Genomic DNA, 55,630 nt, shown 5'->3' on the forward strand with positions numbered 1-55,630 from the left:
CCACAGACCTGCCCGCGGCCCCCACCGGCAAGATCCTCAAGCACAAGCTCCTGGACCATTTCGCGGACCAGTTGGACTGATCCGGGCGCATTCCTGCTTCTTTCTGGTTGAAAATACTCCGGGGGTCCGGGGGCAGCGCCCCCGGCGCTCACCACCTGGCATCAGGCCTCAGGCACATGCAGCACCAGCCCGTCCAGATCTGGATGCGCCTCGATCTGACAGCTGAGGCGGCTCCTCGGCTGGCGCTCGGCTGCGGTGATGTCGAGCATGGCATCCTCGAACTCTCCCGGCGCGCCGGTCCGGTCGGACCAGGCCGGATCCACCACCACATGGCAGGTGGCGCAACTCAGGCAGCCGCCGCATTCGCCGATCACGCCGGGCACGTTATTGGCCTGCGCCGCCTCCATCAGAGACAGGCCGGGGGCGACCTCGGCCGCGATTTCGCGGCCGTCGGCCAATTTCCAGGTCACGCGCATGGCAAGCTCCTCAGATGAAGTAGACATAGAAATCGCGCAGCGCATCGCCTTCGAGATCGCGGGTCTTGCGCACTTCCTTGGCTTTCATGAACACATGGTTGGCGACCAGCTCGGCACCAACGGCCTGAGCCAGCACGGTGTCACGCTCCAGATCGCGGACGGCGCCGGCCAGGTCGATGGCGGTGCCTTCCTTGGCATCGGTACTGTCGAACCCGTCGCCGGTCTCCATCGGCGGCAGCGTATGGCCGTTCTCGACCCCCAGCCTTGCCGCCTGCAACACGGCGGCCACGGCGGTATAGGGGTTCGACGAGGCATCGGCCATCCGGTGCTCCAGCCGCGCCTTGGCGCCACCTTCGGAGCTGATGCGGGTGGTGACGTTGCGGTGATCGCCGCCCCAGTTCTGCCAGTACCCCGACAGCGAACCGGGTTGCAGCCGCATGTAGGAATTGGCGGTTGGCGCGATCAGCCCCGCCAGCCCCTTGTGATGGTGCAAGAGCCCCGCCAGGCACCCGCGCGCCAGATCGTTCATGTGCTCGGGCCCGCCGCGCGGGCCGGAGGACAGCGCATTGGCGCCGGTCGCATCCTGGAAGGAGAAGTTGATATGCATGCCCGAGCCGCCCGCCTCGGCGATCGGTTTCGGCATGAAGGTCAGCACGATGCCGTATTCCAGCGCGATCTCACGCGCCATCAGGCGGAACAGCACGATGTCGTCCACCGCCTTGAGCGCATCGTCAAAGGTCAGCGTGTATTCGAACTGCGGGCTGTCGAACTCGGCGGTGATCATGTCGAGGGAGAATCCCATCTCCTCGGCCATCGCCCAGATCCGGTCGTTGAACCGCAGCGGGTCGGCAAAGGGGCCGGTGCCATAAACCACGCCGCCCGGCGCGTCATAGGGCACCAGCCGCCCGTTATCGTCGGCCTGAAGCGCGAAACATTCCAGCTCGATCCCCACCTTGGGGTTGAGGCCCCGCGCCTGCCAGTCGGCCACCGCCCGTTTCAGCGCCCCGCGCGGGCAGAGCGGCAGCGGCTGGTCCTGATCGTCATAGAGATCGCCCAGCACCACCTTGGTGCCGGTGTGCCAGCTGTCGCGGATGTCGTCATGGACCCATTTCAGCTCCATATCCGGCAGGCCCTGCTTCATCATCGCGCCGGGCGCGTCCAGCAGGTCGCGGTCGTAATGCACGCCAAAGGTCGAGCGGCAGAACCGGGTGGAACTGTCGGCGATCTTGGAATTGGGCAGGTACTTGCCCCGCATCACGCTGAGATGGTCGCAGAACATCGCGCGCAATCTGTCTTTCATGTCGGGGCTCCTCCCTGTTGAGCCTGTTCTGATGCCGGGTCAGGCGCGGCGGACGGTGACCGGCAGTTCCTTGATCCCGCCCACGAAGTTCGAGCGCAGGAACTTGTGCGGCCCGGCCGGTTCGATAGAGCTTAACCGCTTGGCCAACTCCTGGAACAGCACTTTGACCTCGAGCCGGGCCAGCCACATGCCCAGGCAGACATGCGGGCCGCCCTGTCCGAAACTCAGATGCCGGTTCGGATTGCGGTAGAGATCGACCCGGAACGGGTCGTCGAACACGGTTTCATCCCGGTTGGCCGAGGACCACCAGTAGAGCACCTTGTCGCCTGCGCGGATCGTCTTGCCATGCATCTCGTGATCCTGAAGCGCGGTGCGCCGGAAATAAAGCGCCGGGGTCGCCCAGCGGATGATCTCGTCCGGCGCGGTCTCCCAGATGTCGCCGCCCGCCTGCATCTGTTCCAGCAGCTCCGGCTGGTGGCACATGGCCTGGATCCCGGCGGCGATGGAATAGCGGGTGGTGTCGTTGCCCGCCGCCACCACGAGGCAAAAGAAGTTGCGGAACTCGGTATCGCTGATGACCGAGCCATCCTTGGACGGTTGCAGGATCATGTGCAGCACGCCCGAGGTATCGCCCGCCTTCTCCTTCTGCTCCATCAGGTCCTTGGCATAGAGATACAGCTCGGCCCCGGCGGGCGAGTTGAAGGGCATCATCCGGAATTCGTCGGTGTCGAGCTTGTCGAGCACATGGGTGGTGAAATCGGGATCGGTATTGGCGATCAGCGCGTCGCCCTTTTCCACCAGCCAGGGCAGATCCGCATCGGGCAGGCCGACGATGCGGCCCAGCATGCGCATCGGCAATTGTCGGGCGATCTCCTTGGTGGCATCGAACGTTCCCTTGTCCAGCACCTCGTCCAGGATATCGACGCAGATCGCCCGGATATCGTCCTCGTACTGCGCCATGGTGGTGCGCGAAAACGCCTTCATCAGCTTCATCCGGGTCTGGCTGTGCTCGGGCGGGTCGGTCTCCTGAAAGGTGCGGCGCGCCAGGTATTCCTCATAGCTCTGATCCTCCATCCGGATGCCGCGGGCCGAAGAGAACACCGCGGTGTTCCTGTTCATCTCGGCAATGTCGGCATGTCGGGTGACCGACCAGAAATCCTGCCCGTCGGCATATTCGGTCCAGTGCAGCGGATCCTCGCGGCGCAGGCGGGCAAAGGTATTGTGCGGCGCGCCCCCGGCAAAGGCGTCATGGCTGGTCAGATCGGCATAGCCGTCGTCCGTGGGGGTCCAGACCGTCATGTTTTTACCTTTCCTCGCTCCGTTAACATGTGTATATTATAAAAAGCCATAAATATGTAAACGAAAATCTCTCGGGGAAGATCATGCACTTGGCGATCCTGATGACCAATACGGATGAAAGCGAATTTGCCCAGGCACACCCCAAGGACGGCGAGAAGTTCACCGCCCTGATCCAGCGCGCGCGACCCGCCTGGACGACCTCGGTCTTTGCGGTCAAGGACGGGCAGTTCCCCGAGACGCTCGACGGCATCGACGGCGCCATGATCACCGGCAGCCCGTCTTCGGTGCTGGGCACGGCGCCCTGGATCGCGCGGCTACTGGAGCTGATTCGCGACCTGCACGCGCGCCAGATCCCGATGTTCGGCGCCTGTTTCGGGCATCAAGCCATTGCGCTGGCGCTGGGGGGGCAGATCGGGCGCAACCCGGGCGGCTGGGTGCATGGGCTGACACGAAACCGCATGCTGGACCGGCCCGACTGGGCAAGTGACCTGCCCGACGAGGTCAGGCTTTATGGCAGTCACGTGGAGCAGGTGACCGCCCTGCCCCCAGACGCGCGCCCGATCATGCAGGGCCCCGATTGCCCGGTCTCGGGCTTTGCGCTCGGCAACCGCATCTATACCACCCAGCACCATCCCGAGATGACGCACGACTTCATCACCGCCCTGACCGCCGAACTGGCAGGCGACATGGGTGCCACGGCGCATGCGCGGGCATTGGCGTCCCTCGCCCAACACTCGGACATGGATGCCTTTGCCGAAAGCATCGCGCGCTTCTTCGAACAGGCGCGCCCGGCCTGAGGCACGCCGCTCCTGCTGCTTCTTTCTGGTCAAAAATACTCAAATCCCGCCCTCGCGGCCGCCGCGACGGCCGGGGCCGGGTCACCCCAGGGCCGCCAGCAGATCCATCACCGTGACCTGGTCGAACTGCACATGCCGGGCCATCGCGGTTTCCGCCTCCTCCCGCCGCCGCTCAAAGATCAGCGTCGCGATCTGGCGATGCTCGCGGGCCGAAGCGGGGATCGAACCGGGATAACTGTAGCGCGCCCGGTAATAGGCCAGCAGTTTCCGCGCATGGGTCTTGATCATCTCGACCAGATAGGGGTTGCCCGAGCCCAGCGCGACGGTTTCGTGGAACTTCAGGTTCAGCCGGTAATAGCCGAACGGGTCGCCATCGCCCTGGTCGCGGGCATGCGCCTCGCATGCAGCGACTACCGCTTCCAGCTCGGCCGCCTGCGCCGGGTTCATGCGCCGCGCCGCAAGCCCCGCCGCCAGCCCTTCGAGCCGCGCGTGGACTTCGAGGATGGCCAGGAACTCCTCCAGCGTCGGCTTGAAAACCACAGCCCCCTTGCGCGGCAGGCGGCGAATGAGGCCAAGGGTTTCGAGCTGGATGAAGGCCTCGCGCACCGGGGTGCGCGACACGCCGTGCCGCTCGATCAGCGCAGGCTCCTCCAAGACGTCGCCGGGACCCAGCCGTCCGTGCTCGATATCCTCGAGCACCCCGTTGATCACCTGCTCCGTCTGTCCCGCCATTGCTCATGCCTCCCGCATCGGCCCGCAGGTTACGCGCTGCTTGCGGGCCGCGCAACGCCACGGCGCGCGCAGATGTGACCCGGTTTTGCGATACGCACCAAAGACATGGCTGGATTTCGACGCAACTGTGTTACGCTCCCCGCAGGCAGGAAGGACCTATTGCGGCAGAAACATCAAACCAGGGAGACGACAATGTGTGACATTTGCGTGATGAACGCGGTCAAGGAGCGGATGCTGTCCCGCCGGGACCTGTTCAAGGCCAGCGCCGCCGTGGCGGCCGGCGCGGCACTGGGTACCGCCACGGCGCCTGCGGCGATGGCGGCCGGGCATGGCGGCGTGGTCGACATGACCCATATCTATGACGCCGAATTTCCGACCTATTTCGGGGCGCCCGGGATCGAGGCCACCCAGAATTTCAATTTCAAGGAACACGGGTTCAACCTGTTCACGCTCAGTGTGAACGAACACACCGGCACCCATGTCGACGCGCCGCTGCATTTCTCGGCCGATGGCCAGTCGGTGGACGAGATCCCGCTGGCCAACCTGATCTGCCCGCTCTGTGTGGTGCATATTCACGAGAAAGCCGCGACGGATGCCGATGCCCAGGTGACGCCGGATGACCTCAAGGCCTGGATCAGCGCCAATGGCCCGATCCCGGATGGTGCCTGTGTGGCGATGCATTCGGGCTGGGGCGGCAAGACCGGCGGTCCCGGCTTCCGCAATGCCGACAGCGAGGGCAAGATGCATTTCCCCGGCTTCCATGTCGAGGCGGCGCAGATGCTGATCGAGGAAACCGGTGCCGTGGCAATGGCGGTGGACACGCTGTCGCTCGATCACGGCCCCTCGGCCGATTTTGCCACTCATTACGCCTGGCTGCCGACCAACCGTTATGGCATCGAGAACCTCGCCAATCTCGACAAGGTGCCCGCCAGCGGTGCGACGCTGATCGTGGGCGCCCCCAATCATCGCGGCGGCTCGGGCGGGCCCGCCCGCATCTTTGCCATGGTCTGATCCATGGCGACTGTCCCTCTGCTGAGTGACGAGGAGGCCAGCGCCGAGGCGCTGGCCGTCTTCGACGACATCCGCGCCACCCGAGGCACCGATTACGTCAACAATTTCTGGCGGGCTCTGGCCCATGACCCGGCGCTGCTGCGGGCCACGTGGGAGCGGCTGAAAGTGGTGATGGGCCCCGGCACGCTGGACCCGCTGGTCAAGGAGATGATCTATATCGCCGTCTCCTCCGCCAATGGCTGTGAATACTGCGTGCATTCCCACACGGCCGCCGCCCGCGCCAAGGGCATGACCCAAGCGCAGCATGGCGAGTTGCTGTCGGTGATCGGCATGGCAATGCAGACAAATGGCATCGTCACCGGATTGCAGGTGCCGGTCGACAACGCGTTCAAGGCCTGAGGGGACAGCCGCCCTGTGGGCGGCGGTCCTGTTGTTTGCTCAGTTACCCGGCAGCGGCGGCATCACTCGTAGATAGGCCACCAGCGCGTCCAGATCCGTCTCGGTGAACCGCGAGAAATAGGGATAGGGCATCGGCGGCATCATCGGAGCGTTGCCGGGGCGCATGCCTTTGGTCACGATGGTCTTGATCTCGTCATCGGTGTAACGGGCCAGCCCGTCGGCATGGCTGGTGATGTTCGGGCCAGTGACACTGCCCCATGGTCCAACGAATTCATAGCCGCCCGAGCCAAGATGCGCCGCATCCATCATCGGTCCCTGCGGCCCGATCGGTGAATGGCATTCGACGCAATGCGCGATGGGACCCGCCAGGTAGGCACCGTATTCGGCGGTCGCCGCCCGCTCGGGCGCGGTGACGCTGTCGATGGGCGGGCCATAGGCCGGTGGCAACGGGATGTTATAAGTGGACTGTCCCGGATCGTTCTGCACCCCGGGTACAGTGCGCAGATACATCACTACCGAGGCCAGATCCTCGTCCCCGATGCCGCGATAGACGGCGCAGGGCATCGGCGGCCCGATCAGCGACCCGTCCGGCCGGATGCATTCGCGGATGGCGCGGGCAAGTTCGGCATCGCTCCAGCCCGAGACACGACCTGCCGGTGTGATATTGGCGGATATCGCGGTGAAATGCTCGTTGTCCTCGACGACGCGCCCCGCAAGATCCATGCTCATGTCCAGCCCCTGTGGCCCCAGTGGCGTGTGGCAATTGCCGCAGCCCATTGGCCCCTGGACCAGATATTCCCCGCGCTCAACGCTTGGCGCGGCCTGTGCCATACCTGCGACTGCCGCGAGAATACCCGCGAGTATCATGAATTTCATTCCGGCCTCCCTCCCCTTAGTCAGGCCCATACCCTGTCCAAAACCTTGATTTTCCGAGGTTTTGGAGTATCAGCATGGCACGGGTGCGACATTCTGTCAAATCAGGTGAGGAGCAGTGGGCAAAACCGGCCTGCAAAATACAGATTTGCGGAATCTGCACGGCAGCTATGCCCTGTCGGCGGTGGTCCATGCTGCACATGCAGCATAAATTCAGGTCAACGCAGATTATCCGTTTAGAGGACAGAATGGCCATTTCCACCGCTCACACCCGCTCGCTGACTGCGCTCCCCGGCGTGGTCGCCGATATCTTCACCGGCATCTTCGACGCGTTGGTGCGCGTTGGCGAGGCTAACGCCAAGGTGCGCCAGATCAACGCCCTGTCCGCGCTCAGCGATGCAGAGCTGGCCGCGCGTGGCATGCGCCGCGAGGACATCATCCGGCGTGTGATGGGCGAGTGGGTCTGATCCAGACCCGCCCCTCAGCTTTGCGCAATCGCTACGGCCGCCTTTGCATAGGCGGCCTCGGCCACGGCAAAGTCATCCTCGGTCAGGGCCAATGACGGATAGGTCTTGCCCGGCGACTTGAACAGCCCCTCCTGCATCAGCACCTTGTTGAACCGCGCCGCGCGCGCGGTATCGGCGCTGAACACGTCGCGATAGTCGCGCACCTCTCCCTTGGTGAACACCACCTCGAAGAGCGTAGGATCGCCCACCACACGGTGGGTCACCCCCTGCGCCGCCAGCGCCGCCGACGCCATGGCCATGAGCCGTCGGCCATTGTCGCGCAGGCGGTCGTACTGGCCCTCGCGGCGCAGGATCTCCATCGTCTTCAGCCCCGCGACCGCCGCCACCGGATTGCCCGACAGCGTGCCCAGCTGCATCAGCCATTTGTCGGCCCCTACCGCCGCCTTGTCGAAATGCGCCATGATGTCGGCGCGCCCCGCGATGGCGGCCAGGGGAAAGCCGCCGCCGATGATCTTGCCCAGCGTGGCAATGTCGGGACGCACGCCATAAAGCTCTTGTGCGCCACCATAGGCAAGGCGGAACCCGGTGACGATCTCGTCAAAGATCAGCACAATGCCGTATCTGTCGGCCTCCTCTCGCAGGAGGTGCAGGAACCCCGGTTCGGGCGGGATGATCCGCTGCAACGGCTCGACGATGATCGCGGCGACCAGATGCCCATGCTCGGCCAGGAGCGAGCGGATATAGTCGGGGTCGTTGAATGGCGCGATCAGCATCTCGGCGCGCACGCTTTCGGGGATGCCGGCGCTGTCGGGCACCGCTTGCGGAAAGTTCACCATACGGGCGGGCGCAAGGCTCATCTGCGCCTCGGCGCTCATGCCGTGATAGCCGCCCTCGAACTTGACGATCCGGTCGCGGCCGGTAAAGGCTCGGGCGAGGCGGATGGCGTACATGTCGGCCTCGCCGCCCGACGAGACATATCGGATCTGATCGGCGCAGGGCACGGCGCGGCAGATTTCCTCAGCCAGTTCCACGCCAGCAGTGTTGTTGGCAAAGAAGGTCATGCCGCGCGGCAGCTGTTCGGCCACGGCCTCCAGCACCTCGGGGTGGCCATGGCCCAGCAGCATGGGGCCGGAACCGATCAGCAGGTCGACATACTCCTTGCCGTCCTCGTCCCAAACCCGGCTGCCCTGGCCCTCGCGAATAAAGAGCGATGGGTCGAAATTGCCAAAACCGCCGCCGGGCAGGACGGCGCGGGCGCGGGCGGCCCAATCGGATTGGCTGAGCGTGGTGAGCATGGATATCTCCTAGTCCAGGATCAGGTCGGGTGCGCCGAGGCTGTCGCGGTCGGGCGCGATGCCAAGTCCCGCACCGTCGGGCGGTGCGATGCGGCCAGCGTTGCGCACCGGCGCATCCGGCGCAAGGCGGGGTGCGACATAGCCCGACAGGTCGCAGACATTGAGCAGGCGCGCGGGATCGGTGGCGGCGCCCAGGTGCAGCAGAGCGGCAGTGGTGATGTCGCTGCCCCAGGTATCCTCGATGCACATCTTCGCCCCCAGATACAGGCACAGGTCGCGCGCCCGGCGAGTGGCGGAGAGGCCGCCGAACTTCGACAGTTTCAGCGCCACCGCATCCATGATGCCCAGCCTGTGCGCCGCCAGCAGTGAGGCCGTGTCATGGGCCAGTTCGTCCATCTTCATCGGCAGACCGGTGGCGTGTTGGACACGAGCGCAATCCTCCAGCGTCGCGCAGGGCTGTTCCAGCATCACATCCAGATGCGCCACGGCCCGGCCCACCCGGATCGCCTCCAGCGAGATCGCGCCGCAATTCCAGTCGCCATAGACCAGCGGCCCCGGCCCCACCGCCTCGCGCACCTTTGTCAAGCGCTCGACATCGGTCTGCCAGTCGCCCGAAGCGCCCAGCTTGACCTGAAACTGGGTGATCCCCTGCGCCTGAGCGTCGCGGGCGATGCGAGCCATCTCGTCGGCTGCGATACAGGTGATGGAGTGATAGAGCGGCATATCCGCGGCCTGCTGCCCGCCCAGCAACGCATGCATCGGCAGCCCCGCCGCCTGCCCAGTGATGTCCCAGAGCGCGATATCCAGCGCCGACTTGGCATAGGGGTGGCCGGGCAGGTGCCGCTCGGCCCGCGCCATCAGCGCCTCGGGGCCGACGGGATCGGCGCCCAGCAGGACCGGGGCCAGTTCGGTCAGCGCGGGCGCAACGCCGCGCGCATAGGCAGGCAGGTAATGCGGGATCGGACAGACCTCGCCCCAGCCGGTCAGGCCGCTATCGGTGTCGAGCGCCAGGACCACGGTTTCGACCGTGTCGCAGGTCTTGCCATCGGCCATGTAATAGGCGGTATGGCTGGTCAGCGGCACATGCCAGAGCGATATGCGGGTGATGCGTGTCATTGATGGATCACCTCGGGATTGCCTGGCCGCTCCAAGCACCGGAGAGGAGATGCGGCGTGATCGGCGCCCATTCGCATTGCGTGGCGATGCTGCGCCTTGTGCTGAAGCGTGGTCGCGGATGGTGGGGTCGGATGCCTCCGGCGGGAGTATTTGCAGCGGAATGAAGGACCGGACCGGATCATAGCACTGGCTCCGCCCGAAGATCGGTGCGGGGGCGGGCATTGTCCGGGTCGTAGGCGGGCGCGCCAAGGATGCGACCCTTGCGGGGGTGTCCGGCGATGATCACCTCGACCTCGGTTCCGGGGATGTTTACCTGTGGTTTGACATAGGCAAAGGCGAGGATCTTGCCGACGGCGTGACCGTAGGCCACCGAGGCGGTGGAGCCTATCACCTTGCCGTGGAGCCGGACCGCTTCACCGCCATTGCCGTCGAAGCGGCCGTCCGGTTCGATCTCGAGATAGGCGCAGACCCAGGGCAGGTTGCCCGCGTTCAGGGTCTTGTCCCGGCCCAGATACTCCTTGTCGGTACGGGCAAAGCGCAGCACGTCGGCCTCGGCCAGTGTCACCTCGTTGGTCAGCTCGCCAGCGCCCTTGAACGCCTTTTCCATGCGCAGCGCGTTCATCGCGAAGCTGCCATAGTCGGTCAGGCCATGGCCCTCGCCCGCCGCCCAGAGCGCGTCATAGACCGCGAGCGCATGGTCGCGGGGAATGTGCAGCTCCCACCCGAGTTCACCGGCATAGGACATGCGCATGGCCCAAAGGCTGTGGCCCGCGACAGTGATCTGCTGCGCGGTCAGCCATTTGAAGTGCATGTTCGACAGGTCGGCATTGGTGCAGGCGGCAAGGATATCGCGCGCGCGGGGGCCGTTCAGGGCCAGCGCGGCCCAGTCGGTAGAGAGATTGCGGACCGTGATCTCCGCCGTGCCGCGATGCGCGGCCAGGTGATCCAGCAGGCGCTGTTCGAAGAAGGCGGCGCAGACGAGGTAATAGCGGTGCTCTTCCAGCTTGACTAAGGTGGTTTCCAGCTCGATCCGGCCGCGCCGGTTCAGCATATGGGTAAGCGCGATGCCCCCCACCTTTTGCGGCAGGCGGTTGGCGGTGAGACGGTCGAGCAGCGCACCCGCATCCGGGCCCGAGACCTCGACCTTGGTAAAGGCCGAAATATCCATGATCCCGGCGGCGCTGCGCACGGCGGCGCATTCGGTCGCGACCATGTCATGCACCGGGGTGCGGCCAAAGCCGTAGTGGTCGCGCTGTTCGATCCCGCGCGCGAACCAGCGCGGGCGTTCGTGGCCATAGACCTCTTCGTATACGGCGCCCTTTTCCTTGAGCCGGTCATAGAGCGGCGAGGGTTTCACCGGGCGCCCGGCCAGGCGGTTGAAATGGGGATACGGGATCTCGTGGCGCAGGCAGTAGTCTTCCTTGGCCTTCACGACCTGCCAGTCCCTGGTGGCATAGGCCCCGAACCGGCGCGGGTCGAACTCGCGCATCGAGATGTCGGCGGCGCCATGCACGATCCAGCGGGCCAGTTCACGGCTGAGGCCCGGCCCCCAGCCGATACCGATCTGGGTGCCGCAGCAGCACCAGTAGTTGCGCACGCCCGGTGCAGGGCCAATGAGCGGGTTGCCATCGGGCGGGTGGCTTATGGCGCCATGCACCTCGCGCTGGATCCCGAGATTGGCAAAGATCGGCATGCGGTTGAGGCTCTCTTCGAGCCAGGGCATGACCCGGTCGTAATCGGCGTCGAACAGCCAGTTTTCGTAATCCCAGGGGCATTCGTCGATCCAGACCGCGTTGGGATTGGCCTTTTCATAGATGCCGATCAGGCCGCGCTTCTGCTCCATCCGGATATAGCCCGAAACCTTGCGGTCATCGCGGATGACCGGCAATTCGCGGTCGAGCGACTGGAACTCGGGCACCGGTTCGGTCACGAAATAGTGGTGCGTCATCGAGGTCATCGGCAGTTGCAGGCCCGACCATTCGCCCATCTGCCGGGCATAGGTGCCGCCCGCGTTGACCACATGTTCGCAGGTGATCGTGCCTTTTTCGGTCTCGACCAGCCATTCACCGTTCGGCGCTTGCGTGATGTTGGTGGCGCGGGTGTGGCGGAAGATGCGCACGCCCTTTTGTCGCGCCCCCGCCGCCATCGCCATGGTCACGTTTGTCGGGTCCACATGCCCGTCATCGGGTGTGTGCAGTGCGCCCAGGACCCCGTCGAGATTGTAGAACGGGTGCAGCTCGGCAATCCGCTTCGGCCCGACCAACTCGATGTTGAACCCCAACGCGGTGCCCACCGACAGCGTGTGGCGCAGCCAGTCCATCTCGTCTTGGGTATAGGCCAGCCGGAACGAGCCGCAGCCATGCCATGTCACCGCCTGCCCGGTCTCGGCCTCCAGCTTTCCTGAGTAGAGACCGATATTGTAATCGACGCATTTGCCGAGGCCGAAAGAACTGGTCGAATGGGTGATCTGCCCCGCCGCGTGCCAGGTGCTGCCGCTGGTCAGCTCCGCCTTTTCCAGCAGGACGGTCTCGGCGCCCCACCCTTCATGCGCCAGGTGGTAGGCCAGGCCCACCCCCATGACGCCGCCGCCGACGATAACCACACGCGCATGGGTGGGCAGGTTCTGCTGGGACATGAAATTTTCCACTTCACGAGTCGCGATTTCTCTCGACAGGCTAATGTCATATTTGTACCATCGTCAATCATGAATGACACAAATGTATCATCCGCAGTTCTGAGCCGCCTCGCCGAGGAGTGGGACACCCTGACGCCCGAAGCGCAGAAGGCCGCCCGTTATGTGCTGGAAAACCCCGCCGACGTGGGGGTCTCCACCGTGCGCGAGATCGCCGAGGCGGCCAATGTGAAGCCCAACACCTTTGTCCGCATGGCGCGGCAGGTGGGCTTTGACGGATACGAGGATTTCCGCGCGCCCTTCCGCGACGCGATCCGGCGCGGCACGGCAAGCTTTCCCGACCGGGCGCGCTGGTTGCAGGATATCGGCCGCTCGGGCGAATTGGGCGGGCTTTATGCCGACATGGTGGGCGCCGCGATCCGCAATATCGAGGAGACCTTTGCCGGGATCGACGCCGAGGCGCTGCGCGCTGCGGGCGAGGTGATCTGGGGCAGCCGACAGGTGTTCACATTGGGCGTTGGCGTCATGAATGCGAACGCGCGCAACTTCACCTATCTCGCCTCGACCGGCATGAAACAGTTTCTCGCCATCCCGCAGCCCGGCTCGAACGCGGTCGATGATCTGGCCTGGGCCGATAGCCAGGACGTGCTGATCGCGATGACCTGCAAACCTTACCGAACCGAGGTGATCGAGGCGGTGAAACTGGCCCGAGACCAGGGGCTGACCATCATCGGCATCTCGGACAGCCGCGCGAGCCCGGTCATCATGATGGCTGATCACCCCTTTGTAGTGGCCGCCGATACGCCGCAGTTCTTTCCATCATCGGTTTCCACCATCGCCCTGCTCGAGACGCTCCTGTCCTTTGTCATCGCTTCGGCCAGCGACGAGATCGTCGAGCGGGTCGAGAAGTTTCACCTGCGCCGCCACCGGCTTGGCCTTTATGCAGAGGATCGTGAATGACTGCTCCGCTCACGCGCTCGCTGGACGCGCGCTATTACACCGATCCGGAGATCTATGCGCAGGAGAAGCAGGGGCTTCTGGCGCGCACCTGGCAATTTGCCGGTCATGTCAGCCAGGTCCGGAACACCGGCGATTACTTTGCTTTCGAGATCGCGGGCGAGAACCTTTTCTGTATTCGCGGGCGTGACGGCGCGCTGCGGACATTCTACAACGTCTGCCAGCACCGGGCGCATGAGATGGTCACCGGCAGCGGTAATACCCGCGTGGTGGTCTGCCCCTATCACGCCTGGACCTATGAGCTGACCGGCGAATTGCGCGCCGGGCCGAACACCAAGGCGGTGCCGGGGTTCGAGCGGTCCGAGATCTGTTTGACCCCGGTGCGGACCGAGCTGTTCCACGGGTTCATCTTCGTCAATCTCGACGAAAATGCCGCCCCGATGGACGATTGGTACCCCGGCGTGCGTGACGAATTGGCGGATTTTGTGCCGCATGTGGATGCGCTGGAACCGCTGGAATGGGTCGAGATCCCGGAAGCCTGCAACTGGAAGGTCTCGGTCGAGAACTACTCGGAATGCTATCACTGCCCGACAAACCACCCGACCTTTGCCACCGGTGTCGTCAAACCCGAGACCTATGACATTCAGCCCTCGCCAACCGGCTATGTCCTGCGCCATGTGACCGAATGCCAGAGCCTGGACCGGATGACCTATCCCATCGACCTGAATGTGCCGCATGCGGGCGACTACCGGTCGTGGTTCCTGTGGCCGATGTTCTCGTTCCAGTGCTATCCGGGCAATGTTCTGAACACCTATCACTGGCGCGCGACGGACGTGGACCGCTGCACCGTCTGGCGCGGCTGGTACACGGTCGGTGGCGTCGATGACGATGTAATCCGGCGGCTTGCGATACAGGACCGCCAGACCACGGTCGAGGAGGATATCCGGCTGGTCGAGTCGGTGCATCGCGGACTGAAATCGCGCGGCTACCGGCCCGGCCCGCTGGTGCTGGACCCCGCCTGTGGCGTGATGTCGGAACATTCGATCGCCAAGCTGCAACACTGGATGCGCGAAGCGGTCGAGGTCTGAGCAGACAAATTTTTGGAAAAATTTGTCCCAAAATCTTGCTAAAATTTTGGGGTCGGCGCTGGATCGACACGATTTGGAGGACTGGATGACCGGAATTTTTGACGAGGACTTGTTCCTCAAGGGCCTGGCGCAACGCAAGGGTACGCTTGGCGCGGAATATGTCGAACGCAACCTCGCCGCCGCCGATGATTTCACCCGTCCGTTTCAAGAGGCGATGACCGCCTGGTGCTGGGGGTTCGGCTGGGGTGACGATGTGATCGAGCCCAAGACCCGCTCGATGATGAACCTTGCCATGATCGGCGCTCTCGGCAAGATGCACGAATGGGAAATCCATTGCCGGGGTGCGCTGAACAACGGGGTGAGCAAGGACGAGATCCGGTCCATCATCCATGTTGTCGGCATCTATTGCGGGGTACCGCAGGCGCTGGAGTGTTTCCGGGTGGCGCGCAAGGTTTTGGAAGAGGCCGGTCAGATCTGATCCGGCGCATGTTCACCGCAAGGGCCCTGTCAACGGGCCCTTTTCCTTTTCAGACCCAATTATGTTACCGATTTTTTACAGATAGGCATTTTTCGTTACATTTATCTTGCCGCGAATCATTTTCCCACGTATTACCCGACCAAGCGGTCACCTAATGGTGACGGAGGAGACGGAGAAAACATGACCATGGACGCATTCATCTGCGACGCGCAGCGCACCCCGATCGGACGCTATGGTGGCGCCCTGAGCCAGGTCCGCACCGACGATCTGGCCGCCGTGCCGCTGGCCGCCCTGGTCGCGCGCAACCCGCAGGTGGACTGGGCCAACCTTGACGATGTGATCTATGGCGACGCCAACCAGGCCGGTGAAAGCAACCGCAACGTTGCCCGCATGGCCGCTTTGCTGGCTGGGCTGCCGGTCGATGTGCCGGGCACCACGGTGAACCGGCTCTGCGCCAGCGGCATGGACGCGGTCGGCATGGCCGCCCGCGCCATCAAGGCCGGCGATTATGACATGGCCATTGCCGGCGGTGTCGAGAGCATGAGCCGGGCGCCATTTGTGATGCCCAAGGCGACCAGCGCCTTTACCCGCGCCAACGCGGTCTATGACACCACCATCGGCTGGCGCTTCATCAACAAGAAGATGCACGAGATGTACGGCACCGACTCGATGCCGCAGACCGCCGACAACGTGGCCGAGGATTATGATATCTCGCGCGCCGATCAGGACGCCTTCGCCGCCCGCAGCCAGGCCCGCTGGGCGGCTGCCCATGCGGCTGGCGTCTTTGGCGACGAGATCACACCCGTGAGCATCCCCCAGCGCAAGGGCGATGCCCTCGTGGTGGATACCGACGAACACCCCCGCCCCGGCACCAGCGCCGAGCAGCTGGGCAAGCTCAAGGGCGTGAACGGCCCCGACAAGAGCGTGACCGCAGGCAATGCCTCGGGCGTCAATGACGGTGCCGCCGCGATCCTGATGGCAAGCGAGGCCGCTGCCGCCCGGAATGGCCTGACCCCCATCGCCCGCGTGGTGGGCATGTCGGTCGCAGGTGTCGAGCCGCGCGTGATGGGCATCGGGCCGGTTCCCGCCAGCCGCAAGGTACTTGCACGCGCGGGGCTCACCATCGAGCAGATGGATGTGATAGAGTTGAACGAAGCCTTCGCTTCGCAGGGACTTGCCACCCTGCGGGCGCTTGGGGTTGCCGACGATGCGCCGCATGTGAACCCCAATGGCGGCGCCATCGCCATCGGCCACCCGCTGGGCATGTCGGGGGCGCGTCTGGTGATGACCGCGGCCTATCAGTTGAAACGCACCGGCGGGCGCTATGCGCTCTGCACCATGTGCGTCGGAGTTGGTCAGGGCGCTGCCCTGATCCTGGAACGTGTGTAAGGGAGGAGAGCCCGAATGTATGCGCAGATGATCAAGACCGCCAGCGATGGCATTAAATCCCGCGATGAGATGTCCGACGAGGAACGTACCTTCCAGGACAAGATCGACGCGGATATCAAGATCGAGCCCAAGGACTGGATGCCAGAGGATTATCGCCGCACCCTGATCCGCCAGATCGGCCAGCACGCCCATTCCGAGGTCGTGGGCCAGCTGCCCGAGGGCAACTGGATCACCCGTGCGCCGACGCTGGAACGCAAGGCGATCCTGCTGGCCAAGGTGCAGGACGAGGCAGGCCACGGACTCTATCTCTACTCTGCCGCCGAGACCCTGGGTGTCAGCCGCGATGAACTGGTCGAGATGCTGCTGTCGGGCAAGATGAAATACTCTTCGATCTTCAACTACCCGACCCTCAACTGGGCCGATATCGGCGCGGTCGGCTGGCTGGTCGATGGGGCGGCAATCATCAACCAGGTGGCGTTGCAGCGCACCTCTTACGGCCCCTACAGCCGCGCGATGATCCGCATCTGCAAGGAAGAGAGCTTTCATGCCCGCCAAGGGTATCACGCGATCATGGCGATGGCGTTTGGTACGCCTGAGCAGAAGAAGATGGCACAGGACGCGGTCAACCGGTTGTGGTTCCCGGCGCTGATGATGTTCGGCCCCTCGGACAAGGACTCGGTCCATTCGGAACAGTCGATGGCCTGGAAGATCAAGATCAAGACCAACGACGAGCTTCGCCAGCAATTCGTGGACCAGACGGTGCCGCAGATCCTGTATCTGGGCCTCGATCTGCCCGACCCGAATATCCAGTGGAACGAGGAACGTGGCCATTACGATTTCTCGGACCCGGACTGGTCGGAATTCTTCAACGTGATCAAGGGCAACGGCCCCTGCAACACCGACCGCCTGGCGGCCCGCGGCAAGGCCTGGGACGACGGCCAATGGGTGCGCGACGGTTTGCTGGCCCATTCCCGCAAGAAAGCGGCCGCCCGTATGGCGGCCGAGTAAGACCGAAGACAAAAACGCAAAGCATCGCAGCGCGCGGCTCCGGGGTATTGCCACCGGGTTTTTGTCCCGCGCCCAGTCAGGAGGAGATCGACTGATGAAAAACGAATGGCCCCTGTGGGAAATCTTTATCCGCGGCCAGCACGGCATGAGCCACCGCCATGTGGGCAGCCTGCACGCCCCCGACGCAGCAATGGCGATCAAGAACGCCCGCGACGTCTATACCCGCCGCAACGAAGGCGTCAGCATCTGGGTGGTCGAGGCGCAGCATGTCGCCGCCAGCTCGCCCAGCGACAAGGGCCCGCTCTATGAGCCCAGCGAAAGCAAGGTCTATCGTCACCCGACCTTCTTCGACATTCCCGAAGAAGTGGGGGCCATGTAATGACCCGCGACGACGCATTCCTGCAATTCCTGCTCAGGATGGGGGACAATACCCTGGTCCTTGGCCACCGGGTCAGCGAATGGTGCGGTCACGCACCGGTGCTGGAAGAGGATATCGCGCTGGCCAACACCGCGCTGGACCTGATCGGCCAGACGCAGATGTGGCTGGCCCTCGCCGGTGAGGTTCAGGGCGACGGCAAGAGCGCCGACGATCTGGCTTTCCTGCGCGACGCCTGGGATTTCCGCAACGCGCTGCTGGTTGAGGTGCCGAACGGCGATTTCGGCCGCACCCTGATGCGCCAGTTCCTGTTCGACAGCTGGCACAAGCTGATGCTTGAGCGGCTCAAGGGATCCTCGGACGAGCGTGTCGCCGCCATCGCCGAAAAGGCGGTGAAAGAGGTCACCTATCACGTGGAACGCTCGCGCGACACGGTGATCGGCCTGGGCGACGGCACCGAGGAAAGCCATGCGCGCATGCAAGAGGCGCTGGATTACCTGTGGCCTTACGTAGGTGAGCTGTTCGCCGGCGACGCGGTGGATGCCGAGATGGTCGCGGCGGACATCGCCCCGGATCCGGCCAGCCTGCGCGCCGACTACGACGCGATCCTGGCCGAGGTCATGGCCGAGGCGACACTGAGCATCCCGAAATCGGGTTTCGCCCACAAGGGCGGCCGCGACGGGCGCATGCATACCGAGCATCTGGGCCATCTCCTGACCAGCATGCAATGGCTGCAACGCGCCTATCCCGGCGCGCGCTGGTAAGCACATGGCACAACCGTCGGAACAGCAGGTCTGGGATTGGCTCGACGCCGTTCCAGACCCCGAGATCCCCGTGATCTCGGTCGTCGATCTGGGCATCGTGCGCGATGTCGCCTGGGAGGGGGAGACACTGACCGTGACCGTCACTCCCACCTATTCGGGCTGCCCCGCGACCTCGATCATCTCGATGGATATCGAGACTGCGCTGCGCGAACGGGGCATCCGGGATATCCGGATCAAGACCCGGATATCCCCCGCCTGGACCACCGACTGGCTGAGCGACAAGGGCAAGATGAAGCTGGAGGAATACGGCATCGCCCCGCCCCGCCCCGCCGGCGGCCCCGAACGCTGTCCGCGCTGCGGCAGCAAGGCGGTCGAAAAGGTGAGCCAGTTCGGCTCGACCCCGTGCAAGGCCCATTGGCGCTGTACCGACTGCCTGGAACCCTTCGACTATTTCAAATGTATCTGAGGAGGACCGGATGGCACGCTTTCACGATCTGGAAGTCACCGACATCCACAAGACGATCCGCGACGCTGTCGTGGTCACGCTGAAACCCGCCAATGGCGCGGCCAGCGAGTTTGATTTCACCCAAGGCCAATACCTGACCTTTCGCCGCACGTTCGATGGCGAGGAACTGCGCCGCTCCTACTCGATCTGTTCGGGCAAGGATGACGGCGTGCTCCAGATCGGGATCAAGCGCGTCGATGGCGGCGCCTTCTCGACCTGGGCCAACGAAGAGCTGAAGGTGGGCGACACCGTTCAGGCGATGCCGCCGATGGGGGGCTTTCACACCCCGCTCGATCCCGGCGCCGAGAAACAGTATCTGGGCTTTGCCGGTGGCTCGGGCATCACCCCGGTGCTGTCGATCATCAAGACGACGCTGGCGCGCGAGCCCCGGTCGCAGTTCACGCTGGTCTATGCCAACAAGGGCGTGAACACGATCATGTTCCGCGAGGAACTGGAGGATCTCAAGAACCTCTACATGGGCCGGTTCAACGTGCTGCATATCCTGGAAACGGATGCGCAAGAGATCGAGCTGTTCACCGGTCTGGTCACCGAAGAGAAATGCGGCCAGCTGTTCGAGCACTGGATCGACATCCAGCATGTCGACACCGCCTTTATCTGCGGGCCTGAGCCGATGATGCTGGGCATTGCCGCCGCCCTGCGCGCGCACGGGCTGAGCGATGCGCAGATCAAGTTCGAGCTGTTCGCCAGCGCCCAGCCCGGCCGGGCCAAGCGCAAGGCGGTCTCGGCCGAGGCGGCCAAGGGGGCCAACCAGACCCGCGCCGCCGTCACGCTGGACGGCGCCACCCAGAGTTTCGACATGCCCAAGGACCTGTCGATCCTGGATGCGGCCCTGCAAAACAGCCTGGATGCGCCCTATGCCTGCAAGGCAGGAGTTTGTTCAACATGTCGCTGTAGGGTGCTGGAAGGCGAGGTCGAAATGGTCGCCAACCACGCGCTTGAGGATTACGAGGTCGAGAAGGGCTATGTGCTCAGCTGTCAGGCCTATCCGCTGACCGACAATGTCGTTGTCGACTACGACCAGTGAGGAGAGAGACATGGCCGAAGATATGACGATCGACAGCTATCTCGCCGCTGGCGGGATGCTGACCAATCCAACCAACGTGCCCGCGCGCTATCGCGCCGAGCTGATGAAGCTGATGGCCACCTTCGTGGACAGCGAACTGGCCGGTGCGGCGGGGTTTGCCGATATCATCAACCAGGGTCCGGGGATCAAGGAGCGGATCGCCGCCGCCAAGATCGTGCTGGAAAAGACCGACAATGCCGACCGCGTGCTGCGGATCATGGGAGAGTTCGGGGCTGACACCCAGCGCTATGCCAACCACCATCCCTGGACCGCGCGGCTGGAGCGGGATGCCGATATCGGCGCCGCCCGGACCGAGCAGGACATGCGGCTGGCGGTGTTCAACTACCCGATCCAGGGCTGGGCCGACGCGGTGATGATGAACCTCTTGATGGCGCGCGCCGTGGTGGTGCAGCTGGCCGATTTCACCATGATCTCGTACCAGCCGCTGGCCGAGGCGTTCCGTGCCATCGCCCCGATCGAGACCCGGCATGGCGAACTGGCGCTGGAAGGCGCGGCAAAGCTGGTCGAAGACGGCGAGGTCGAAGCCCTGCAAGCCTCGGCCGATTACTGGTGGCCGCGAGTCGCCGCCAGCTTTGGCACCGGCAGCGCCGGGCGGACCGAGACGCTGCGCGCCATGGGCCTGCGCCGCACCGGCAATGCCGAGATGCGCACCCGTTGGGAGGCCGAAGCCGCCAACCTGCTGGACAGCCTGGGCCTGAAACGCCCCTGAATTGCCGCCGGGGCGCCCCTGTCGCCCCGGTATCGCACTATCGGGCCGGCCAACGAGCCGGTCCCCCCTTACGCCCCCTCGGTTCTGCGAGGATGATGACGCCACGCGCGCCGGACGCTTCCGTCCTGTTTGCCTCTGACTATCCCAACGAGAGCGGACACGGATACACTACGACTGGATGGGCGAATGGCAGTTTCGAGCCCGAAGCGGACGTGATGTCAGCTTGCTTTTGCAGAGATAACAGCGACAGGCACCGGCACTCGAAACTTTGAACCATCATTGAACTTGCTGCTGACAGTCTCAGCAATTGACGCCGCTATCTTCTCAATCGTCCCGTCAGTCTGGCTTCTTATTAGCATGCCCGCGCCAACGGTTGCGGTAAGGAAGATATCGAACAACTCAGATGGCTCATCCAGAACCCATTCAGAAGCGACTGTTTCGTGATTGAGTATCTTCAACCTCGCTGCGGCCATCGTCGTTGCCGCGTACTCACGCCCCGCAAATGCGAACAGGTCTGGTTGTGATGGTGCGGCAGAAAAATCTGCATGGGTCTTCATGGCGCCAAAAACGGCTGCAAATGCAGGTGATGCAGTAGGCCCGACCCAAGTTGCCATGATGAATTCGCCATTGGGTTTCAAAACACGCCGGATTTCCGAAAGCGCTTTTGGTTGATCCGGTATGTGCATCATGCCGAAATTGCAAATAACTTTGTCGAATATGGCATCGTCAAAGGGCATCGCCATGGCATCTCCCTCGACGATCTCTGCAGAGGGCGCAGACCTGCGAGCCTTTACAAGCATTTCGGGCGAGAAGTCTAACCCAGTAACGTTCGCCCCTTTTTCTGACACCACAGCCGTCAATGTCCCTTGTCCACAACAAAGGTCGAGAACTTTGTCTTGGGCGACAATGTGATTTTCAGCAATGTAGTTACCTACATGGTCCGTTATGGGAACGAAGTACTTGATATATGCATCTACAATGCCACCGTTAGCCCAGCCATCCCTCTCAAGTGCACCGAACTCTTCGAAGTCGGACATGTTCTCGTCCCCTCTATTGTTGCTCCGAGGCTACCACGATCCAAAGGAAGCTCAAAACGACCGCTGATGCTCTATCGGCTGGGCAGGTCAGACACGGCGATTACTCGGTTCCTATGCAGCCTCGATCGTCCACGTTGCGGACTTTCAAAGCGGGAAGCGCCGTGTCGCGCATCAAGCCAACGCGGGCCTGCTGCGCGTGTTAAGAACGGTACGGCGCGCGTCTCTTCCCGGGATCAGAGACCCTTGAGCCCGTGCAGCGTCAGGTCGCTGACCATGCGGGCATAGTCCTCGCGCGCGGCGGTGTCGGCGCCGGAGTTCCACATGTAATACCAGTTCAGCATGCCGAAGACCGACATGGTGGCGCCGCGCAGCTTGCCCGGGTTGCCGGCAAAGGTTTCGGGCGCGATGCCGTTCAGGATATCGCTGAGAAACCCGATCATGTCTCGCTGATATCCGCGCAGCTGTTTCTGCTGCTCGACGGGCAGGGCCGACATGCCGCTGGTCTGCACCCGGTGTTCGTCATCCACACCCTGATAGGCGAGCAAAATCTCTCGCACCACGGTATGCAGCCGCTGCGGCCCGCTCAGCCCGTCGATCTCGATGCCGCAGATGCGGTCGCGCAGGTCGTGCAGATAGGTTTCGAGGATGTCGAACAGGATCGCATCCTTGCTGTCGTAATAGTGATAGATATTGGCCTTTGATATCCCGCATTCGCGCGCGAGCTGGGTCATCGAGGCGCGGTCGAACCCCTCGCGTGCGAAGACGCGCGCCGCAGACTTCAATATCTGGGCGCGCTTCTGATCGTGGTCCTTGGCAATCGTCCGGGCCAAACCCTACTCCTTGTCGCGGTTGTCGACGACGCGCTTGGCCTTGCCCTGGCTGCGTTCGACATCTCCGGGATTGCCTACAACAATCTCGGTCGAAACGCCAACAATGTCCTTGATCCGCTTGGTCAGCATCCGCGCGGCGGCGGTCTTGCTGAGTTCGTCGGTCTTGTTGGGCAGCGCTTCGACAAAGACGCGCATCGCATCCATGCGACCGGCCTTGTACAGTTCGATCTGGTAATGCGGGGCAATGCCGCCGGTGGCCATCACCTGTTCCTCGACCTGGCTGGGGAAGACATTGACGCCGCGCAGGATGATCATGTCGTCGCTGCGACCGGTGATCTTTTCCATTCGCCGCATCGAGCGCGCGGTGCCGGGCAACAGCCGGGTCAGGTCGCGGGTACGATAGCGGATCATCGGCAGGCCTTCCTTGGTCAGCGTGGTAAAGACCAGCTCTCCCATCTCGCCATCGGGCAGCACCTCACCGGTGACCGGGTCGATGATCTCGGGCAGGAAGTGATCCTCCCAGATCACCGGGCCATCCTTGGTCTCGACGCATTCATTGGCCACACCCGGCCCCATGATCTCGGACAGGCCGTAGATATCGACGGCATGCATGTCGAACGCCTCTTCGACCTCCTTGCGCATGGCGTCGGTCCAGGGTTCGGCACCGAACACACCCACCTGGAGCGAGCTTTCGCGCGGGTCCATGCCGACCTTGTGATACTGCTCAAGGATGTTGAGCATATAGGACGGGGTCACCATGATGCCGGTAGGTTTGAAATCGGTGATCAGGCCCACCTGCTTCTCGGTCTGGCCGCCCGACATCGGCACCACGGTGGCGCCCAGCCGCTCGATCCCGTAATGGGCGCCAAGCCCCCCGGTGAACAGGCCGTAGCCATAGGCGTTGTGGATCATGTCGCCCTTGCGCAGACCCGCCGCTCGCAAACTGCGCGCCACCAGATCGGCCCAGTTCGAAATGTCATTGGCGGTATAGCCCACCACCGTCGGCTTGCCCGTGGTGCCCGAGGAGGCATGCAGGCGGATGATCTGTTCGCGCGGAACGGCAAAGAGGCCAAAGGGATAGTTGTCGCGCAGATCGTTCTTGTAGGTGAACGGGAACTTGGCCAGATCGGCCAGCGTTTGCAGGTCGTCGGGGTGCACGCCCGCCTCGTCGAACCGCTGCTTGTACATCGGCACGTTGTCATAGGCATGACGCAAGGACCATTTCAGGCGGTCCAGCTGCAATGCGCGGATCTCGTCGACCGAGGCAATCTCGATCGGATCCAGGTCTTCTTTCTTGGGGCTCAGGTCCTTCATGACGTCCTCCTCGCCTTAATCCTCGTCGAACAGGTGGCCCTTGATCGCCCGGGACATGCCCCGAAACTCGGCGATGGTGCGGCCGTCCTGATTGGTCACTTTCACGTCGTAAATCCCGCTGCGCCCGGTCAGGCTGACCTCGGTCGCGGTGGCGGTCAGCCGGTCGCCCAATTGGCCCGGCGCAATATAGCTGATCACGTTGTGCTGGGCGACGGTCGACTGGTTGCGGCTGTTGCAGGCAAAGGCAAAGGCGCTGTCAGCCAGCATGAAGGTCACGCCGCCATGGCAGATGCCATGCCCGTTGCAGTGATGCGCGGCGACGGTCAGTTCCAGCACCGCCAGCCCCTCGTCGACGCGGGTAATCTCCATCCCCGCCCATTTCGAGGCGTTGTCACCCGACCACATGGCCGCAGCCGACCGTTCCGCCCGTTCTTTTGGTGTCATGCTCACTTACCCTGAAACCTTGGTGCGCGCTTTTCCAGAAAGGCGCTGACGCCTTCGGCATAATCGGCGCTTTCACCACAGGTTTTCATGGCATCGGCCTCGAGTTCAAGATGATCTTCGAGCGTGTCGACACAGGCCGCCTGAATGCAGCGTTTGGTCAGACCAAAACCCAGCGTCGGGCCATTGGCGAACTGCTCGGCCATGGCGCGCGCCTCGGTCATCAACTGGTCGTCGGGCAGCGCCTTCCAGATCAGGCCCCAGTCCTCGGCCTGTTTCGCAGGCAGGGGTTGTGCAGTCAGCGCCAGCCCCTTGGCGCGCGCCTCGCCCAACAGGCGCGGCAAGTGCCACGAGCCGCCTGTGTCGGGGATCAGCCCCACCTTGGCAAAGGACTGGATGAACTTGGCGCTTTCGCCCGCCAGCACGATATCACAGGCCAGCGCGATATTGGCGCCCGCGCCCGCGGCGACCCCGTTAACGGCGCAGATCACCGGGAAATCGAGCGAGCGGATGAGCCGCACCAAAGGCGCATAGAAAGTGCGCACGGTATAGCCCAGATCGGGCGGGCCATCCATTTTCGACGGGTCGCGGTCGCCCAAGTCCTGACCGGCGCAGAACCCGCGCCCGGCCCCGGTAAGCAGCACCGCACGGGCGCCATTGTCGCGCGCGCCCTCCAGCGCGGCGCGCAGCGCCAGGTGCATCTCGTCGGTAAAGCTGTTCAGCCGATCCGGGCGGTTCAGCGTGATTTCCACCCAGTTCCCATGATCTTGCGCAAGAATCGTATCGCTCATCTCCGCCCCGCTTTGCGAATGTTTCAACAACCATCTTGCATAAACCGAACGGTTGGTCAATAAATTCTTCGCAATTGATTCTCGACCGGTGGAGGCGGAGCGATGGGCGAAAACGAGGTGGTTACGGTAAGGCGCGAAGGCGATATCGCCTGGGTCGAGATCGACAGCCCGCCGGTCAACGCGACCTCGACCCCGGTGCGCGCCGGGCTCGCCCGTGCGGTGGCCGAGGTGCAGGGCGACCGCGTCGCGATTCTGACCTGCGGCGGCCGCACCTTTGTCGCGGGCGGTGACATGACCGAGTTCGACCGTCCCGCCGAGGAACCGCATCTGCCCGACGTGGTGCAGATGATCGAGGACAGCGAAACACCCTTTGTCGCGGCGATGCATGGCACCGTCCTAGGCGGTGGGTTCGAGATCGCGCTGGCCTGCGCCTGGCGCATCGCCGCGCTCGGCACCAAATTCGGCCTGCCCGAAGTCAATATGGGCCTGATCCCAGGCGCGGGCGGCACCCAACGCGCGCCGCGCCTGATCGGCATGATGGCGGCCATCGACATGGCCTGTTCCGGCAAGATGCTGCGCGCCGAACAAATGTTGGCGCTAGGGGGCCTCGACCAGATTTCCGAGGGCGATTTGCGGGCTGCGGCAAGGGCTTTTGTCAGTAACCTGCCACCGCGCCCGGAAAAGACCCGGCTGCGGCAGGTAAAGGCACTGGACCCCGAGACACTTGCCGAAACCAAACGCGCCCTAACCAAGGCGGCCAAAGGCCGCGCCGCACCGCTGCACAATCTCGACGCGCTGCAATGGGCCGGCCTGCCCTTTGACCAGGGCCAACCGCGCGAACGCGCCCTGCATCTGGAAATGCGCCAGTCCGACGAAAGCCGCGCCCTGCGCTATGCCTTTTTTGCCGAACGTCTTGTCGCCCGGCCCGATACCATCGCCGGGGTCACCCCGCGCGATCTGAGCCGTGTTGCCATTGTCGGCGGCGGGCTGATGGGGGCCGGGATCGCCATGGCCTGTCTTGGCGGCGGGCTGTCCGTCACCGTCATCGAGCGCGACGCGGCGGCGGCACAGGCGGCACGGGAACGGGTTGCCGGGCTGGTCGCGGCGGGCGTCAAGCGCGGCAAGATCAGCCTCAGCGCCGAGGCCGACATGCTGGCGCGGCTCAGCACCACAGACACTTATGCTGATGCCGCCAGTGCTGATCTGGCCATCGAGGCGGTGTTCGAGGATCTGGACGTCAAGCGCGCGGTCTTTGCTGATCTGGCCGCCGTGATGCGCCCCGATGCCATTCTGGCGACCAATACCTCCTACCTCGATCCGCAGCTGATCTTTACCGATATCCCGAACCCGGCGCGCTGCCTGGGCCTGCATTTCTTCAGCCCCGCGCATGTGATGAAGCTGCTCGAAATCGTCAAAACCCCCGATACCGCGCCCGAGGTGCTGGCCACCGGCTTTGCGCTCGGCAAGCGGCTGCGCAAGGTCTCGGTCCTGTCGGGTATCTGCGACGGGTTCATCGGCAACCGGATGCTGGCCGCCTATCGGCGCGAGGCGGAGTACCTGCTGGCCGACGGTGCTTTGCCGCATGAGGTGGACGCCGCGATGCGGGCCGAGGGGCTGCCGATGGGCCCGTTCGAGTTGCAGGACCTGACCGGGCTGCAAATCGCCTGGGCCAACCGCAAGCGGCAGGCCGCCACCCGCGACCCCGCCGAGCGCTATGAGCGCATCGCCGATACGCTCTGCGAGATGGATCGTCTGGGCCAGCGCAGCGGCAAGGGCTGGTACCGATACTCCGAAGGATCGCGTTCTCCGGAACGCGACCCCGAGGTCGAGGCGCTGATCGTCGACTACTCGGCCAAACGGGGCATAACCCGGCGCCCCTTCAGCGCCGAAGAGATCGCCCAGCGCCTGCTTGCGGTGCTCGCCAACGAAGGCGCCCGAATCGTTTCCGAAGGCATCGCCGAACGCGCCGAGGATGTCGATATGGTTCAACTGCACGGATACGGCTTTCCCCGGCACCGGGGCGGGCCGATGCATCTGGCCCAATCGCAAGGCTGGGAAAAAACCATGAAAATCATGGAATTGGTCGCCAGCGAAAGCCCCGGTTCGTGGGTTCTGGCGCCAAGGGGAGCCCCATCAGTAGAAATTTAACCGCCGTTGATGGTTACAAAAAGGACCATTAACGCATTCTCGACTCACGTTTTCAGGGAGGAGTAAAACCCATGAAACTGACCAAACTCAGCACCCTTCTGGCTTCGGCGGCGATGGCCGTCAGCGGCACCATCGCGATGGCGGCGGATTACACGCTGACCATCTCCAGCTGGGCGCCCCCGACCCATGGCATCAACGCGATGATGTGGCCCAAATTCGTCGAAATGGTCGAAGAGGCCACCGACGGTCAGGTCACCGCCGAGCTGAAACTGGGCATCGCCCCGCCGCCCGCTCAGATGGACCTGATCCAGGACGGCGCCGCCGATCTGTCGATCGTCTTCCACGGCTACCAGCCGGGCCGGTTCGTGGGTTACAAGCTGATCGAACTGCCCGGTTACGAAGGCTCGGCCGAGGCCGCCTCGGTCGCCTATTGGCGCGCCCATGAGCAGTATCTTGGCAAGGCCGACGAGCATCGCGGCGTCAAGCTGATCGCGCTGCACACCCATGGTCCCGCACAGCTGCACTCGACCACCCCGGTCACTGAGATGAGCCAGATCGCAGGTCTCAAGGTACGCATCCCCGGCGGTGTCGGTGGCGATGTGGGCACCGCCCTGGGCGCCACCGGCATCCAGGTTCCGGCCCCCAAAGTCTATGAAACGCTCGCCTCCAAGGCCGCCGACGGCGTGGTGATGCCGTTCGAGTCGCGCAAAGGTTTCAAGCTGACCGAGGTTGCCCAGAACGTCTACGAGATGCCCGGCGGCCTCTATCGCGGCTCCTTTGCCTTCATCATGAACGAGGACACCTTTGCCGACCTGCCCGAGGACATCCAGAAGGCGCTGGAGGAAAAGGTGTTCGGCGAGCCGCTGAGCCGTGAACTCGGCAAGATCTGGGACGAGATCGACGCCATTGGCCGCGCCGAGACCGAGGCAACCGCCGGCAACGCAATCAACGCTGCCTCGACCGCGGATCTTGAGAAATTCGCCGCCATCGCCGCCGATGTGCGCGAGAAGGTGATTGCCGAGGTCGCCGCCACCGGCGTCGACGCGCAGGCCGCCTATGACCTGATCAAGTCGGAAATGGCCGCGAACTGAGCCTTTTCACCGGGGCGGCGGCCACCGCCGCCCCAGCCAGCCCGCCGGAGGAACCCATGACGTCCCTGATCCGGCTTGCCCGCCACGCCAGCTTTGCGCCTGTGCTGGTGGCCTGCCTTGCCCTCTTCATCCTGATGGTGATGACCTTCTGCGACGTGATCCTCAGATCCGTCCTGAACGCGCCCATCGAGGCCGCGACCGAACTGACCCGCATCCTGATGGCGGTTCTGGTGTTCTCGGTCCTTCCCATCATCTCGGTCAACAACGGCCAGATCGCCGTCGACCTGACCGACGGAATCTTTCACCGCCTGCGCCTGGACCGGATCCGCGACGGGCTGATCCATCTGGTCAGCGGCATCATGCTCTATTGGCCGATGAGCAGCGTCTGGGTGCTGGCCGAACGGTCGCGCAGCTATGGCGACGTGACCGAGTACCTGGCGATCCCCACCTACATCGTGGGCTGGTTCATCGCCGTTTCGGTGGGCATCAGCGCGGTTGCGCTGATCGTGACCGGCCTCATGCATCTCTTTGCTCCCCGCCTGCTTTCGGAGGCCCTGAAATGACTGCCGCACTGATCGGTTTTGCACTTGTCCTGGTGCTGGTGCTGTTGCGCCTGCCCATCGTCTTTGCCATGGGTCTGGTCGGCACGCTGGGCTTTGCCTATGAGCGCGGCGGCTCGATCCTGGACGAACGCGGGCTCAAGGCCGCGATGTCCATGGTGGGCCGCCAGGTGATGGATACCGCGCAGGATTATGGCCTGAGCGTGGTGCCGCTGTTCATCCTGATGGGGCTTTTCGTCAACAAGGGCGGCATGGCGCGCGAGCTTTATGCGGTGTCGAACGCCTTCATGGGCCATTTCCGGGGTGGCATCGCCATGGCGACGGTTGCCGCCTGCGGCGGTTTCTCGGCCATCTGCGGCTCGTCGCTGGCAACGGCAGCCACAATGTCCAAGGTCGCGATGCCGGAAATGCGCCGCTATGGCTATACCGACGAGTTGTCGACCGCCTCCATCGCGGCAGGTGGCACGCTGGGCATCCTGATCCCGCCTTCGGTCATTCTGGTGATCTATGGCCTGTTGACCGAAACCTCGATCGGCAAACTGTTCATGGCGGGCATCATTCCCGGTATCCTGGGCATCCTGTTCTATCTCTTCGCCGTGCGCTGGACCGTGTGGCGCAACCCTGCGGCGGGTCCGGCGGGCGAGCGCGCGGGCTGGGGCCAGCGGTTCCGCGCGCTGGGGTCGGTCTGGGCGGTGCTCTTGCTGTTCTTCCTGGTGATCGGCGGGCTTTACGGCGCCTTCGACTTTCACCCGCTGAACCTGACCTTCTCGCCGACCGAGGCGGCGGGCATGGGCGCGGCAGGCGCGTTCCTGATCGCGCTCTTTCGCGGCGGGTTGACGGTTGGCTCGACCTTTGAGGTGCTGAAAGAGACCACATTCACCGCCGCGTCCCTCTTTTCGGTGCTGATCGGGGCACAGGTGTTTTCCAACTTCATCAACCTCGCCGGTCTGCCCGAAGCGCTGATTGCCATGGTCACGGCGTACGATGTGGCCCCGTTTGTGGTGATCCTGATGATCCTTGGCATCTACATCATCCTGGGCTGCGTGTTCGAATCGCTGTCGATGCTGCTGCTCACCGTGCCGATCTTCTTTCCGCTGGTCACCTCGCTCGGCTATGACCCGATCTGGTTCGGCATCGTCGTGGTGGTGGTGACCGAGATCAGCCTGATCACGCCACCGGTGGGCCTCAATGTGTTCATCCTCAAGGGCGTGGTGGGCGATGTCTCGACCGGCACGATCTTTCGCGGGGTAACGCCGTTCTGGGTCGCAGACATCTTCCGCCTGGCGCTGATCGTGCTGGTGCCGGTGGTGGTGCTCTATCTGCCAGAGCAGATGGGCGCGATGGGCCACTGATCCCTGATCCGCCGGGCCGAAAGGCCCGGCGGTTTTCATTTGTGCGCGCCAATATGTTGGAATTTTATTGACCGACCGTTCGGTCGCGAATACCATCATACACAATCACGCCCCCGACCGGCTAGACTGGCGGGCGACAGGAACAGGAGACTGCCATGGCCCTTCAACAGATTTCCAGCTTTGCCGCCGGCCAATGGGTCGCACCCGGCGCGGGCGCCCGCACCATCGCCTCGGCCATCACCGGCGCGCCGATTGCCAGCGCGGGCAATGACGCGCTCGACGTTCTGGCGATGCTCGATCATGCCCGCAACACCGGCGGACCCGCCCTGCGCAAGCTGGGGTTCCATGACCGCGCCCGCATGATCAAGGCGCTGGGTCAGGCGCTGACCGCCCGCAAGGCCGAGCTTTACGCTGCCAGTTTCGACACCGGCGCCACCCAGTCCGACCACCTGATCGACATCGACGGCGGCATCGGCACCATGTTCGTCTTCGCCTCCAAGGGACGGCGCGAGATGCCGGACGGCCAGATCTATCTGGACGGCGAGGTGGAACAGCTGAGCCGCAACGGCACCTTCCTGGGCCAGCATGTCTGCACCCCGCTGCAAGGCGTGGCGGTTCATATCAACGCCTTCAACTTCCCGGTCTGGGGCATGCTGGAAAAGCTGGCCCCCACCCTGCTGGCCGGTGTCCCCTCAATCGTGAAGCCCGCGACCAACAGCTGCTATGTCACCGAACTGGCCGTGCGCATCATGCTGGAGGCCGACATTCTGCCCGCGGGCGCCCTGCAACTGGTGTCTGGCGGCCTTGGCGACATGTTGGATCATCTGGACTGCCAGGATGTGGTCAGCTTCACCGGCTCCGCCGATACCGCGCTGAAACTGCGCTCGAACCCGGTGATCCTGCAAAACTCGGTACGTTTCGTGGCCGAACAGGACAGCCTCAATGCCTCGATCCTTGGCCCTGATGCAGAGCCGGGCACGCCCGAGTTCGACCTGTTCATCAAGGAGGTCGCGCGCGAGATGACCACCAAGGCGGGGCAGAAATGCACCGCGATCCGCCGCATCATCGCGCCGCAGCCGCGTGTCGAGGCGGTGATCGAGGCGCTGAGCGCGCGCCTCGCAAAGACCGTGATCGGCGACCCGCGTGACGAGGCCACCCGCATGGGCGCGCTGGTCTCGGGCGGGCAAAAGGCCGATGTGCTGGCCAAGGCCGCGATCATCGGGCAAGAGGCCGAGCTGGTGTTCACCATGGATCCCGGCCTGTCGGGCGATCTGGCAAACGGCGCATTCGTGCCGCCGATGCTGTTTCACTGCGCCGATCCCGACCGCGCCCAACGCGTGCACGATACCGAGGCATTCGGCCCGGTCTCGACCGTCATGGGCTATCGCGACATGGATCATGCGGTGACGCTGGCCAATCGCGGCGGCGGCTCGCTGGTGACCTCGCTGATCACCCATGACGCCGATGTGGCGCGCGATGTGGTGATGGGCGCGGGCGCCTTTCACGGGCGCATCTACATCAACAACCGCGACTCGATGAAGGAGTCGACCGGCCACGGCTCTCCCCTGCCGCATATGGTGCATGGCGGCCCGGGCCGCGCCGGCGGGGGCGAGGAAATGGGCGGCGTGCGGGGCGTGAAGCATTACATGCAGCGCACCGCCGTGCAGGGCTCGCCCGAGATGCTGGCCCGGATCGGCGGCAAATGGGTGCCCGGCGCGACCGAGGTCGCAGGCCCCGCGCATCCCTTTACCCGCCGCTATAACGAGCTGTCGATTGGCGAGACGCTGAACACCGCGTCGCGCACCGTCACCATGGACGATATCGAACATTTCGCCCATTTCACCGGCGACACCTTCTATGCCCATATGGATGACGCCGCCGCCAAGCGGAACCCGTTCTTCCCGGGCCGGGTGGCGCATGGCTATCTGTTGCTCAGCTTTGCTGCCGGTCTGTTCGTCGAGCCGAACGAGGGGCCGGTTCTGGCCAATACCGGGCTGGACGGTCTGCGTTTCATGAAACCGGTTTCGGCCGGGGACAGCATCAAGGTGCGCCTCTCGGTCAAGGCCAAGACCCGCCGCACCGATGAATATGGCGAAGTGCGCTGGCACGTGACGCTGACCAATCAGGATGACGAGCAGGTCGCGGAATACGAGTTGCTGACCATGAACGCCTATTGAGCGTCCGGCCCTGCCGGACCCCCGGCAGGGCCTTCAAAATCCGATTCTCTTCTCCGGGAGAACGGCTTAGACTGAAATCATGACGAACAAGATTTCCTGGTTCGAAACCGCGGCATTGCGGCTTGCGGACCCCCAGAACCAAAGGGTCTGGTCCATCATCGTTTCGCTCTTCGGCGATCTGGCGCGGCGCCCCGGCGACCGCCTGTCCGGCGGCGCGCTGACCCGGATCATCATGCCCATGGGGATCAAACCCGAGGCGATCCGCGTCGCGCTGCACCGCCTGCGCAAGGATGGCTGGATCGACAGCAACCGCGAGGGGCGCACCTCGGTCCATTTCCTCACCGATTATGGCCGCACCCAGTCCGACCGGGTCACCCCCCGGATCTACACCCGCGCACCCGAGGTGCCGCAGGAATGGCATATCCTGATCGCCGAGGATGGCAGCGGCGCGCAAACCCTGAACGAGATGCTGCTGACCGATACCTATATCGGCCTTGGTCGTCTTGTCGCATTGGGATCGGGTCCTGTACCGGGGGATTGCGAGGATCTGGCCGGGTTCGACGTGACCGCGCGCGCCATTCCCGATTGGATGCAGACCCGGCTCTATCCCGCAGAACTGGGCGCGGCCTGTGCCAGTCTGCATCAGGATTGTGCGGTGCTGAATGCGTCGGTCCGACCGCCGCGCCTCTCTCCGCTCCAGATCGCGACCCTGCGCACGCTGCTGGTGCACCGGTGGCGGCGGGTGGCACTGCGGCATCCCGATCTGCCAACGGTTTTCCAGCCCCCCGGATGGATGGGCCCCGCCTGTCGTGACGAGGTCTTTACCCTGCTCGACACGTTGCCCCTGCCCCGGCTTGCCGATCTGAACCAGGCGGATTGACCTAACGGCAGACTGTCCACATCCGGCGCGAATCCGCTAGGCTTCACAAAGGCAACGACCGGAGGCCGGACAGGATGACAACGCGCGAAACGGACATTTTGATTGTCGGGGCGGGGTTTTCCGGGCTGATCATGGCGATCGAGGCCCGAAAACGCGGCCTTGCGCGGATCGACATTCTGGAAAAGGCCGATGATATCGGCGGCACATGGCGCGAGAACACCTATCCCGGGGTGGCCTGTGATGTACCCTCGCATCTTTATTCCATGGCAAGCCACCCGAACCCGGGCTGGTCCACCGCCTATGCGGGCGGCGGCGAAATACAGACCTATCTGCAAAAGGTGGCCCGCGACGAAAACCTGTACGACCTCTGTCATTTCGGTCAGACCCTGCGCGCGGCCCGCTGGGACGGCGCACGCTGGCAGGTTGAAACCGAAGAGGGACAACATTGGTCGGCGCGCTTTCTGGTCTCGGCCATTGGCGCGCTGCATGTACCGAACATCCCCTTGCTGCCCGGCGCAGACAGCTTTCCCGGCCCGGCCTTCCACTCGGCCCAGTGGGATCATGGTATCGAGCTGGCAGGCAAGCGGGTGGCAGTTGTCGGCACCGGCGCCTCGGCGGTGCAATTCGTGCCCGAAATCGCGCCCAAGGCCGCCCAGGTCAGCATTTTTCAGCGCACGCCGCCCTATGTCCTGCCCAGACCGGACGGGCCAATCGCCCCCTGGGTACGGCGGCTCTATGCCTGCGTGCCGCTGCTGCCGCGTATCCGCCGCGCGCTGATCTATGCGGTGTTCGAGTTCCGCCACGCGGTGTTTCGCGGCAAGCCGAGGGCCGTCGATTTCGCAATGCGCATGTGGCAAAAGGCACTGACCGACGCCATCCCCGACCCCGAGGAACAGGCGAGGCTGACCCCGCCCTATCGCATCGGCTGCAAGCGCATTCTCAGCTCCAACGACTGGTATCCGGCCCTGGCCCGTGACAATGTCGAGGTGATCCCCCATGGCGTGGCCCGGATCGAGGGCGATACCCTGATCGCCGCCGACGGCACCCGGGTTCAGGCCGACGTACTGATCTGGGGCACCGGGTTCCATGTCACCGACGCCGCGGAACGGCTGGACATCACCGGCACCGACGGGCTGACCATCCGCGAGGCTTGGGCAGATGGTATGTCCGCGCATCTGGGGACTTCGGTTGCAGGCTTCCCCAACTTCTTTGTCCTGCTTGGGCCGCATACCGGGTTGGGCCATAACTCGGTCGTGCTGATGATTGAGGCGCAGGTTGAACATATCGGGCGTCTGCTGGACGCCATGCAAAACCAGAAGCTGGCCACGATCTCGCCGAAGCCAAAGGCGCAGGCCGCCTTCGAGGCCGAAATGCAGGAGCGGCTGACAGACTCGGTCTGGCAGGCGGGCGGCTGTTCCTCGTGGTATCAGGACAGCAGCGGCCGCAACACCACGCTGTGGCCCGGCACCGTCAGCGAATATCGCAAACGCATGGCTGGCGCCGGGCTGGAACAGTATCTAACCTCGCCCCCGTCGCATAGCTGATCCCGAGGCCGCCATGTCCACCCTGCTTTTGCTCATCTGCCTGATCCTTGCCGCGATTGCCGTCGGGCTTGTCCTGGGATGGATCCAGACACGCAGGCTCGCGCGGATGGGCGCGGCCCTCGTCCCGCAGATGGGACAGATTGAACAGGTCGACGGCGGCGCGATCCACTATGTCGAGGCCGGCGACCCGTCGAAACAGACGCTGGTGATGATCCATGGCCTGTCCGGCCAGTTGCAGCATTTCACCTATGCTCTGGTGGACCGGCTGGCCCAGGATCACCACGTGATCGCGCTCGACCGGCCCGGCTGCGGCTATTCCACCCGCGACGGGGCCGCGCTTGCGGCCCTGCCCGAACAGGCGCGGATGATCGGCGCCTTTCTGGATGCCAAGGGTGTCGAATACCCGGTTCTGATCGGTCATTCGCTGGGCGGTGCGGTGGCACTTGCCATGGCGCTCGATCGGCCGCGCAAGCTGGCCGGGCTGGCGCTCCTCTGCCCCCTGACCCACCATATGGGGTCTACCCCGCCGGTGTTCCGACCGCTGGAGTTGCGCACCGAATGGCTGCGCCGCCTGATCGGCCTTACCATCGCGGTGCCGATGGCCAAATGGACCGCAGCCAAGACGCTGGAGCAGGTGTTTGCTCCAGAAGCCTGCCCCGAGGATTTCCTGGACCGAGCCGGGGGCGCGCTGGGGTTGAAACCGCAGGCCTTCATCACCGCGTCCGAAGATGTGGTCGCCGCAGACGCGACAATCGCGGCCCAAGCCAAACGCTACGCCAAGCTGGACGTGCCCGGTGCGATCCTATTCGGCGCCGAAGACCCGATCCTGCTGCCAACCCAGCACGGGGTACCGATGAAGAAATATGGCCTGCGCTGCGAGGTGCTGCCGGGTCGCGGCCATATGCTGCCGATCACCGCGCCGGATGAATGCGAGGAATTCATTCGCGGCGTCTCGATCTCGACCCGCGTGCCGGCCACGCTACGCGGCTAGGCCGAGCCGCCCGGTGATATAGGCGTCGATGCGCGCAACCTGCCCGGGCTCCAGCCTCAGGCCCAGCTTGGTGCGCCGCCAGAGGAAGTCCTCGGCGCCGCGCACCCATTCGTGCTCGATCACCCAGTCAAGCTCGCGTGCGGTGATGGTGGCGCCGAACGCCTCGCCCAGATCGTTGGCGGTGGCTGCATCGCCCAGCACAGACGCCGCCTCGGTGCCATAGGTCCGAACCAGCCGCATCGCCCAGGCCTCGGTCAGAAACGGGTATTGCTGCCGTAACCCGTCCCACAAACCTGTCACGCCATCGACCGGAAAATCGCCACCGGGCAGGGGTTTGCCCGCCGTCCAGTCACCGGAAAGGCCCGGAAAGAACGGCGCGATCTTCTCCATCGCCGATTCCGCCAGCCGCCGGTATGTCGTGATCTTGCCGCCAAAGACGTTGAGAACAGGCGCACCGCCCGAGCGATCCACCTTCAGCACATAGTCCCGCGTCGCCGCCGTGGCCGAAGTGGCCCCATCGTCATATAGCGGACGAACGCCGGAGTAGGTCCAGACGACATCCTCGGCGCTCAGTTGCCGCTTGAAATACTGCGAGGCGAAGCGCAACAGGTAATCCCGCTCACCCTCGGTGCAGACCGGCGGCGCGTCGGCATCGCTGTGCTCCTGATCGGTGGTCCCGATCAGGGTGAAATCCTCCTCGTAAGGAATGGCGAAGATGATCCGCCCGTCCGTGCCCTGGAAGAAATAGCATTTATCGTGATCAAACAAACGCTTGGTCACGATATGGCTGCCACGCACCAGCCTGACCTTTTCAGAGGAATTCAACCGCAGCGCGCCATGGATCAGCTCGCCGACCCAGGGTCCGCCCGCGTTGACCAGCATCCGCGCCTTGACCTGGAATGTATCGCCACTGGCCCGGTCCTCGAGCGTGACGGTCCAGTGATCGCTGGCGCGTTCCGCCGACACCACCCGGGTTCGGGTCATGATCCGCGCGCCGCGCGCCTCGGCGTCGCGGGCGTTCAGGACCACAAGGCGCGCATCCTGGATCCAGCAATCCGAGTATTCATAAGCCTTCTGGAACCGCTCCTGCAACGCCGCGCCCGCGGGATTGCTGGACAGGTCCAGCGTCCGCGTCCCCGGCAGAATCCGCCGCCCGCCCAGATGGTCGTACATGAACAACCCCAGACGGATCAGCCAGGCGGGCCGCCGTCCCTTCATCCAGGGCATGATCGCGGACAACAGGCGCGAGGTGGGCGTGTCGTTCTGGAACCGCATATCACGATGATAAGGCAGGACAAAACGCATCGGCCAGCTGATATGCGGCATCGCGCGCAAGAGCACCTCGCGCTCGATCAGGGCCTCACGCACCAGGCGGAATTCGAAATACTCCAGATACCGCAACCCGCCGTGGAACAGCTTGGTCGAAGCCGAGGAGGTGGCCGAGGCCAGATCGTTCATCTCAGCCAATGCCACCGACAGGCCGCGCCCCGCGGCGTCGCGGGCGATGCCACAACCGTTGATGCCGCCGCCGATTACGAAGAGGTCGTAGATTTTGCCCTGACCCTCAACCATCCGATTGTTCCACAACAAGAATTTCCGTTTGCCCCTGCCGCGCCCGTGCGATGAACTGTTCCGGCGGCGGCCGATCCGTCACCACGTAATCCAACTCGGCCACATCGCAGATCCGGATCGGCGCGGCGATGTCGAACTTGGACCCGTCGCAGACCAGGATCCGGGTGCGCGCATTGCGCAGGATCGCGCGCGCAACCGAGACCTCGCGCGCATCGAAATCGAGGATCGCGCCGTCGGCATCCATGGCCGAGGCGCCGATGACGGCGAAATCGACCTTGTAGCGTGAGATGAACTCGACCGCATCCTCGCCCACGATGGCGCCGTCGCTCTGCCGCACTGCACCGCCCACCAGCACCAGCTCTTTTGACCGCGTTCCGATCAGAGCGTTTATAATATTGATATTGTTTGATAAAACCATCAACCCGCTATGCCCGGACAACGCCCGAGCGACCTGTTCCGTCGAGGTTCCGATGTTCAGTGTGACCGAGCTTTCGTCCGGGATCAGGGTCGCCGCCAGCTCGCCCATCGCCTCTTTCTGCCGGAGGTTCAACATGCGCCGCGCGCCATATTCGCGGCTGGAGGCAGTGTCGACATGCACCGCCCCACCATGGGTCCGTTTGAGCAGACCGCGACCATGCAGCTCGCGCAGATCGGCACGGATGGTCTGGCTGCTGACCCCGAAATGGGCGGTCAGTTCCTCGACGCTGAGGCGGGCTTTGGCCTTGAGTTGACTGAGAATCTGGTCTTGCCGACTTTCCGCATCCATACCGGGTCTCCTTGCCTGACCGGGTTAGCAGGCAAAGAGCGGATTGTCACTCGATTTGCTTTCTTTTTCTTTCGATTTTATCGATTGTGAAAATTGGTTGAGCAAATTCTCGCCGTTCTGCCGCCGAAACCCCCTGTGCGGGCCACAAAACGAAAGTCTCGCCGACTCGGGTGACAGCATGCGGTCACAGCGGGGCCGGGCCTGATTGTACCGCGAATTGACCGTTTTGTACCTGGCCCCGAGGGGCAATTGACCGTTTTGTACAGGGGCGGAACCTCGCGTAGGGTGGGCAGTTCTGCCCACCGCCTGGTCGCATCAACCATCGGTTAACCGGTTTCCCCGATCCTGACCCCATGCCCAGTTACCGCCGCGGCCGGGTCCCCGGGGCCAGTTACTTCTTTACCCTCACGCTGGCCGACCGGTCATCCACGCTCCTGACCGAGCGGATTGACGACCTGCGCCATGCCTATGCCCTGACCATCCGCGAGGCACCGATTGTCTGTGAGGCCTTCGTCGTTCTGCCCGACCATCTGCACGCGGTCTGGACCCTGCCGCCGGGCGATAGCGCGTTTTCGGAACGCTGGCGCAAGATCAAGCACCGGTTCTCGCGGGCGGTGGGCAGAACTGCCCACCCTACAAACCTGTCCGACAGCAAGCGCGCAAAACGGGAATGCGGCATCTGGCAGAGACGGTTCTGGGAGCACGTGATCCGCGACGAGGGCGATTTCAGGCGCCATGTGGAATATTGCTGGGGCAATCCGGTCAAACACGGCCTTGCGGAGCGGGCGGTGGATTGGCCGTTTTCAACGATCCACCGCGACATCCGGTTGGGCCGGGTCGATGCGCAATGGGTTGGCTCGCCGACCGAAGGCAGGTTTGGCGAATGACGTAGGGTGGGCAATTTTGCCACCGATGCGACGGTTGATCGGCGCCGTAGGGTGGGCAGTTTGCCCACCCATGCAGCGGGTGGAGTCAATATTCGATGGTGGGATGGTGGGCAGGACTGCCCACCCTACGCTTGCTGCCCACCCTACGCTTGCTGGGGCAATCCGGTCAAACACGGCCTTGCGGAGCGGGCGGTGGATTGGCCGTTTTCAACGATCCACCGCGACATCCGGTTGGGCCGGGTCGATGCGCAATGGGTTGGTTCCCCGACCGAAGGCAGGTTTGGCGAGTAACGCAGGGTGGGCAGTTTTGCCCACCGGCGCGGCGGTTGATCGGCGCCGTAGGGTGGGCAGTTTGCCCACCCATGCAGCGGGTTGAGTCAATAAACGATGGTGGGATGGTGGGCAAGACTGCCCACCCTACGCTTGCTATGCGGGCTAAGCTTGCGTGAATGGAAATTTCAAACTACTATTAATAGGAGAATAACCGGGACCCGCATGGCATTTACGTACAGGGAAACTCAGATCGTAAAAGGAATGCTCGAGCGCGGTGATAAGCAGCACGACATTGCGTCCTATTTTGGTGTCAACGGGGGGAGAGTCGCGGAGGTTGCAAGTGGAAAATGCGACTACCCGAACGCCCAACCTTGGCCGCAAGGCAAACTTCCGCCTCCTGGCCCGTATGTGGGAGCAAAGACTGTTTTTGAAATAAAGATAGCGCTACAGGAAGCAATTGAATTAATTGAAACAGCTGGATCTCATTCTGACGAGAGCGTTGTAGCAATCGAAGCTCTCAAAGCAGCCATGACAAAAATATGATTTTTGAGGCAGATGAGGGACTCAAAGATGGATAGAGACCTTTTCGCCGACGTCGGTGAGGAAGCCATTTTAGTGGAAGTGGAAAAAATTATTAACGACGGCGCCGTCCCTTCGGGTCGCGCCGCGCGCGATTACTATACCTCCGGCAACTTACCGACGTTGATGGAAATGTATTTTCGCCAACGTGGAGTGATAAAACGGAACCGGCAAGCACTTTTTCTAGGGGTTAGCGCACAAACGCTTAACAAGATATATTCCGGTGCGGACATCTCCGAAAACATGCTTTTCAGATTTCGAATCGCAGTTCATCGCGCGTCATTGAGAAAACACTACAGTGAAGATCAAGTAAATCAGATTCTCGAAAAACCTTGGAGACCCAAGAATGATCTCGAAGTGAATAAAGCCGTCATGGAGTTACTGGATCTATTATCATTTATTTTGGAAAAAGTGAACTCCTCGAACAGCCTTGGCGCACCGACTTCTATTTTTTCGGACTTGCACCGAGCACAGCTGATTTCTTTGCTTAAAGAATCGATCGCAAAGCTCGAATCCCCGGTTGTAAACATCCAAGAAGCGGAAACTACTCTTTCTAGGACAGTGGTTGCGGTAAAGAAAGGTTTGTCGGGTGCGATTGAAGCCGAAACAAGAAATGTAATCCAAGTCTTAGTAGCGTCTGTTCGTCGGGTCGTTGGCGAGTTCTTGAAGGAGAAGGGCTTTTCAAGTTTTAGCGACTTCTTTTGAACTACTGAGACGAACTCTCACCGCCCCCTCCGCTTCACATTCCCGCCCCGCTGCCCCGGCCTGCCCGCCGTACTCCGTCCCTTGGACTTCACCGCTTCCTCTGATGCCTTCTCGACCGCCCATTGCCGCGCCATGGGGTCGTCCGACACCGCCAGATCGACAGCCTCCAGACGCTTGATCTCGTCCCGCAGGCGCGCGGCCTCTTCGAATTCCAGGTTCTCGGCGGCCTTGCGCATGTCGGCGCGCAACCCGTCCAGCACCGCCTCGAGATTGCCGCCATGCAGCGGCTTGTCGATCTTGGCCGTCACGCGGGACATGTCGGTGTCGCCCTTGTAGAGCCCGGCCAGCACGTCCTCGACATTCTTTTTCACCGTCGCGGGGGTGATCCCGTGTTCCTCGTTATAGGCGATCTGCTTGGCGCGGCGGCGGTCGGTCTCGGCCAAGGCGCGTTCCATGCTGCCGGTGATGCGGTCGGCATACATGATGACGCGGCCATCGGCGTTGCGGGCGGCGCGGCCGATGGTCTGGATCAGCGAGGTTTCCGAGCGCAGGAAGCCTTCCTTGTCGGCATCCAGAATGGCGACGAGGCCGCATTCGGGGATATCCAGCCCCTCGCGCAGCAGGTTGATGCCCACCAGCACGTCAAAGGCGCCCAGGCGGAGGTCGCGCAGGATCTCGATCCGTTCGATCGTGTCGATGTCGGAATGCATGTAGCGGACGCGGATGCCCTGTTCGTGCAGGTATTCGGTCAGATCCTCGGCCATGCGCTTGGTCAGCGTGGTGACAAGGGTGCGATAGCCGTTGGCGGCCACCTTGCGCACCTCGTCCAGCAGGTCGTCGACCTGCATGCTGACGGGGCGGATTTCAACCTGCGGGTCCAAGAGGCCGGTGGGGCGGATCACCTGTTCGGTAAAGACGCCGCCCGATTGCTCCATCTCCCAGGCGGCAGGCGTGGCCGAGACAAAGACCGATTGCGGGCGCATGGCATCCCATTCCTCGAACTTGAGCGGTCGGTTGTCCATGCAGCTGGGCAGGCGGAAGCCGTGTTCGGCGAGCGTGAACTTGCGCCGATAGTCGCCCCGGTACATGCCGCCGATCTGCGGCACCGAGACATGGGATTCATCGGCGAAAACAATGGCATGGTCGGGGATGAATTCGAACAGCGTCGGCGGCGGCTCACCCGGCGCGCGCCCCGTCAGATAGCGGGAATAGTTCTCGATCCCGTTGCAGACGCCGGTGGCCTCGAGCATTTCCAGATCGAAATTGGTGCGCTGTTCAAGGCGCTGCGCCTCCAGGAGCTTGCCCTCGCCCACCAGCTGGTCGAGCCGCTGGCGCAGCTCTTTCTTGATGCCGATGATGGCCTGCTGCATCGTCGGCTTGGGTGTCACGTAGTGCGAGTTGGCATAGACGCGGATCTGGTCGAACGTGTCGGTTTTCTGGCCGGTTAGGGGGTCGAACTCGGTGATCGCCTCCAGCTCCTCGCCGAAGAAGGAGAGCTTCCAGGCGCGGTCTTCGAGGTGGGCGGGCCAGATCTCCAGGCTGTCGCCGCGCACCCGGAAGCTGCCACGCTGGAACGCCTGGTCGTTGCGGCGGTATTGCTGGGAGACCAGATCGGCGATGATATGGCGCTGGTCGTAGTTGCCGCCGACCTTGAGGTCCTGGGTCATGGCGCCATAGGTCTCGACCGAGCCGATACCGTAGATGCAAGAGACCGAGGCGACGATGATCACATCGTCGCGTTCGAGCAGTGCCCGCGTGGCCGAGTGGCGCATGCGGTCGATCTGTTCGTTGATCTGGGATTCCTTTTCTATGTAGGTGTCCGAGCGCGCCACATAGGCCTCGGGCTGGTAATAGTCGTAATAGCTGACGAAGTATTCGACCGCGTTATCGGGGAAGAAGCCCTTGAATTCGCCGTATAATTGCGCTGCCAGCGTCTTGTTGGGGGCGAGGATGATGGCGGGGCGCTGGGTCTCTTCGATCACCTTGGCCATGGTAAAGGTCTTGCCCGTACCGGTGGCGCCCAACAGGACTTGGTTGCGCTCGCCCTCGTTGACGCCCTGCGAGAGTTCCGCGATGGCGGTGGGCTGGTCGCCGGCCGGCTGGAACTCGGTCTGCATGACAAAGCGGCGGCCGCCTTCGAGCTTGGGGCGCGCCTTTACCTCGGGCGCGGGGGCATGCATCAGCGCCTCGGACTTGTCGGAATGTGCATAGGGCATCGGGGGGATTCCTTTCGCCCCCGATCTTGGTCTGTTTTTGTTCCGGTTCAAGGGGGCACGACCGGCTGATGCCGGAAACTGGCATCAGGCGCCACTGCCTGCCAGCTTGAGCCGGTGCACAGTTCCATGCGACAGTTGTTTCACGCTTACGGTCCCGCCATGCAACAAGGGAAGAGGCGCACATGCAGCGGCCAAAGACGCGATATACCAAGGCTGGCGATGTCTGGCTGGCCTATCAGGTGGTTGGCGAGGGTCCGGTCGATCTGGTCTATGCCAGCGGCTGGCTGCACAACATCGATATCATCTGGGAACATCCCGCCTATCGCCGGCTACTGGAAACGCTCGCTTCCTTTTCGCGCCTGATCCTGTTCGACAAGCGGGGCACCGGGCTGTCGGATCGCGAAACCGGAGCGCCGACGCTGGAAGAGCGCGCCGAGGACATCCGCGCGGTGATGGATGCGGCAGGGTCGCAGCGGGCCACGATCCTTGGGCATTCCGAAGGCGGCCATGTGACGGCAATGTTCGCTGCCTGTTATCCGGAACGGGTGCGCTCGATCATCCTGCTGGATTGCAGGCCCTGCAATGCCTGGAAACCCGACTGGCCGACGGGAATGCGCCGGGCCGAACTCGAAGCCTTTGCCACGCATCTGGTCGAAAACTGGGGCAAGCCGGACCATCTGGGCGAACAGGCCCCGAGCCTGGCGGGCATTCCGGAGGAGGAGGAATGGTACGCGCGAATGCTGATCCATGCGGCCAGCCCCTCGTCGGCCGCCGCCTATGCCAGGATCTGGTACGAGTTGGACGTGCGCGCCGTGCTGCCTTCGATCGCCTGCCCCGCGCTGATCTTTCGCAGGCCGGGCGACCGAACGACACCGGCCGAGCAGACGCGATATCTGGCCGAGCATATCCCCGACAGCCGCCTGATCGAGATCGGCGGCGCGGACCATGCGATCTGGGCAGGAGACCAGGATGAATGCCTGGGCTGGATCCGCGATTTCATCGACGACGAACGCACCGGGGGCGAGGATCGCGTTTTGCTGAGCGTGCTGATGAGCGATATCGTGGGGTCCACCGAAATCGCGGCGCGGCTGGGGGATGCCGCCTGGCGCGACAAGCTGGCGGCGCATGACGCCGCAGCGGCCCGCGCGGTTCGGCATCATGCCGGGCACCTCGTCAAATCCACCGGAGACGGTTTCATGGCTACCTTTGCCGGACCCAGCCGGGCGATCGCCTGCGCCCGGGATATGCACGCCGAGGCCGCGCGGCTCGGCCTGACGCTGCGCGCGGGCGCGCATACCGGCGAGTGTCTGCGGCATGGCCAAGCGGATGTGACCGGGCTGGGCGTTGTGATTGCCGCCCGGATCATGGGGGCGGCCGGGGCCGGAGAGACGCTGGTGTCTTCTACCATGTGCGATCTGTTGGCCGGTTCCAGATTGGCCTTTGACGACATCGGGATCCGGGAATTGAAAGGTGTGCCGGGGCAATGGCGGCTGGCCCGGCTGGGCAATCCGGATCGGGCGGCGACTGACCCGGAATGACACCATGTGCCTTTGGCGGTTCCGGTGTCAGCCGGTGCCCTGATCGTCGGGAATGGTGGCAAGAAAGTCCTCGATCTCGCGCAGCGCCCTGGGCCATTCGGGGTCGTAATCGGGCATGGTGTTGTTGGCGGTGTCGAGGCTGACAAAGCGCGCGTTTCGGATACCGGCGGCCAGGCGCTGACCCTGATCCTTGAAGTGCAGCCGCTCGCGGTCGGAATGCAGCACCAGCGCGGGGCAGCGAATGGCGGGCAAGAGCGGCTCGATATCGACCACGTCGACGCATTCGCCGATGCGCAGGTAATCCTGATGGGTCATCGCCATCTTGATGAACTGGGCATAGCTGTCCTGATCCTGTGGGCTGGATTCGGGAAAGAACGCCTGGGCAAAGAGGTGCCGACCCGAGGGATAGCCATCGTCCCAGTTGTCACGCACAAGCTCTCGCATCGCCTGCCCCAGGGCCTGATCCTGCGGCCGGTTGCGTTTGCCCGGCCCCTGCACGAAACCGCTCATCAGGATCAGGCCCGAGACCCGGTCGGGATAGCGCGCGGCATAGGCGGCGGCGACTGCGGCGCCGAAAGACAGGCCAAAGACAGGCGCCCGCGCGACCCCCGCCGCGTCGAACAGCGCCGCAAGGTCGTCGACGAACCGGTCGGGCGAGACATCGGCGACGCCCCTGTCGGACAGGCCATTGTTGCGCCCGTCGCAGCGGATCAGCCGGTAGTGGTGACTGAGATGCGGCAGCCAGCCGTTCATCGGGTTCTGCGTCCAGTCGTATTCCAGATGCTGCACCCAGTTGGGCGCCTTGACCATTGTCCGGCCCTTGCCGGTTTCGGTCCAGGCGATGCGGGTTCCGTCCCGCGAGGTGGCAAAGCGGATCACCTGCCGCGCGGATTGCCGCGCGCGTTCGGCTTGGTCATCTGCGCCCGACAGGTCGAGCGACAGGACTTCGAGCGGGGCGGAAAGCCCTTTGAGGCTCATAGCGCCTTCGGATTTCAGGGGAATACCGACGGTGCCGCCCGCGATCTGTCGGGTCACGCGGCTGACGAGGCAGCCACCCGGCGGTGCGGCGGCCTGAAGCCGCGACGCGATGTTGACCGCGTCGCCGAACACATCCTCGCCATTGATGGTGACGTCGCCCACATGCACCCCGGCGCGCAGTTGCACCGGCTTGCCCAGCATCCCTTTCTGGATCGCGTGCGCGGTGGCAATCGCCTCGGTAGCGGTGGCGAAGCGCACCAGCGCGCCATCGCCCATCAGCTTGAAGATGCGGCCATTGCCGATCTTCACGCTTGGGCGAATGACCTGCTCGAAGACCTGATTGAGTTCGGCCATCGTGGTGTCCGGGTTCGCGGCCATACGGGCGGTGAACCCCACCACGTCGAGCGAGAGTATGGCCGCGATCTGTCTTGCCATGCTGGCAGTCCCCCGGTCTGGCGCCCCCTTGCGCCATCCGGATTAGGGCGCGGATTGGCCTGTCTGTCCAGTGTCTTGGTGCGGCTCGGACGCGTCGCCGGGGCGGGTGAGCTTGCTCAGCAGTTCCGCCAGTCGCCGCGCCTCGCCCGGGGCGAGGTGATCGCCGATGGCCTCGTGCATGGCGGCGGCATAGACCGCCCACATGGCGGCGCGCACCCGCGCGCCTTCGGGCGTCAGGACCAGAACCTGCCCGCGCCCGTCCGCGTCACAGGCCGTGCGGGTCAGGTGCCCGGCGCGGGCCAGCCGGTCGACCAGCCGCGACACGCCATATTGCGGCAGCAGCAGCCTGTCCTGCAATTCGAAGGGTCGCAGGCCCTCGGGCCCGGCCTTGTCCAGCTCCCACAGGATGTCGTAACGGTCGAGCCCCGGCAGGCCCGCCGATTTCAGCGCCGCCTCCACATGGGTGAGCACCGCCTTGTGGGCGCGGGCCAGCGGCAGCCAGACGGCAAAGGGATCGGGGGTGGGTTTGCTCATGCGGAGAAAGTAAATGCAGATGCATTGACTTTCAAGCGGGAATGCCCAGATCATGTAAATGCAACTGCATTCAAATGAGGATTCCATGACCGACCTGCATCTGATCAGCCATCACCTGTGCCCCTATGTGCAGCGCGCGGTGATCGTGCTGAGCGAAAAGGATATCCCCCATAAACGCAGCTATATCGACCTGTCGGACAAGCCCGACTGGTTCCGCGCCCTGTCGCCGCTGGGCCGGGTGCCGGTGCTGGAGACCGGCGGCAGGGTGCTGTTCGAAAGCCAGGTGATCGCCGAATATCTCGACGAGATCACCCCCGGTTCGCTGCACCCCGACGATCCGCTGGAAAAGGCGCGGCACCGGGCGTGGATCGAATATGCCTCGGCCACGCTGGCCGAGATCGCGGGGTTCTATAACGCCCCCGATGCCGCGCGCTTCGAGGCGCGCAGGCAGGCCCTGCGCGACCGGCTGGCGCGGGTCGCGCCCGAGGTGCAAGGCCCGTTCTTCGCCGGGCCGACCTTTCACATGATTGACGGGGTCTGGGGCACGGTGTTCCGCTATCTCGACACGTTCGAGACGCTGGGCGCGTTCGACCTGATGCCCGACGACACCGGCATGACACGCTGGCGCGCGGCGGTGGCGGCGCGCCCGTCGGTGCGCGATGCCCCGCCCGAGGGCTATCCGTCGCGGTTGCTGACGTTCCTGCGGGCGCGGGATTCGCATCTGGGAGAGCTGGCGCGGTCCATGGACGGGAAAGCTTTACAGGAGGCCACGATCCCATAGACTTGACCCACACAACAGGGAGCGCCGATGCACAGCCAGCTTGCCGTCCTGATGTTTGCCGACATTGTCGGCTACTCCGCGATGATGGAAGCAGACCAGGACCAGACCATCGACGCGGTTCGCAGCCTGCGGTTGGACATGTTGGAACCCGCGGTCGGCGCGCATGCGGGCCGCGTTCTGAAACGCCTTGGCGATGGCTGGATCATTTCCTTTACCAGCGTATCGGCCTGCGTGGACTGCGCCATGAGCCTTCAGGCGAAGCTTCAGACCGAAACCGAGCTGAAGCTGCGTATCGGTGCGCATATCGGCGAGATCGTGTCGGACGGCGAGGATTTCTACGGGTCGGGGCTTAACATCGCGCAGCGGATCGAGGCAGAGGCACCCCCCGGCGGATTGATGGTGTCGGAGGACCTGTTCCGGCAGTTGTCCGGTCCGCTGGCGGGGGAGCTCAGGGATGCGGGGATGTTCCGGCTGAAGAACATCGCCCAGCCGGTGCGGCTGTATCAGTGGCGACCCAAGCACAAGCGCAAGGCCGATCCGGACGAGGTCACATCGATCGCGGTCGCCGCCATCGAATACGCCCCGCTGGATGCCGAAACCGCAGCACTGGCGGGCGACCTGCACGATCAGCTGGTGATCCGCCTGTCCCGGCGGCAGGGTGTCGTCGTGCTGGACGCCGCGAACAGGCCTGTCGAGAACGCCACCTATGACCTGCGCAGCAGGCTGCGCGTCGCGGGTGGGCGCGGACGGCTGAGCCTGTCGCTGGTCCTGCGTTCCGAAGGGCGGCCGGTCTGGTCCGAAAGCTATGACCGCGAAACGGCGGACATTTTCGATTTCTGCGACGTGGTGCTGGAACGCGCCGAGGCCGATCTGCGCATCCAGACCAACGCTTTTGACGGTGACCGCCTGGCCCATATCCCGGAAGAGGAGTTGAGCGTCTCGGAACTGAGGGCGCGAGCGGCCAATGCCTATTACCGGCTGACTTACGAGGACTGGATCGACGGCTTGCGGCTGATGAAACGCGCGATCCGGATGAACCCGCGCGACGGCGTTTCCCTGGCGATGCGCGCCGAGGCCGAGATCATGACACATGCCGCGCGCTACAGGACGTTGCCCCCGGATCTGCTGGCGCAACTGGCAGACGACCTTGATACCGCGATCGAACAGAACCCGGGGAGCGACTATGTATTCTGGACCCGTGGTCTCTATCGGATCAATTGCCTGTCTGATGTGGCAGGCGCCCGGGCCGATCTGCTGCGCAGTCGCGACCTGAACCCGGCCTATTCGGAGAACCACGAACTGGAGGCGCATATCCTGATGGTCGAAGGCAATTTCGACAAGGCCGCGGAAAAGTACGGACTGTTGTTGCAAAGGCAGGTTCACAATCCGATGATCCCCTGTCGGCGCTTTCTGCGGGCGGCAGCCTATTACTGCGGCGGACGCTACGATCTGGCCGCAGAAGACGCGCGACTGGCAGCCGACACTCGGCCAAAGGACCGGGCGATGCATGTCTTGCGCGGCCAAGCGCTGCGGGCTGCTGGCGAAGCGGACGCAGCGAGAGACGCGTTACAGAGGGCGGCGAGCCTTGCGCCCCAGCCCAATATCTGTTCGCGCTGTCCGGTTCTGCCGGCGTCACACCAACATCTGGCCGAGGCGTTGGCGAGCGCGGTCCGAAGCCCACAAGGGCAACTGGACGGTATCGAAACCTGATCCTGGAGCGCTGCCTATAGGGCGAAACCGCAGAATCATGACAATTTCCCAAGTGAATTTTTTGAAGTTCCAGCGATTTTCCTTGCAAAATGCAGCCGTAACCCACATGTGTACGACGCTACTGATTTCTATCTCGACAAACTGTTCTCCTATTCGGCCACAGTCCCTCGATTTCGAACTGACTGGCCGGGTTGCCGCATGTTGCGGGCAACGAAACATATAGGAGATCTCACGATGGCTACTGGCACCGTGAAATGGTTCAACACCACCAAAGGCTTCGGCTTTATCGCGCCCGATGGCGGCAGCAAGGACGTTTTCGTCCACATCACCGCGCTGGAGCGCGCAGGCATCCGTTCGCTGGATGACGGTCAGAAAGTGACCTTCGATCTGGAATCGGGCCGTGATGGCCGCGAGAGCGCGACCAACCTGCAACTGGCATAAGCCGGTTCGACCACCGGACACATGCGCCGGTGGTTTTTACGCCTTTCCGAGGAAGCCCCCAACCGGGGGCTTTTTCTTTGCCGGGCCGATCCCGGCGCGCTCAGCTGTCCGCAAGCAGGTCGGCCTTTTCCAGCCCCTGCAAGACCAACTGCTCGTGGGCGGGATCGGACAGGGTGAGCCGGGCCAGCCGGGTCCGGATGTCGAATGTCGGGTTGATCTCCAGCATGTCCTGCCAGACCTGACGCGCCTCCTCCACCTCGCCCAGATGTCCCAGCGCCGAGGCCAGCCAGGCGCGCCCGATATCGGTGTCCTTCACCAGGAAGACCCGTTCCTTCAGAAACAGCGCCGCGGTCTCGAAGCTGCCCTTGAGGAAATGGGCCATGGCGAGGAATTGCATGAACTGGTGCCGGAACGAGGGATCGAGCCGGATCGCGCGTTCCAGATGTTCGATCGCATCGTCGAGCTTGCCCTGGGCGATCTCGATCTCGCCCCGTGTGAACCAGCCCATCGCGTAATCCGCGCTTTTGGCCATGGCCCGGTCCAGCGCGGGCAGGGCTTCGTCCAGTTTGCCCTGCCACCGCGAAATGGCGGCATAGGCGTTGTTGGGCCAGATATTGTCCGGGCCAAGCGCCAGGCTGCGCCTGACCAGGGTATCCGCCTTTTGCATCGCCTCTTCCGAAGGCGTACCGGACCAGTGGTTGTGGTAGTCCAGCAGGTGCATGAGGGCCAGCATGCCATAGGCGTCGGCATAGCCGGGGTCGCGGGCAATGGCGCGCTCGCCATAGGCGACGGCCTTGCGCCAGCCTTCGGCATTCATGCCGGGGAAGAACAGGAAGCCGCGCATGCGCATGTAATCTTCATGCGCCTCGATGTTCGAGGTGCCGACATCGGCGATATTCGCGCGTTCGCGGGGCGACAGCGACAGCTTCAGAGCCTTGACGATTTCCAGCGTCACCTCGTCCTGCACCGCGAAGATGTCGGTCAGGTCCCGGTCATAACGGTCGGCCCAGACATGGCTGCCGTCTTTGGTGTCGATCAGCTGGGCGGTGATGCGCACGCGCTGGCCCGCGCGCCGGACGCTGCCTTCGAGAACATGGGTAACACCCAGCTCGCGCCCGACCACCCGCAGGTCGATGGACCTGCCCTTGTAGGCAAAGCTGGAGTTGCGGGCGATGACGGTCAGGCCCGAGACCTTGGACAGGTCGGTGATGATATCCTCGCTGATCCCGTCCGAGAAATACTCCTGCTCGGGGTCGCCCGACATGTTGTCCAGCGGCAGAACGGCAATGGCATAGGCGGGATCGCGCGGTTTTTCGGGCTTCACCGTTCCGTTTGGCGGCGGCGCGGCATCCTGCGGATGCCAGTGATAGACGCGCAAGGCCCGGTCGATGTTCTTGACCGAGACCTGCCCGCCGTCCTGAAACGCGATCCCAAGGCGGCCGCCCACGCTTTCCTGCACCACCGAAGAGACGCAGACGCCGCCCGGTTGCGCCAGCTGCTCCAGCCGGCTGGCGACGTTCACGCCATCGCCAAAGATGTCGTCATCCTGAAGGATGACGTCGCCCAGGTTGACGCCGATCCTGAGGGCGATACCCCCGGCGCCGTTCAGCCTGGCCATGGTGTCCTGAATCTCGGTGGCGCATTGCACCGCATTGGAGACGCTCAGGAACTCGACAAGCGCACCATCGCCCATCAGCTTGACGATGCGGCCGTTGTGGCGGGACACGCAGGGGTCGAACACCTCGCGCCGGTGCCGGTTCAGCGCGCTGAGCGTTCCGGCCTCGTCCTCGGCCATCAGGCGGGAATACCCGACGATATCAGCGGCCAGTATGGCTGATAGACGCCGCGATATCTGTTCGTTGCCCATATTCGATTGGTAGGGCAGTTCATCCCGCCGGTCCAGCGGGCAGTGGCGCGACGGGCGTGGAATCCGTACCGCCCGGCGACGACCGGTCGCGGAAAACGGTCTTGCCCGTTCGCCCTGATCCGCGCATATAGAGACCAGCCGAACACGACGGAGACAGCGATGCGCGCACGGATCTACCAGCCCGCCCGGAATGCCATGACCTCGGGCATGGCCAAGACCCGCCAATGGGTTCTGGAATACGCCCAGGGCTCGGCGCGCGAGGTCGATCCGCTGATGGGCTGGACCTCGTCCGACGACACCCAGAGCCAGGTCCGGCTGCGGTTCGACAGCAAGGAAGCAGCGCTGGACTACGCCAAGGCGCACGGGATCGAAGCCAGCGTCAGCGAGCCGCACAAGCGCAAGCCCAACCTGCGGCCGCGCGGCTATGGCGAGAATTTCGCCACCAACCGGCGCGGCCCCTGGACACACTGAGACCCATGGCCTTTGTGATTGAGCGGGCCAGCCCGTCAGAGCCCGAGGCGGCGGCACTGATCGCGCGTCACGTGGCGCTGATGGCCTCGCAATCGCCCGAGGAAAGCTGTCATGTGCTGGACGGCGGTGGGCTGGACAGGCCGGATGTGGTGTTTTTCCTGATCCGCCTGGATGGTGCGACGATTGGCATGGGCGCGCTCAGAACGCTGCCGGACGGCGCGATGGAGCTGAAATCGATGCATACGGTGGCCGAGGCGCGCGGCACCGGCGCAGGCCGGGCGATGCTGGAGTTTCTGCTGGACCACGCCCGCGCGCAGGGCGCCCGGGGGGTCTATCTGGAAACCGGCTCGACCGAGGATTTCCGGCCTGCCCGCAGCCTCTATGAGCGCTATGGTTTCGTGGAATGCGGCCCCTTTGACGACTATGCCGAAGATCCGTGGTCCACATTCATGCACCTGGACCTGCGCACCGCCGCTTGACCCCCGCCCCGCGCGTGGCATAACAGGCGCCAAGCGGTCCCATAGCTCAACTGGATAGAGCAGCTGACTTCTAATCAGCAGGTTCGGGGTTCGAGTCCTCGTGGGATCGCCAGCAGCCTCGTCCGCCGCGCGTGCTCAGCGATTGAGCAGGGCGTCCAGCTCTTGCTGATAGGCAAAAAGCGCCGCCTGACCGCCGGTATGCAGCAGCACCACCTTTTGTCCTTTGGCGATCACGCCCTGGCGCAGCAGGCCGAGCAGCCCGGCAAAGGTCTTGGCGGTATAGACCGGGTCGAGGAACACGCCTTCGCTCCGCGCCATCAGGGTCAGCGCCTCTTGCGTGGTCTCGCCGATCCGGCCATAGCCCGGCGCAAGCGCGCCATCCCACAGGCTGATCCCGCCCAGCACGCGCGCCGGGTCGAACTCCATGAGACTGGCAAGCCGGGTCACCACGGTCTCGATGCGCCGGTGTTGCTGGTCGGCGTCGCGGCGCACGCAGATGCCGTAGACCGGCGCCGCGTACCCGGCAAGGCGCAGGCCGGTGAGGAACCCGGCATGGGTGGAGCCGCTGCCCGAGGGCACCACCGCGGCGTCGAAATCATCTATCTGCCCAAGCAACTCGGCGCCCCCGGCGACATAGCCCAGCGCCCCCAGCGGCGAATGATCGGACCCAAGATGGATGACATAGGGTTTGCGCCCTTCGGCCCGCAGCGCCTCGGCCCGCCGGTGCAGGGCGGCATCGGCGCCGCTCTCGTCCTCGCCCACCGGAAAGCGGATATGCTCGGCGCCAAGGATCCGGGCCAGCAGCACGTTGCCGGAGCTGTGGTAGAGATCGCCCATGCCGGGCACCCGCTCTTCCAGTTGCAGGATCGCCCGCATCCCGAGTCGCGCCGCCGCTGCCGCCGCTGCGCGGACGAAATTCGACTGTACCGCGCCAGTGATCAGAACCGTGTCGGCCCCCTGCGCCAGCGCGTCGCCAAAGTAGAATTCCAGTTGTCGCGTCTTGTTACCGCCGAAACTCAGCCCGGTCAGATCGTCGCGCTTCATCCAGAGGTCGATGTCCAAGAGATCGGACAAGCGATCGAGCCGCTCGACTGGGGTCGTGCCCGTCATCAGAGGGGCGCGGGGGAAAGGCGCGAGGCGTGCATCCACGGCGGCGGCTGTCATGTTTTCTGTCCACCCAAGGCGGCGGCCGGACTGGTCCTGGCCGCCTGCTGTTCGGGCATCAGGTTATGCCTGTCGCCTGTGCTTTGCCAACAGAAATGGAAAGCACCACACGGCCCATGACTGCGCTGGCCACCAGAGGTGGCCCCCGCCGGTACAAAGGTAACTGGAGGAGGCTCTGCCCGCGGCATGCCCGGACAGGTCCGGGGCATGCCGACGTATATCGCTTACTTGCGGTGGATCGCCGAGATCTTGGTGATCCCGTCCTCGCCCGCCGTTTCATAGACGATATGCACCTCGTCGCCCGACATCAGCCCCTCGGGCACCTCGGTGACGAATTCCAGCGACCATACGGTCTTGTCGTCGAGAACGATCAGACCGTCCACGCGATCATAAGCCAGGATGGTGCCGGTGACTTCGTCAGCAAGGGCCGGGGTCGCGACAAGGAGGGTTGCGGCAAGGAAAAGGCCACGCATCGGGGTGCTCCTTTGAGCATGGGTTGAAACCGAATGGTAAATGGTGTGGCTTCGGTGGCGCGCAAGTGGTGTCTGAAAATATATTTAAGCTATATATTTCAATATGTTATGTTATCTTCACAGGCTGCTTTGGCGTTTGCCATGACGCTGCCACATTCAGGCTCCATGCTTTGGCCATGTCCGAACTGCAAACCCTCCGCCAAGCGCTTTATCCCGAACTGGCCGAGCCCGCCCAGCGGGCCCCCTCGCGCCGCCAGAAACGGGCCGTACGGACGCGGGCGCGGGCGCTGTCGCCGCTGCGGATCGTGATGCTTCTGGCCTCGATCCCGGTGCTGACCGCGACCACCGCGCTGGGGGTTTTCATCCGCACCAGCCCCTATGAGCCCGAGCTTGCCCTGCGGCACCTGGCGGCGCTGGCTGGCTGCGAGGTGGCGCATAGGGTCGGCCTGGCGCCCTCCCATGTCGGCGGACCTGGCTATCATGCCCGCAACGATGCCGATCTGGATGGCATCGCCTGCGATGCCCTGCCCGACCTGGCGGCCATGATCCCGGCACGCGACGCGCCGCCGCGCCAGCAGCCGGGTACCGCCAAATTCGTCCGGCCCTAAGCCGTCGGCGCCGCTTCGCCTTGCCTGATCGCTCAGGCCACCCGGCACCCGCGCGACCAGACCGATTGCAGCGCCGGCACGCCTTCGCGCATGCGGAACCGGATCAGGTCGGCGCGCAGCCCCGGCGCGATCTCGCCCCGGTCGTGCAGCCCCACCGCATGGGCGGGCGCCCGCGTCACCGTGGCCAGTCCACGGGCCAGATCGCCCCAGAGCTCGCCCAGGCGCACCGCCGACAACAGCAGCGCCGAGGGCACGTAATCCGAGCTGAGGATATCGAGCAGCCCGCGTTCGGCCAGATCCCGCGCCGCCACATTGCCGGAATGCGACCCGCCCCGGATCAGGTTCGGCGCCCCCATGATCACCTTGATGCCATGGGCACGGCAGGCCTCGGCTGCCGCGATCGTGGTGGGAAACTCGGCCAGCCGGATGCCGTGACCGGCTGATACCGCCACCTGTTCGGGCGTGGTGTCGTCATGGCTGGCCAGCACCGATCCCAGCCGCGCGGCGGCCTTGACCGTCTCGGCCTCGTGCCGGTCGCCATTGCGGTCGCGCAGCATATTCAGATGGCTGACATGTTGCAGGAACGTGTCGTCGTCCATCGCGTTCTTGCCCTTCATATAGGCTTCGAGCTTGGCCATGTCGCGGAACTGCCGCTGCCCCGGCGTGTGGTCCATCAGCGAAACCAGCCCGACCCGGTCCTCGGGCGTGAACTCGTCCAGCTCCTCGACCAGGGTTTCCGAGCAGATCTCGGCCCGCAGATGCAGGAAATGGCTGATCTTCAACGCCTCCGCCTCGCGCAGCTGCCACAGTTCGCGCGACAGGCTGCGGGCGTATTTCAGGTAGCGTCCGGCGCCCGAGGGGATCGAGCCCACCCGCATCGCGTCGAACACGGTGGTGATGCCGGTGCCGGCCAATTCCGCGTCATGCGCCAGGATGGCGGCGGCATGTGGCCAGTCGACCTTGGGGCGCGGCTGGATATGGCGCTCCAGATTGTCGGTGTGCAGTTCCACCAGCCCAGGCGCCAGCATGTCGCCGCCGCAATCGACGGCCCCGGCGGGCACGCGCGCGCCCTGGGCGATCTCGGCGATGGTACCATGCACCACCCGCAGGCTGCCGGTCACGGTCTCGCCGGGCAGAACCAGCGTGGCATTGGCAAGGATCAACTCTTCTGTCATCTGAACTTCATCTGGTTGGAGCATGGGTGAAGGCCACGACATAGGA

55 protein-coding genes and 1 tRNA gene (1 of these 56 only partly in view) are annotated in these 55,630 nt (G+C 63.9%); 34 read left to right on the top strand and 22 right to left on the bottom strand.

Going from position 1 to position 55,630, the window contains the following annotated elements; genetic code table 11:
• Positions 1-80: the final stretch of a class I adenylate-forming enzyme family protein gene (locus tag OE747_RS05915; RefSeq protein WP_263827685.1), read on the top strand. The gene continues 1,411 nt to the left of window position 1, outside the view; the window shows 80 of its 1,491 coding nt (coding positions 1,412-1,491); its start codon lies beyond the left edge, outside the window; it ends in the stop codon at positions 78-80.
• Positions 81-161: 81 nt separating this feature from the next.
• Here OE747_RS05915 and OE747_RS05920 read toward each other — a convergent pair whose 3' ends face one another.
• From OE747_RS05920 to OE747_RS05930, 3 genes are read right to left on the bottom strand one after another with little or no spacing between them, the layout of a single operon-like run.
• Positions 162-476 carry a 2Fe-2S iron-sulfur cluster-binding protein gene (locus OE747_RS05920; RefSeq protein WP_234221606.1) on the bottom strand — a complete coding sequence of 105 codons (315 nt, stop codon included), beginning with the start codon at positions 474-476 and terminating at the stop codon, positions 162-164.
• Between the two features lie 10 nt (positions 477-486).
• The gene (locus OE747_RS05925; protein WP_263827686.1) at positions 487-1,776 is read right to left on the bottom strand and encodes a type I glutamate--ammonia ligase; all 1,290 of its coding nucleotides are present in this window, start codon (positions 1,774-1,776) and stop codon (positions 487-489) included.
• Positions 1,777-1,815: 39 nt separating this feature from the next.
• Complete coding sequence (locus OE747_RS05930) at positions 1,816-3,075, bottom strand: cytochrome P450 (RefSeq protein ID WP_263827687.1); 1,260 nt, start codon at positions 3,073-3,075, stop codon at positions 1,816-1,818.
• Between the two features lie 83 nt (positions 3,076-3,158).
• On the opposite strand from OE747_RS05930, the gene OE747_RS05935 reads away from it, so the two are divergent.
• Positions 3,159-3,872, top strand: a complete 714-nt coding sequence (locus OE747_RS05935; RefSeq protein WP_263827688.1) for a type 1 glutamine amidotransferase — start codon at positions 3,159-3,161, stop codon at positions 3,870-3,872.
• 81 nt (positions 3,873-3,953) lie between these two features.
• On the opposite strand, the gene OE747_RS05940 is transcribed toward OE747_RS05935, so the two are convergent.
• A complete protein-coding gene (locus tag OE747_RS05940; RefSeq protein ID WP_263827689.1) occupies positions 3,954-4,604 on the bottom strand; it encodes a GntR family transcriptional regulator in 651 nt (216 codons plus the stop codon).
• A 192-nt stretch (positions 4,605-4,796) separates the two neighbouring features.
• On the opposite strand from OE747_RS05940, the gene OE747_RS05945 reads away from it, so the two are divergent.
• Together OE747_RS05945 and OE747_RS05950 are read left to right on the top strand one after the other, a co-directional pair.
• On the top strand, positions 4,797-5,615 hold the full coding sequence (locus OE747_RS05945) for a cyclase family protein (protein WP_263827690.1): 819 nt from the start codon (positions 4,797-4,799) through the stop codon (positions 5,613-5,615).
• Positions 5,616-5,618: 3 nt separating this feature from the next.
• Positions 5,619-6,014 carry a carboxymuconolactone decarboxylase family protein gene (locus tag OE747_RS05950; protein WP_263827691.1) on the top strand — a complete coding sequence of 132 codons (396 nt, stop codon included), beginning with the start codon at positions 5,619-5,621 and terminating at the stop codon, positions 6,012-6,014.
• Positions 6,015-6,053: 39 nt separating this feature from the next.
• On the opposite strand, the gene OE747_RS05955 is transcribed toward OE747_RS05950, so the two are convergent.
• Positions 6,054-6,890, bottom strand: coding sequence for a c-type cytochrome (locus OE747_RS05955; RefSeq protein ID WP_263827692.1), 837 nt, complete (start codon positions 6,888-6,890; stop codon positions 6,054-6,056).
• A 245-nt stretch (positions 6,891-7,135) separates the two neighbouring features.
• Here OE747_RS05955 and OE747_RS05960 point away from each other — a divergent pair, with 245 nt between their 5' ends.
• Positions 7,136-7,354 carry a DUF1127 domain-containing protein gene (locus OE747_RS05960; protein WP_263827693.1) on the top strand — a complete coding sequence of 73 codons (219 nt, stop codon included), beginning with the start codon at positions 7,136-7,138 and terminating at the stop codon, positions 7,352-7,354.
• Between the two features lie 14 nt (positions 7,355-7,368).
• On the opposite strand, the gene OE747_RS05965 is transcribed toward OE747_RS05960, so the two are convergent.
• The 3 genes from OE747_RS05965 to OE747_RS05975 all read right to left on the bottom strand — a co-directional run bounded on the left by OE747_RS05965 (position 7,369) and on the right by OE747_RS05975 (position 12,400).
• Positions 7,369-8,649 carry an aspartate aminotransferase family protein gene (locus OE747_RS05965; RefSeq protein ID WP_263827694.1) on the bottom strand — a complete coding sequence of 427 codons (1,281 nt, stop codon included), beginning with the start codon at positions 8,647-8,649 and terminating at the stop codon, positions 7,369-7,371.
• A 9-nt stretch (positions 8,650-8,658) separates the two neighbouring features.
• Entirely contained in the window at positions 8,659-9,765 is a 1,107-nt protein-coding gene (locus tag OE747_RS05970; RefSeq protein ID WP_263827695.1) for a mandelate racemase/muconate lactonizing enzyme family protein, read from the bottom strand.
• Between the two features lie 178 nt (positions 9,766-9,943).
• A complete protein-coding gene (locus tag OE747_RS05975) occupies positions 9,944-12,400 on the bottom strand; it encodes an FAD-dependent oxidoreductase (RefSeq protein WP_263827696.1) in 2,457 nt (818 codons plus the stop codon).
• Positions 12,401-12,469: 69 nt separating this feature from the next.
• Here OE747_RS05975 and OE747_RS05980 point away from each other — a divergent pair, with 69 nt between their 5' ends.
• The 10 genes from OE747_RS05980 (at position 12,470) to OE747_RS06025 (ending at position 20,776) form a co-directional block, all read left to right on the top strand.
• Positions 12,470-13,357 carry a MurR/RpiR family transcriptional regulator gene (locus tag OE747_RS05980; RefSeq protein WP_263827697.1) on the top strand — a complete coding sequence of 296 codons (888 nt, stop codon included), beginning with the start codon at positions 12,470-12,472 and terminating at the stop codon, positions 13,355-13,357.
• A complete protein-coding gene (locus tag OE747_RS05985; protein WP_263827698.1) occupies positions 13,354-14,442 on the top strand; it encodes an aromatic ring-hydroxylating oxygenase subunit alpha in 1,089 nt (362 codons plus the stop codon). The genes OE747_RS05980 and OE747_RS05985 overlap by 4 nt, the downstream gene beginning before the upstream one ends.
• A gap of 85 nt (positions 14,443-14,527) precedes the next feature.
• Positions 14,528-14,920 (top strand): carboxymuconolactone decarboxylase family protein, encoded by a 393-nt coding sequence (locus OE747_RS05990; RefSeq protein WP_263827699.1) that lies wholly within the window; start codon positions 14,528-14,530, stop codon positions 14,918-14,920.
• Positions 14,921-15,106: 186 nt separating this feature from the next.
• A complete protein-coding gene (gene pcaF, locus OE747_RS05995; protein WP_263827920.1) occupies positions 15,107-16,309 on the top strand; it encodes a 3-oxoadipyl-CoA thiolase in 1,203 nt (400 codons plus the stop codon).
• 15 nt (positions 16,310-16,324) lie between these two features.
• Positions 16,325-17,317, top strand: a complete 993-nt coding sequence (paaA, locus tag OE747_RS06000) for a 1,2-phenylacetyl-CoA epoxidase subunit PaaA (protein WP_263827700.1) — start codon at positions 16,325-16,327, stop codon at positions 17,315-17,317.
• Between the two features lie 94 nt (positions 17,318-17,411).
• Entirely contained in the window at positions 17,412-17,696 is a 285-nt protein-coding gene (gene paaB / locus OE747_RS06005) for a 1,2-phenylacetyl-CoA epoxidase subunit PaaB (RefSeq protein WP_011046505.1), read from the top strand.
• Positions 17,696-18,457, top strand: coding sequence for a 1,2-phenylacetyl-CoA epoxidase subunit PaaC (gene paaC, locus OE747_RS06010; protein WP_263827701.1), 762 nt, complete (start codon positions 17,696-17,698; stop codon positions 18,455-18,457). The genes paaB and paaC overlap by 1 nt, the downstream gene beginning before the upstream one ends.
• 4 nt (positions 18,458-18,461) lie before the next feature.
• Positions 18,462-18,923, top strand: coding sequence for a 1,2-phenylacetyl-CoA epoxidase subunit PaaD (paaD, locus tag OE747_RS06015; protein WP_263827702.1), 462 nt, complete (start codon positions 18,462-18,464; stop codon positions 18,921-18,923).
• Between the two features lie 10 nt (positions 18,924-18,933).
• Positions 18,934-20,007, top strand: a complete 1,074-nt coding sequence (gene paaE / locus OE747_RS06020) for a 1,2-phenylacetyl-CoA epoxidase subunit PaaE (protein WP_263827703.1) — start codon at positions 18,934-18,936, stop codon at positions 20,005-20,007.
• Positions 20,008-20,017: 10 nt separating this feature from the next.
• A complete protein-coding gene (locus OE747_RS06025; RefSeq protein WP_263827704.1) occupies positions 20,018-20,776 on the top strand; it encodes a Phenylacetic acid catabolic protein in 759 nt (252 codons plus the stop codon).
• A gap of 218 nt (positions 20,777-20,994) precedes the next feature.
• Here the strand turns inward: OE747_RS06025 and OE747_RS06030 are convergent, their stop codons facing one another.
• The 5 genes from OE747_RS06030 to paaG form a co-directional block, all read right to left on the bottom strand.
• On the bottom strand, positions 20,995-21,813 hold the full coding sequence (locus tag OE747_RS06030) for a class I SAM-dependent methyltransferase (protein WP_263827705.1): 819 nt from the start codon (positions 21,811-21,813) through the stop codon (positions 20,995-20,997).
• Positions 21,814-22,046: 233 nt separating this feature from the next.
• Positions 22,047-22,643 carry a TetR/AcrR family transcriptional regulator gene (locus OE747_RS06035; protein ID WP_234164031.1) on the bottom strand — a complete coding sequence of 199 codons (597 nt, stop codon included), beginning with the start codon at positions 22,641-22,643 and terminating at the stop codon, positions 22,047-22,049.
• A 3-nt stretch (positions 22,644-22,646) separates the two neighbouring features.
• A complete protein-coding gene (gene paaK / locus OE747_RS06040) occupies positions 22,647-23,957 on the bottom strand; it encodes a phenylacetate--CoA ligase PaaK (RefSeq protein ID WP_263827706.1) in 1,311 nt (436 codons plus the stop codon).
• Positions 23,958-23,972: 15 nt separating this feature from the next.
• Positions 23,973-24,401 (bottom strand): hydroxyphenylacetyl-CoA thioesterase PaaI, encoded by a 429-nt coding sequence (gene paaI / locus OE747_RS06045; RefSeq protein WP_263827707.1) that lies wholly within the window; start codon positions 24,399-24,401, stop codon positions 23,973-23,975.
• 2 nt (positions 24,402-24,403) lie between these two features.
• Positions 24,404-25,189: a 2-(1,2-epoxy-1,2-dihydrophenyl)acetyl-CoA isomerase PaaG gene (paaG, locus tag OE747_RS06050; RefSeq protein WP_263827708.1), complete on the bottom strand. Its 786-nt coding sequence runs from the start codon at positions 25,187-25,189 to the stop codon at positions 24,404-24,406.
• A gap of 102 nt (positions 25,190-25,291) precedes the next feature.
• Here paaG and OE747_RS06055 point away from each other — a divergent pair, with 102 nt between their 5' ends.
• The 8 genes from OE747_RS06055 to OE747_RS06090 all read left to right on the top strand — a co-directional run bounded on the left by OE747_RS06055 (position 25,292) and on the right by OE747_RS06090 (position 35,932).
• Positions 25,292-27,337, top strand: a complete 2,046-nt coding sequence (locus OE747_RS06055; RefSeq protein ID WP_263827709.1) for an FAD-dependent oxidoreductase — start codon at positions 25,292-25,294, stop codon at positions 27,335-27,337.
• A gap of 71 nt (positions 27,338-27,408) precedes the next feature.
• Positions 27,409-28,428, top strand: coding sequence for a TRAP transporter substrate-binding protein (locus OE747_RS06060; RefSeq protein WP_263827710.1), 1,020 nt, complete (start codon positions 27,409-27,411; stop codon positions 28,426-28,428).
• Between the two features lie 56 nt (positions 28,429-28,484).
• Complete coding sequence (locus OE747_RS06065; RefSeq protein ID WP_263827711.1) at positions 28,485-28,991, top strand: TRAP transporter small permease; 507 nt, start codon at positions 28,485-28,487, stop codon at positions 28,989-28,991.
• Positions 28,988-30,340 carry a TRAP transporter large permease gene (locus tag OE747_RS06070; protein WP_263827712.1) on the top strand — a complete coding sequence of 451 codons (1,353 nt, stop codon included), beginning with the start codon at positions 28,988-28,990 and terminating at the stop codon, positions 30,338-30,340. The genes OE747_RS06065 and OE747_RS06070 overlap by 4 nt, the downstream gene beginning before the upstream one ends.
• Positions 30,341-30,495: 155 nt before the next feature.
• A complete protein-coding gene (gene paaZ / locus OE747_RS06075) occupies positions 30,496-32,517 on the top strand; it encodes a phenylacetic acid degradation bifunctional protein PaaZ (protein WP_263827713.1) in 2,022 nt (673 codons plus the stop codon).
• Positions 32,518-32,596: 79 nt separating this feature from the next.
• Positions 32,597-33,397 (top strand): PaaX family transcriptional regulator C-terminal domain-containing protein, encoded by an 801-nt coding sequence (locus tag OE747_RS06080; protein ID WP_263827714.1) that lies wholly within the window; start codon positions 32,597-32,599, stop codon positions 33,395-33,397.
• Between the two features lie 74 nt (positions 33,398-33,471).
• Positions 33,472-34,941: a flavin-containing monooxygenase gene (locus tag OE747_RS06085; protein WP_263827715.1), complete on the top strand. Its 1,470-nt coding sequence runs from the start codon at positions 33,472-33,474 to the stop codon at positions 34,939-34,941.
• 13 nt (positions 34,942-34,954) lie between these two features.
• Positions 34,955-35,932: an alpha/beta fold hydrolase gene (locus OE747_RS06090; protein WP_263827716.1), complete on the top strand. Its 978-nt coding sequence runs from the start codon at positions 34,955-34,957 to the stop codon at positions 35,930-35,932.
• On the opposite strand, the gene glpD is transcribed toward OE747_RS06090, so the two are convergent.
• Together glpD and OE747_RS06100 are read right to left on the bottom strand one after the other, a co-directional pair.
• The gene (gene glpD / locus OE747_RS06095; protein WP_263827717.1) at positions 35,921-37,504 is read right to left on the bottom strand and encodes a glycerol-3-phosphate dehydrogenase; all 1,584 of its coding nucleotides are present in this window, start codon (positions 37,502-37,504) and stop codon (positions 35,921-35,923) included. The two genes, OE747_RS06090 and glpD, sit on opposite strands and share 12 nt — an antisense overlap.
• Entirely contained in the window at positions 37,497-38,270 is a 774-nt protein-coding gene (locus OE747_RS06100) for a DeoR/GlpR family DNA-binding transcription regulator (RefSeq protein WP_263827718.1), read from the bottom strand. Before OE747_RS06100 ends, glpD begins: the two co-directional genes overlap by 8 nt.
• A 353-nt stretch (positions 38,271-38,623) precedes the next feature.
• Between OE747_RS06100 and OE747_RS06105 the strand changes: the two genes are divergently transcribed.
• The 3 genes from OE747_RS06105 to OE747_RS06115 all read left to right on the top strand — a co-directional run bounded on the left by OE747_RS06105 (position 38,624) and on the right by OE747_RS06115 (position 40,714).
• Positions 38,624-39,157: an REP-associated tyrosine transposase gene (locus tag OE747_RS06105; RefSeq protein WP_263827719.1), complete on the top strand. Its 534-nt coding sequence runs from the start codon at positions 38,624-38,626 to the stop codon at positions 39,155-39,157.
• 441 nt (positions 39,158-39,598) lie between these two features.
• The gene (locus OE747_RS06110; RefSeq protein WP_263827720.1) at positions 39,599-39,973 is read left to right on the top strand and encodes a hypothetical protein; all 375 of its coding nucleotides are present in this window, start codon (positions 39,599-39,601) and stop codon (positions 39,971-39,973) included.
• A 27-nt stretch (positions 39,974-40,000) separates the two neighbouring features.
• The gene (locus OE747_RS06115; RefSeq protein ID WP_263827721.1) at positions 40,001-40,714 is read left to right on the top strand and encodes a hypothetical protein; all 714 of its coding nucleotides are present in this window, start codon (positions 40,001-40,003) and stop codon (positions 40,712-40,714) included.
• 17 nt (positions 40,715-40,731) lie between these two features.
• Here OE747_RS06115 and uvrB read toward each other — a convergent pair whose 3' ends face one another.
• Positions 40,732-42,930 carry an excinuclease ABC subunit UvrB gene (uvrB, locus tag OE747_RS06120; RefSeq protein ID WP_318527293.1) on the bottom strand — a complete coding sequence of 733 codons (2,199 nt, stop codon included), beginning with the start codon at positions 42,928-42,930 and terminating at the stop codon, positions 40,732-40,734.
• A gap of 182 nt (positions 42,931-43,112) precedes the next feature.
• Between uvrB and OE747_RS06125 the strand changes: the two genes are divergently transcribed.
• The gene (locus OE747_RS06125; RefSeq protein ID WP_263827722.1) at positions 43,113-44,468 is read left to right on the top strand and encodes an adenylate/guanylate cyclase domain-containing protein; all 1,356 of its coding nucleotides are present in this window, start codon (positions 43,113-43,115) and stop codon (positions 44,466-44,468) included.
• Between the two features lie 27 nt (positions 44,469-44,495).
• Here the strand turns inward: OE747_RS06125 and OE747_RS06130 are convergent, their stop codons facing one another.
• Positions 44,496-45,881, bottom strand: coding sequence for an alpha/beta fold hydrolase (locus OE747_RS06130; protein WP_263827723.1), 1,386 nt, complete (start codon positions 45,879-45,881; stop codon positions 44,496-44,498).
• A gap of 42 nt (positions 45,882-45,923) precedes the next feature.
• Positions 45,924-46,415: a MarR family winged helix-turn-helix transcriptional regulator gene (locus tag OE747_RS06135; RefSeq protein WP_263827724.1), complete on the bottom strand. Its 492-nt coding sequence runs from the start codon at positions 46,413-46,415 to the stop codon at positions 45,924-45,926.
• An 85-nt stretch (positions 46,416-46,500) separates the two neighbouring features.
• On the opposite strand from OE747_RS06135, the gene OE747_RS06140 reads away from it, so the two are divergent.
• From OE747_RS06140 to OE747_RS06150, 3 genes are all read left to right on the top strand, one after another.
• Positions 46,501-47,196 (top strand): glutathione S-transferase family protein, encoded by a 696-nt coding sequence (locus OE747_RS06140; protein ID WP_263827725.1) that lies wholly within the window; start codon positions 46,501-46,503, stop codon positions 47,194-47,196.
• Positions 47,197-47,223: 27 nt separating this feature from the next.
• Positions 47,224-48,906 (top strand): adenylate/guanylate cyclase domain-containing protein, encoded by a 1,683-nt coding sequence (locus tag OE747_RS06145; RefSeq protein ID WP_263827726.1) that lies wholly within the window; start codon positions 47,224-47,226, stop codon positions 48,904-48,906.
• 234 nt (positions 48,907-49,140) lie between these two features.
• Positions 49,141-49,347 carry a cold-shock protein gene (locus tag OE747_RS06150; RefSeq protein WP_164132764.1) on the top strand — a complete coding sequence of 69 codons (207 nt, stop codon included), beginning with the start codon at positions 49,141-49,143 and terminating at the stop codon, positions 49,345-49,347.
• Positions 49,348-49,447: 100 nt separating this feature from the next.
• Here the strand turns inward: OE747_RS06150 and OE747_RS06155 are convergent, their stop codons facing one another.
• Positions 49,448-51,214, bottom strand: a complete 1,767-nt coding sequence (locus OE747_RS06155) for an adenylate/guanylate cyclase domain-containing protein (protein ID WP_263827727.1) — start codon at positions 51,212-51,214, stop codon at positions 49,448-49,450.
• 159 nt (positions 51,215-51,373) lie between these two features.
• Here OE747_RS06155 and OE747_RS06160 point away from each other — a divergent pair, with 159 nt between their 5' ends.
• From OE747_RS06160 to OE747_RS06170, 3 genes are all read left to right on the top strand, one after another.
• Entirely contained in the window at positions 51,374-51,685 is a 312-nt protein-coding gene (locus tag OE747_RS06160; protein WP_263827728.1) for an ETC complex I subunit, read from the top strand.
• A 5-nt stretch (positions 51,686-51,690) separates the two neighbouring features.
• A complete protein-coding gene (locus tag OE747_RS06165; RefSeq protein ID WP_263827729.1) occupies positions 51,691-52,164 on the top strand; it encodes a GNAT family N-acetyltransferase in 474 nt (157 codons plus the stop codon).
• A 35-nt stretch (positions 52,165-52,199) separates the two neighbouring features.
• A tRNA-Arg gene (locus OE747_RS06170) sits at positions 52,200-52,276 on the top strand.
• 23 nt (positions 52,277-52,299) lie between these two features.
• Here the strand turns inward: OE747_RS06170 and OE747_RS06175 are convergent.
• Both OE747_RS06175 and OE747_RS06180 read right to left on the bottom strand, forming a co-directional pair.
• Complete coding sequence (locus OE747_RS06175) at positions 52,300-53,328, bottom strand: D-cysteine desulfhydrase family protein (protein ID WP_263827730.1); 1,029 nt, start codon at positions 53,326-53,328, stop codon at positions 52,300-52,302.
• 224 nt (positions 53,329-53,552) lie between these two features.
• A complete protein-coding gene (locus tag OE747_RS06180) occupies positions 53,553-53,801 on the bottom strand; it encodes a hypothetical protein (RefSeq protein ID WP_263827731.1) in 249 nt (82 codons plus the stop codon).
• 176 nt (positions 53,802-53,977) lie between these two features.
• On the opposite strand from OE747_RS06180, the gene OE747_RS06185 reads away from it, so the two are divergent.
• The gene (locus OE747_RS06185; protein ID WP_263827732.1) at positions 53,978-54,409 is read left to right on the top strand and encodes an excalibur calcium-binding domain-containing protein; all 432 of its coding nucleotides are present in this window, start codon (positions 53,978-53,980) and stop codon (positions 54,407-54,409) included.
• A gap of 32 nt (positions 54,410-54,441) precedes the next feature.
• Here OE747_RS06185 and OE747_RS06190 read toward each other — a convergent pair whose 3' ends face one another.
• Positions 54,442-55,584, bottom strand: a complete 1,143-nt coding sequence (locus tag OE747_RS06190; RefSeq protein WP_263827733.1) for an alpha-D-ribose 1-methylphosphonate 5-triphosphate diphosphatase — start codon at positions 55,582-55,584, stop codon at positions 54,442-54,444.
• Positions 55,585-55,630: the final 46 nt, after the last annotated feature.

Source organism: Ruegeria aquimaris, from assembly GCF_025751555.1.
GTDB lineage: Bacteria > Pseudomonadota > Alphaproteobacteria > Rhodobacterales > Rhodobacteraceae > Ruegeria_B > Ruegeria_B aquimaris.

Coding starts and splice junctions, on each gene's coding strand:
- paaC (WP_263827701.1), top strand. CDS start 17,696: ATGACCCGCGACGACGCATTCCTGCAATTCCTGCTCAGGATGGGGGAC.
- OE747_RS06105 (WP_263827719.1), top strand. CDS start 38,624: ATGCCCAGTTACCGCCGCGGCCGGGTCCCCGGGGCCAGTTACTTCTTT.
- OE747_RS06060 (WP_263827710.1), top strand. CDS start 27,409: ATGAAACTGACCAAACTCAGCACCCTTCTGGCTTCGGCGGCGATGGCC.
- paaA (WP_263827700.1), top strand. CDS start 16,325: ATGTATGCGCAGATGATCAAGACCGCCAGCGATGGCATTAAATCCCGC.
- OE747_RS05975 (WP_263827696.1), bottom strand. CDS start 12,400: ATGTCCCAGCAGAACCTGCCCACCCATGCGCGTGTGGTTATCGTCGGC.
- OE747_RS06125 (WP_263827722.1), top strand. CDS start 43,113: ATGCAGCGGCCAAAGACGCGATATACCAAGGCTGGCGATGTCTGGCTG.
- OE747_RS06175 (WP_263827730.1), bottom strand. CDS start 53,328: ATGACAGCCGCCGCCGTGGATGCACGCCTCGCGCCTTTCCCCCGCGCC.
- OE747_RS05980 (WP_263827697.1), top strand. CDS start 12,470: ATGAATGACACAAATGTATCATCCGCAGTTCTGAGCCGCCTCGCCGAG.
- OE747_RS05960 (WP_263827693.1), top strand. CDS start 7,136: ATGGCCATTTCCACCGCTCACACCCGCTCGCTGACTGCGCTCCCCGGC.
- OE747_RS06145 (WP_263827726.1), top strand. CDS start 47,224: ATGCACAGCCAGCTTGCCGTCCTGATGTTTGCCGACATTGTCGGCTAC.
- OE747_RS05985 (WP_263827698.1), top strand. CDS start 13,354: ATGACTGCTCCGCTCACGCGCTCGCTGGACGCGCGCTATTACACCGAT.
- OE747_RS06130 (WP_263827723.1), bottom strand. CDS start 45,881: ATGGCAAGACAGATCGCGGCCATACTCTCGCTCGACGTGGTGGGGTTC.
- OE747_RS06155 (WP_263827727.1), bottom strand. CDS start 51,214: ATGGGCAACGAACAGATATCGCGGCGTCTATCAGCCATACTGGCCGCT.
- paaG (WP_263827708.1), bottom strand. CDS start 25,189: ATGAGCGATACGATTCTTGCGCAAGATCATGGGAACTGGGTGGAAATC.
- OE747_RS05945 (WP_263827690.1), top strand. CDS start 4,797: ATGTGTGACATTTGCGTGATGAACGCGGTCAAGGAGCGGATGCTGTCC.
- OE747_RS06160 (WP_263827728.1), top strand. CDS start 51,374: ATGCGCGCACGGATCTACCAGCCCGCCCGGAATGCCATGACCTCGGGC.
- OE747_RS06100 (WP_263827718.1), bottom strand. CDS start 38,270: ATGGATGCGGAAAGTCGGCAAGACCAGATTCTCAGTCAACTCAAGGCC.
- OE747_RS05920 (WP_234221606.1), bottom strand. CDS start 476: ATGCGCGTGACCTGGAAATTGGCCGACGGCCGCGAAATCGCGGCCGAG.
- glpD (WP_263827717.1), bottom strand. CDS start 37,504: ATGGTTGAGGGTCAGGGCAAAATCTACGACCTCTTCGTAATCGGCGGC.
- OE747_RS06070 (WP_263827712.1), top strand. CDS start 28,988: ATGACTGCCGCACTGATCGGTTTTGCACTTGTCCTGGTGCTGGTGCTG.
- OE747_RS06190 (WP_263827733.1), bottom strand. CDS start 55,584: ATGACAGAAGAGTTGATCCTTGCCAATGCCACGCTGGTTCTGCCCGGC.
- OE747_RS06165 (WP_263827729.1), top strand. CDS start 51,691: ATGGCCTTTGTGATTGAGCGGGCCAGCCCGTCAGAGCCCGAGGCGGCG.
- OE747_RS06065 (WP_263827711.1), top strand. CDS start 28,485: ATGACGTCCCTGATCCGGCTTGCCCGCCACGCCAGCTTTGCGCCTGTG.
- OE747_RS05925 (WP_263827686.1), bottom strand. CDS start 1,776: ATGAAAGACAGATTGCGCGCGATGTTCTGCGACCATCTCAGCGTGATG.
- OE747_RS05955 (WP_263827692.1), bottom strand. CDS start 6,890: ATGAAATTCATGATACTCGCGGGTATTCTCGCGGCAGTCGCAGGTATG.
- OE747_RS06080 (WP_263827714.1), top strand. CDS start 32,597: ATGACGAACAAGATTTCCTGGTTCGAAACCGCGGCATTGCGGCTTGCG.
- OE747_RS05930 (WP_263827687.1), bottom strand. CDS start 3,075: ATGACGGTCTGGACCCCCACGGACGACGGCTATGCCGATCTGACCAGC.
- paaE (WP_263827703.1), top strand. CDS start 18,934: ATGGCACGCTTTCACGATCTGGAAGTCACCGACATCCACAAGACGATC.
- paaZ (WP_263827713.1), top strand. CDS start 30,496: ATGGCCCTTCAACAGATTTCCAGCTTTGCCGCCGGCCAATGGGTCGCA.
- OE747_RS06085 (WP_263827715.1), top strand. CDS start 33,472: ATGACAACGCGCGAAACGGACATTTTGATTGTCGGGGCGGGGTTTTCC.
- paaI (WP_263827707.1), bottom strand. CDS start 24,401: ATGACACCAAAAGAACGGGCGGAACGGTCGGCTGCGGCCATGTGGTCG.
- OE747_RS05990 (WP_263827699.1), top strand. CDS start 14,528: ATGACCGGAATTTTTGACGAGGACTTGTTCCTCAAGGGCCTGGCGCAA.
- OE747_RS06115 (WP_263827721.1), top strand. CDS start 40,001: ATGGATAGAGACCTTTTCGCCGACGTCGGTGAGGAAGCCATTTTAGTG.
- OE747_RS06180 (WP_263827731.1), bottom strand. CDS start 53,801: ATGCGTGGCCTTTTCCTTGCCGCAACCCTCCTTGTCGCGACCCCGGCC.
- OE747_RS06090 (WP_263827716.1), top strand. CDS start 34,955: ATGTCCACCCTGCTTTTGCTCATCTGCCTGATCCTTGCCGCGATTGCC.
- OE747_RS06150 (WP_164132764.1), top strand. CDS start 49,141: ATGGCTACTGGCACCGTGAAATGGTTCAACACCACCAAAGGCTTCGGC.
- OE747_RS06030 (WP_263827705.1), bottom strand. CDS start 21,813: ATGTCCGACTTCGAAGAGTTCGGTGCACTTGAGAGGGATGGCTGGGCT.
- pcaF (WP_263827920.1), top strand. CDS start 15,107: ATGGACGCATTCATCTGCGACGCGCAGCGCACCCCGATCGGACGCTAT.
- paaB (WP_011046505.1), top strand. CDS start 17,412: ATGAAAAACGAATGGCCCCTGTGGGAAATCTTTATCCGCGGCCAGCAC.
- OE747_RS06135 (WP_263827724.1), bottom strand. CDS start 46,415: ATGAGCAAACCCACCCCCGATCCCTTTGCCGTCTGGCTGCCGCTGGCC.
- paaD (WP_263827702.1), top strand. CDS start 18,462: ATGGCACAACCGTCGGAACAGCAGGTCTGGGATTGGCTCGACGCCGTT.
- OE747_RS06140 (WP_263827725.1), top strand. CDS start 46,501: ATGACCGACCTGCATCTGATCAGCCATCACCTGTGCCCCTATGTGCAG.
- OE747_RS05940 (WP_263827689.1), bottom strand. CDS start 4,604: ATGGCGGGACAGACGGAGCAGGTGATCAACGGGGTGCTCGAGGATATC.
- uvrB (WP_318527293.1), bottom strand. CDS start 42,930: ATGCCCTATGCACATTCCGACAAGTCCGAGGCGCTGATGCATGCCCCC.
- OE747_RS05935 (WP_263827688.1), top strand. CDS start 3,159: ATGCACTTGGCGATCCTGATGACCAATACGGATGAAAGCGAATTTGCC.
- OE747_RS05970 (WP_263827695.1), bottom strand. CDS start 9,765: ATGACACGCATCACCCGCATATCGCTCTGGCATGTGCCGCTGACCAGC.
- OE747_RS05950 (WP_263827691.1), top strand. CDS start 5,619: ATGGCGACTGTCCCTCTGCTGAGTGACGAGGAGGCCAGCGCCGAGGCG.
- OE747_RS06055 (WP_263827709.1), top strand. CDS start 25,292: ATGGGCGAAAACGAGGTGGTTACGGTAAGGCGCGAAGGCGATATCGCC.
- paaK (WP_263827706.1), bottom strand. CDS start 23,957: ATGAAGGACCTGAGCCCCAAGAAAGAAGACCTGGATCCGATCGAGATT.
- OE747_RS05965 (WP_263827694.1), bottom strand. CDS start 8,649: ATGCTCACCACGCTCAGCCAATCCGATTGGGCCGCCCGCGCCCGCGCC.
- OE747_RS06185 (WP_263827732.1), top strand. CDS start 53,978: ATGTCCGAACTGCAAACCCTCCGCCAAGCGCTTTATCCCGAACTGGCC.
- OE747_RS06025 (WP_263827704.1), top strand. CDS start 20,018: ATGGCCGAAGATATGACGATCGACAGCTATCTCGCCGCTGGCGGGATG.